Below are 56736 nucleotides of genomic sequence, written 5' to 3'. Positions count from 1 at the left end.
AAGGATACCTTTGCGACTGTAAAACTTCGCAAGGGAATTAATTATATTACTCCTGAAGAGACGGCAGAAGCCCGCACTAATTATCAAGCTCGACTAATTTCTCGAACCACTGCTATGAGTAATTTAGGGATAGAAGATCCCGATGCTGAGGCAGCCTTAATTGATGAAGAATTAGCCAAAGATGCGATGACCGCCGCGTTTGCTATTCCTGGAGCCTTGGGCCAGCCCAACCCCAAATCGGATAATCCATCGGATAAATAGGTTTTAGTTCTGAATTTAAGATTGTTTTTGCTCGTGCCAGGATTCGGAATTCTTCATTTGAGCGGCGATTAAGATAACTTTGCAAAAGCTCTTTATCTTCAAATATCAAGCAATCTTCTACTTGGTTTGCATCAAATAAAACTCGAATCCCATAGTAGCAAATATGCGGAATTTGGGGAGCGTCTGGAAGTATCGTCCTATTTTCTTCAATCCTAACTTCTGTAAAATGCTTTTTTAACAACTCCTTTAAATTCTCTCGAAAAACTATTCCAACAATTGTTTCCTTAGTATTAAAAAACTTATCGAAATAACTAGTGCTAAAGTCCATAAATTATGAATGATGCTTTTAATGTGGTTCGCCGCTTTGATAGTATTCTACGAACTTCGGAAGACTCGACCGTTAAGCAAATCTTCCAAGCTTTAGCCACAAGCTATTCCCAATTAGAGGATAGTCTGAGGCGATCGCATGATAAGTTTACTGCCGCCGGACAACCCAACTTAACTGGATTGCAGAGATCGGCATTGCTCTTACAAGAAGTTGAGCAATTGTTGAACTTGCTCCCCTCATCCACAGCGGCAACCTTGGAGACAGAAGTTACGCAATTGATAAATCAAGCTGCCCAGAATGGAAGTTCAATGGCGCGAGAGTTGGTACAGACGATCGCGCCCGATACAATTATCTTGCCCAGTACCGTCCCTGTCGAGGCTTTGAAAAGTGCGGTGTCAGACGCCATGAGTTGGTTGACGGGAACCAGGGTAGAATTTAAGACCGCCGCGAAGCAAGTCATTGCTCAAGGGCTAATTCAAAATAAGGGTATCGCTTGGACGACGGGGGTGCTACGGCGTAATTTGGGTATCTCGAAACGCAACGCCGAAAGTATCGCGCGCACTGCTACACTTCAAGCGACAGACCAAGCCACAAGAGAAGCTTATGAAGCTAATACTATCAATTACGTTCAAAGGGTTTCAGCAGAAGATGAGCGAGTTTGCGGCTTTTGTGCGTTGCGCTGTGGCAACATTTATCGGCTAGAGGAGGCGTTCGCGATCCTCCATGTGCGCTGCCGCTGCTATCTGATGCCGATTAAGCCAGAGTGGATTGCGTCGGGGTTGGTCGATTTGGAATGGATGCGATCGCACCATGCCACCACAATTGCAATTGCTAATTCCACACTTAACCCCGGCTTGGTTCAATTTGAGCGATCGCGGGGATTAAGCAGCCCTGCTACTCCCTTATGGACTCCGACTGGTGGATTTCAAAATGAGGATTTTGAGCGGATGGCGAGTGGGTAGAAGTAGGCTCTGAACACCTTTCTATTGCTGCATCAGTTGCATCTCTAGCACGATCGCATCTCGGACATTTGAGATTCAGGAAAATTTTCCTGCTTCTAGCTTCTTTCATACTCTTCCCAAGCAGCACGACAAAAAGGAATTACGACATGGACAAGAAGTCTGTATTTCTTTTAATCATGAACGACGGCCGTGAATTTTGTGAATTTGCAAATACTCTAGAAGAGGCTTTAAAGATATGCCAGATAAATGATATTTCGCACTGTGCAACGATATTGCAAACAATTGAGTATAAAATACTACCTTATTAAAAGTGACAAAAATGAAATTGGTTAAACCTTGGGCGATTTGGAGCAACTGGCTAACAGCGATCGCTTTTCTAAGCATTGTTTGCCTAGTAATAGGTTCCTCAACCTGGTCTCTCAGAAGTATCTGTGCAGCACGTTCTTTTCTGGCGAGGCATTCATACTCGTCTATCTCAATTGTTTGATACACTTAAGCAAGTAGCTGACTGATAATAGAATCTTTAATTATTGTTGTGTATCTTTTCTGTTGCTTTAATTAATTTTGAGTAGCTACAACTAAATAATATTTTATTTGGTTGTTATATGGTGCAAGCTGTCCCTACAACTGTTTTTAATCCATTAGGTAAAGAAAATAATAATTCTAATATTTCAATAGTTTCAGTAGCTCCTCAACTACCTTTCTATGTAGAAGTTAGGACTGGTTCTTTAATTAGCTTTCTTACAAATATTTATAATTTTAGTAATAGACCTGCAATTCAAAATTGGCTAACTGCTAGACAGAAAACAGGATTTTATTTTGAGATTAACGAACATTTACATCTTGCTTTTGCAGACCAGCGTGATGGTAAAAGCACGCCCTACTGGTGGTTTATTTATTATGATAGCTTTGAAAAGAAAAGAATATTTAACAATATTAAAATAGAAGAAAATTCTGTTGCTACAAAACTTCAAAAGGAGCAAGCAAAAGAACACCTTTTGTGGAATGGGTTAACTTTTCGTTCAAAAACCGAGATAAGGATAGCTAAAGCTTTATCTAGTCAAAATATTATTTTTTTTGCTAATGTAAATGGCTTTATGGGTTTAAAAGGATTACCTATTGCTAATCATGATAATAGACACAGAGAAAAAGCAGAAGTTGATTTTTTAGTATTTCACAATCAAAAATGCATGATTCTTGAAGTTGATGGAGTACACCATAACGAAGCTTTTCAAAAAAAATGGGACTGCACAAGAGATAGGATATTTTTACGACAAGGTATTTCTACAGTTAGATTTTCAGCAGAGCAATGCTATGAAAATGCCTCAGCAGTTGTTGAAGAGTTTTTAGAATTATTCAATTAGTGGATTGACCTGCCTAGCTACTCTGCTCTGGACTCCGAATGGTAGGTTCCAAGATGATGAGTTTGAGCGGATGGCAGGTGGATATCAAAGCTGAAAATATACTTTTTTAGTCAAAAGTACAATTTCAAGTTACAGAATTATACTTTTGAGTCTAATGAGAAGCAGGAAAATTTTCCTGGATCTAATTTCTTCCATATTCTTCCCAGGCAGACCCGTCCCCGTATCCAGCAGCTTGCCGTCGCATCGCATTTTTACAATCTTTGTCGTCCAAACGTTTTATCTAGTCGATCAAATCCTGTTTTAGAACGGCATCTTCATCACTTAACTCTTGAATATAAGCTCGAATAGCTACTCGTGCGGCTCTATCAGTATCTGGGCGAAGAACAAAATATTGAGCGTTGGGATCTATAGGTATCCCATCCGCTTTTTGAATAATGTATTTACCAAATAAACCTGTCATCTACTACTCCAGTGAGGGCAGGGAATACAATCTAAACCCATCGGATAAATAGCACAAAAAAAGCCTTGTCCCGTCATAACACCAGAAGCGCATTTTAAACAGTTTGCTGTTTGCTCTTTAGCTAAATTGCGAGAGCGAAATATCTTTTCTTTGTTAGCTTCAAAAATTGCTATGTGGCGATCGCGTTGATCCAGCCATTGAGCATAAGCCTCAGCCCTATCAGCTAAAAAGCTCTCAACCCTTTGCCGGGAATAAAGCTGGATAGGGGCGGCACTGCGACCATGCGGATTATCGAGAGTGCGATCGCACTTACCCAACTCTTTAATCCAGGTTGGCGACAACAGATATTTTTGTCTGAGCGCAGTTTTCGTTATCCAACCGTCTTTCGCTTGCCACTGACAACTAGCCGCGCAATAAAGTGGAATCCATTTGCCGCGTTCCTCATCATTGTCCCAAACCCAAGCAACCCCGTCCGGTTTCATATCGGGAGTTGGGGCTAGATTTTGCTTCCGTAATTCACCTACAGTTTGCAAGTCGCCTCGCTCGTCCCATTGGTAAATTGGAGGGAGATCGCGATCGGCTATTTCGCAATCTTTCTCGTCATAAAGCCAGAGGTAAATGCCTTTCTTTTGAAGATAAATTACTCCGGCGGCGTCTGCTTTTGCTTTCGGTTTTAAATTCTTTTTGTGAAGGTTGACACGGCTTTTTAAATGCTCTGGATTTGAGCCATATTCATAACGAATGACTCCCGGGCAAGGTGTTACCGTGGTTGAGGTTTTCCACTGCCAACGGCAAATCTCGCATTGAAAACCAAGGTTAGTTTTTACTAGCTGATGTCCCATACTAAATTTTTGCTATTAGTACAGATATCAGCATTATACTAAACAAGGTAAATACGATGCATAATAAACCCTGCACGAAGCAGGGTTTTACTTTTAAACAGCTTTTATTTAATGTCTGTCTCAGTTGAAATTAGTCAGGAATGAGATGCATCGCTCGCAATTCATCTATCGATTGTTCGTCCCATTCAGTTGGGCAATTCGCTTTAACGTTTTCAGCAAATTGGGTAGCGTCTTGCAAACCTCCGTTGTATTTAATTACAACTTCGTAAAAAAGGCACTTCTCCCCAGTAAATACCTTTACCTGGAAGCCAACTTTCCCTTTCAAGGAAGTGGGAATGGGAAATAAGCGGAGCAATTGCTTTTTGTAAATCTTGGTTTCGTTCTGCGCCCGGACATGATAATTAGCAGTTCCTGCCTGCTGATATCCTTCTTCTGTTGGCACAGACCCAAGCCTCAATTCGTCTTCCATAAAAACCTCGACTAAATTGACAGTCTGGGTAAAAATAAATTCCACCCAAATCACCGAACCCCATGCAGATATGAGGCTCGGTGATTCGGGAATATGGGAATTAAAGAAAGCCTAAAATTGAGGATTTGAAATATCTCAAATCCCCAAAACCTAAAAACAGGGAGGGGGAGAACCCCCCCCAATATCAATTAATTAAACAATGGATGCGCAGGATCGTATTCTGGGTGATTGGGAAGAAATACAAATTCTCCATCCAAAAGCGCGTAACAACATAACAAACAAGCGTGACAATTAGTTCCAGGAACGATGTGGAATTCACCCTGACAATCTGAACCTAAATTACAGGCACACCCCACCCCATTCTTAACCGTTTTGACTTCCAATTTTGTCTTTTCAACTTTTAATTCTTCCATCTCTCAAACCAACCTTTTTTGTTATTTGCAAAACCCATATATTCGGGGCCGGATCTCCGACCCCACATCTACTAAATCGATCTGCTCAATTTATATCCCTCGATCGCTTCCGCCTGCGATCCATAGAATCCCTTCAACTTCCAACCATCCGCAGCCCCTCCCACATAGGCCCACTTCCCCAAATGCTCCTCTGTCAAATAATCCGATGCATCAATATCATCCTTTCCAACTTTCACGATATTCAATTGGGATTCGATCGCTTCCTTCGATGTATTAAAGAAGCCCAGAGCTTCTCCTTCTACCGAGTAACACCACTTCCCCAAATCCTTCTCACTCAATCCCTCAGTTTCATCTATCTGTTTCTGTTCAATCTGAAATACTCTCATTTCTATCTCCCTCGCGGTTGATTGTTTGCTACATCTCGATCCTAACACAATTTTTGATTTCTTGCAACATTTTATTCTCCTGAAACTATTTACCTATAAGGGTTTCAGCTTCCAGATGTCTCCCTACGAATAACGACGCAGAACATCCATTTAAATATGGAAAAATAAAACTACGATTATTTGTAAATTCATAAAATAATACGATTCCTGGGAATTAGAAAAAATAACTATTCCCACAAAAAAAGTTCTGCGAGGTGCATCGCCGAACTTTTAAGAAAAATGCTTTGTGAATAAAAAAACTAATGTCTAAATCTTTGGAGATTTTACAAATTGGGCTAAATCAAGCATTAGCCCAGCTTCGTAAAATCGATTCAAACAAGACAATTGTATCTTGCTAGTCTGCGAAGTCTTCGGTATTTTCCGGTTAAAAAAATTAAAAATCAGTACACGCACCGATTTTAAGGATTTTGACCGCTCGTAAGATAAAGGGGCGAAAAGTATATAATCTTATTTATTATTTATGGACTATACGCAAGCTCTGGGATGGCTGGATGAGCAGGAAGGCGGCAAAGAAGCGGCTGAGGCAATCCGCAGTCATGTTAGCGGTGTGAACAAAGAAGCCCAAAGCTGGCGGCAGAAATTCAAAGGTGCGACCAGCGAACAAACCACCACCGCCGCTGAGATTGAGCAACTGCGAACTGAAATCGCAAATCTTCAAACCCGGATCAAAACTTTAGAAACCAATGAAGCAGAACTCAAAAGTCAAGCCAGCAACCTACACGGACAATTGCAGCAAGCAAAAAGCGACCTCGAAACCGAGAAAGGTAAATCCACCACCAACGAAGCGTCCCTAACTGAAGCGACTTCTAAAGTTGCGACTTTAGAAGCTACTATTGCCGAGAATGCTACAAAATTAACTGATTTAGAAACCCAAAAGCAGACCTTGGCGCGATCGCTTGGAGTAACGGAGGCGGCAACTTTAGCTGGGGCTGTGCCAAAGGTTTTGCAAACTCTGCTTAAAGACCAACAAATAGTAGTAGAAAACGAGAAAGTATTTGTGGTTGAAGGCGAGGCTCGCTCTGAATTGCGGGAATATGCTGATGCGAATTGGAAAGCTTTTGTGCCAGCTTTGTTCCAAGGTGCTTCCACTCCCAGGCTACCAGAAGGTGGACCCAAGGGAACTGAATCTGGCAAGGGCAACGTGGTACATAAAACCCTTGGCGGACTTTACAGCACACCGACTGTAAAAGCTTAAAAGCTTTAATCGTCCTTGGTGGACAAAAGCGACCTTGTTGTTGTTATTTATAATTTACGTCTAACGGGACTTAAACAAGGTTAACTTTCTGATTGAGGATAAACCTTTGCACGATCGCTCAATCTGAGCAGCGTTTGTTTAATCTCCGTCCTTCATTTCGACTAAAGTTTTGTCGAGCCTATCGTTGGCTTCCTTAGCAAACTGGATGCATCGCACATTAGCGGTCATTCCTCCAACAGTGGTAAAAGTTCCTTCTGTAACTTTGCCTGACAGCAGCAATCCGGCTCCGATAAGGCTAATGCAAGCAGATAAAGCAGTGGCAACCAGAGCAAGGTTGAAGCTGTAGCGTGCTTGGCGTAGGCGTTCTTGGGCAATGTAAATTCGACTGGCTTATGACTCATAAATTTTGTTTTTTATGTGTTCAAGTTCACACTTTTAATATCGAGCCAAACGCCTGTAACCTTGACTATACAAAGATTGTGTTGTAAATGACTTGTGATTTCTCTATGATTGTCTGATGCTTTAGTTTTGATTGCCTAAGCGATTTAAATACTCATTATCAGACTATGGAAGACCCAAGCCCTGGCAGAAAAAATAGAAAAATAACTTACGCTGCATCTCCAGAAGGCAAAAGCAAAGCAGAAAGAGCTTTGAGACGGCTAGGGTTTGAGTCAAAATTGAACTTTGCAAAGTCTCAACTGTTGGCTCGTAGTACAGTGACAAATTTTTTTCAGCGCAAACCAATTCAGCTTGATTCCTTTAAAAGGATATGTGATGCACTGGAATTGAATTGGAGAGAAATTGCACTAATGCCAGAAGAACAACTAGAGCAGCAACTACACAAAAGTGATTGCAGTAGCTCTATGGTCAATCAGGAGGTAGAGTCAAGGCAAATACCTTACACTCAAGTGACTGTAATCGATAAACAAACTAAAACAGTTAAAATTGAAATTAGATTAAAAGGTCATATAAATTCAATTGACAATTTAAAAATTCTTGAGTTGGTTTTGCGAGAATATTCAGGAAATTCTATAGAAATTACTGATATCAAAGAAGGCAGTATCAGATTATTTGTAGAAGGTTCTCCAGAGGATATTGATCGGCTTGTATCTTGCATCAAATCTGGAGAACTAAAAACAGTAAGAGGTTTTCCTGTTGAAGATGTTCAAATTTCGAGTGAAAACTCAAATGATGAAAGCATTAAGTCTGATGATAAATGGCGTTTAATACAAGAGATTGTTAGTCAGCCAGTTAAGATGCGACGTTTGAGTGGTGTTGATCTAAGCGATGCCGACCTGAGCGGTGCCGACCTAAGCAATGCCGACCTGAGAGGTGCTGACCTGAAAGGTACCGACCTGAGAGATGCCGACCTGAGCCATGCCAACCTGAGTGGTGCTGACCTGAGCCATGCCAACCTGAGTGGTGCCAACCTGAGTGGTGTCGACCTGAGTGATGCCGACCTGAGCCATGCCAATCTGAGTGGTGCCAACCAGACCCTTGCCAATCTGAGCGATGTCATCCTGATTGTTGCCAACTTGATTGTTGCCATCTTGAATGGAGCCATCTACGCTGTTCTCATCCTGAGTGATGCCAACCTGATTGTTACCATAGGCGTTGTTCTTATCGTGAGTGAAACCACCGACGTTATTACCAACGCGATTCTTGCCAACCTGATTGTTGCCAGCATGATTGGTACCAACCTGACTGATGCCAACCTGAGAGGTGCCAACCTTACGAATGCTATTGTTGTAAACACCTTTTTTGAAGGCAATATAGGACTTACAAAGAATATGAGGCGCGATCTAGAACGACGAGGAGCAATTTTTGGCGCTCGCCTTTTTTTTGTTTCTCAATTTAAAATAAGAACGCGTACATGAAAAATTCTTCATAACCCCCTACACAAGAGCGATCGCTACCCAAGCAAAAACCACCCTTTATCGGGTAGGTATTGGTTGATTTGGTTTCATTCAAGCAAAGCGATCGCAACCTGAGCAGTCCTTATTAATCTCCGTCTTTGATCTCAGTCAAAGTTTTGTCAAGCCTATCGTTGGCTTCCTTAGCAAACTGGATGCATCGCACACTAGCGGTCATTCCTCCAACAGCAGTAAAAGTTCCTTCTGTAACTTTGCCTGACAACAGTAATCCGGCTCCGATAAGACTAATGCAAGCAGATAAAGCAGTGGCAACTAGGGCAAGGTTGAAGCTGTAGCGTGCTTGGCGTAGGCGTTCTTGGGTAATGTAAAATTCGACTGGCTTATGACTCATAGATTTTGTTGTTTTTTGTGTTTCGGTTCACACTTCTAATGTCGAGCCAAAAACCTGCAACCTTGATTACACAAAGATTCTGTTGTAAATGACTTGTGAGTTCTCTATGATTGTTTGATGCTTTAGTTTTGATTGCCTAAGCGTTTTAAATACCCTGGTTAGCCCATGACAGACCCAAGCCCTGGCAAAAAAAAGAAAATAACTATTACAGCATCTCGAGAAGGTTTTGAGGTGGCGGAAAAAGCATTGATGAGAATGGGGTTTGAGTCAAGATTGAACTTTGCAAAGTCTCAACTGTTGGCTCGTAGTACAGTGACAAAATTTTTTCAGGGTAAGCCAATTCAGCTTGATTCGTTTAAAAGGATATGTGAGGCACTAAAGTTGAATTGGAGAGAAATTACGGGGTTAACAGAAGAAAGACAACCAAAGCAGTTATCAACAAGTAGTTACAGTAGCGCTGATAGTGATGGGGTGGTAAAGCAAGTGCAACCAGAACACCTTAAAGTAACTGTAATAGATAAACAAAGTAAAAAAATTAAAGTAGTTATCACCTTAGAAGGTGATATACATTCAGTTCAAAGCTGGAAAATTATTCAATCTGCTGTACGAGAATATTCAGGTGACACTATAGAAATTACTGATATCAAGGAAGGCAGCATCCGATTATTTGTCGAAGGTTCTCCAGAGGATATTGAACAGCTTGTATCTCGCATCAAATCAGGAGAACTAAAAACAGTAACAGGTTTTCCTGTTAAAGATGTTCAAATTTTGAGCGAAAGCTCAAATGATGATGAAAGTAGCGAGTCTGATGAGAAATGGCGTTTAGTACAGGAGATCGTTGATCGGCCAGTTATGATGCGACAGTTGAGCGGTGCCGACTTGAGTGATGCTGACTTGAGCAATGCCGACTTGAGTGATGCTGACTTGAGCAATGCCGACTTGAGTGATGCCAAACTGAGCGGTGCCAACCTGAGCAGTGCCAACCTGTTCAGTGCCAACCTGATCTATGCTGATTTGTTCAGTGCCAACCTGAGCGGTGCTAACCTGAGCGGTGCCAACCTGTTCAGTGCCAACCTGTTCAGTGCCAACCTGAGCGGTGCCAACCTGAGCGGTGCCGACTTGAAGCGTGCTATTGTTATACGTGCCTCTTTTTTAGGCAGCATAGGACTTACAGAGGACATGAAGCATCACCTAGAACAACGAGGGGCAATTTTTAGCCATCGCCCTCCGGTTCTAAATCCAAAATAAGAAAGCATACCAGCCAAAATTTTTCGTAACCAACAACGATCGCTTTTGACTGTGCCTAGTGGATTGGATACCTAGATATCCAAGCGCATAGGGATGCTTTTGTCCAAAGCGATCGCTACATCTTCAACGCAACTTGAAAGGCAAGTAGAATCAAGTTCCTCTAATTCGTTGATTGATAAACTAACAGAACGCTATTAAATTTGCGCTCTCTTTTTTCTATCTGTTTAATAACTTGATAAGCGCTACTCAACCACAAAACCCCCAGCCTCCTCAAGCTCCTCAGTCACTTTCACCGCCTGGACAGACTTCTGCTCAACAACCCGTGCAGATGCAGACAAAAGCAGGTAAGCGCACAGAGCGAATCCTGAAAAGCATTTGGGAGCCTATGAATTCAATAGGACAAAGCATTTCTGAAGAATTTTTCATCACCTCGAACGGGGCGATCGCTTTCAATAGCGTGAAGTTACTCAAAAAGTGATTTGGGGTTTGGGCAATCGCAAGAATGATTTTATAAAAATCGCTTCAATTCTTCTGTTAGCATCTGGTCGTCTTTCCACATAGATACTTTTCCATCCCGATAGATTTTGGCAATGAAGGGGGCGGGATGTTCGCGGACAAATTCTTGCATCGAAACAATTGCTTTTAGAAAGATTGCAGCCATATCTCTTCCTGATAAGCTTTGAGAAGCGAGTGCAAACATTTTTATTTGAGCGCGGGCAACGGCAATTCTTTCTAAAGTATGTTTACCAATGTTGGCATCTTTAGTCAGAACAACCCAGCCCCTTTTGCCGACTTCTGGTAGCCAGTCTACATCAGCCGCACCTTTATCAAAGTGTTCGTCATGAATTTCGATGTTGATGCCAGCTCCTTGAAGCGTTTCTACAATGCATCTGCTACCTAGACATCGATCTACGAAAAAGGTAATGGACTGGGGTTGAATCATGCAACAGCAGGTAGTTCACACCGGATGGCCTCTTCAATTTTGAGACGAGGGCACTCATAATCATAAGCGAGATCGTCAATTGAGTCACCTGCTTGATAACGTTCTGCTAACACGCGGGTAGCAATTCCTGTCCCAGCGATGATAAGACGACCAAAGGCAATTCGGGGATCAATGACGACAATGCGAGGATTGTTTTCTTCTGACGAGCGAGTAAAGGGATAAAGTTTAATCGCAAGCCCAGTGTCATCAGGCTCAATTCGCTCAAGATGGGCATTCAAGGCGTCTTTCATTTCTGTTTGCACGCTTTTCGAGGCTTTAATCAGAGAGCCGTATTTTTCAATAAACAGGTCAACACCATCGGTAAGAAAACGCTCACGTGCTAGGGGATGAGACGTTTGAAACTGTTCATCAATAAAATCAAGAGCATCTCGCACCGATCTCAAGTCAATTTTGTGGTGTTTGCGAATCGCTCTTAAAACATGAACTTCAACTAGGTTGGTGAATGAGAGAAGTTTTGGTTTGAGATCGCGAATTGGAATCAGGGGTCTAAAGAAATTGGAACCGTTTGCAGTCGGATAATATCGCCCAACTGTCCAAGAGCGAATTGTGCCTGCTGGAATGCGTAAATAACGAGCGGCATCGCTAATGGAGTAGGTCGGAATATCTCTAGGATCGGTTCCTCCGTAAAGCTCAGTCATTTGCGTGCCTGCCAAAGATGCTTAACTTTATTATCTCAAATATCATCTCAATCTCAATATATATTGACATGAGAGGTAGAGCCTTAGCTTTACGAAAAATTCTTATTCTTAGTGGAGCGATCGCTATCTATTGGATACTTAAGTGTCCAAGCGCATAGGTATGCTCTTGTCATAAGCGATCGCCGCAGTCGCAATATTCTTGCTTTGCATGACCTATAACAAGGCGCAGTGGTTGAAAAATTCTTCAGTTAGTGGAGCGATCGCCTTGCTTGAAAGGCTCGACTTGATTGGATAACTAGTTATCCAATTGTAAAGCAAGCTGATTGCGCTTTGATTGCTTCTGTAACAGAAATAATCAAACATCCGCTTCCAGTTGACTGCGGAAGACAGCAACAATCTGTTGTCGTAGAATAAGATGAGAACGCGTATCGCGTATATACGCGGTAAAAAAGCTGTAAATAATAGTTTGTCAAGGTCAAACAGTTATTAGCTGGTGTCTTCCAAAACACAGAAAGCAGGAGAGTTTAGCAGTGTCCACTGCGATCGTGATTTTTACTCATGAATTTGAGCAGATCCGGCAAAGAAAGATCAGCCCATCATCGGATTTTGAGCAATTAACTGCCAAGATTTGCCGGTTAACAAGTAGAGTTAACCGGGAGTGGGACAATCTTTCTGTTGAAGACCGCGAAGGGTTAAAAGAGTTTGCATATGATTGGCTTGAACCACCAGCAAAAGGTGTGTTCGGCTTAAAGAGCAAAATTTGGGCAAAAATTTATTTATTGTTTTTAGTCGTAACCAATCAAACAGAAGCTTTCATGTCTTGCGTTAAAGCTTTGGATACACTGATTGAGACTATTTTGGATGCTGTTGAGCGACAAGATCCCAATTATCAAGCGGTTTTATCTGATACCCTAGAACAATTGTACTCAGGTGCAATACAGGGTAAAGAGCTAAAGCCGGAGGAAACCCGTGACTGGTTGCGAAGTATATCGGATAGAGCCATTAGAGAGGTTTGAGATTAGCCTCGAAAAGTTAATTAAAAGTCACTATCGTAAAAACGAAAGAGCTAGAAATTCTTTTTTGGAGTTAGTTAATGACTATATAGGTCAACTCCGAGAGAATCCTAGCTCTAATTCATTTTCAGAGGATGAAGGTTTTCCCAAAGGAACCTATAAATCAGATTTTAAATTTAGAAAAATTCGGTTCAGAGCGCCTGAGCTAGATGGAGCAGCGAAGAAATGTCGCTTCATGTATGTGGTCAACGAGACGAAGCGCGTTGTTTATCTATTGTGGATATACACCCACGAGGAATTTCGTACAAGACCGTCTGACGACGATTTAAGAAGAGAATTTGTAGGCATTCAACAAGAAGCAGAACCAGAACAAGTCTAGCTTCGGTTCTGAAAAATTTTTCACATCCCCCCAGCCATTACCTGTCCTCGTGACATATCATTTATCAACTTCGCCGCATCATCAATTGGGTTAGGGGAGGAGACACAGAGCGATCGCGGCGTGTTGGCAGGGTAAGAGACGGCTATGTATCTAAAGCTTTTTTGATTTTGTCTTTAACCTGAGCATCATAGTTGTCATGGATTGTGAATAGTTCCGATAGCATCTGGTCGCGCTCATTAAGCTTTCTTTGTAGATTTTTTAATTCAGTCTGTAGAGATTCCGCTTTTCGATGGGCTGCTTCTAATTCTTGATGACTATCACCACTTCTAGGTGCTAAAGCACTTGCCACTTGTGCTAAGAGCGCCGGATCTTCCGGGTCAGCGTAATCCATGACTAACTCACGGTAACGACTAACTAAAACTTCCATCATCGGCTTAATGGGCATAGGTGTTCGCTGATGTATGCTTTCGTAGGGAGCTTTCTTGCCACGCCCACCAACTCCTGGATTGCTCATAAACTAGGTAACAAGTAACTAAATTACACAATAAAAAATGTTACCATGTTTGTCAACTAAGAGCGATCGCTTTTTAAAAATATCCATTATCAGACATTAAATATTAGTTACTATTTCTAGACATTGCTTTTGTAATTTTATTAACTCTAACAATTGTGATTTTAAAGTTTTAAATGCATCACTTGGCTGATTAATTTTAGCTATTGTTATAATTACGGATTCTTCTGAATTTATTTTCTTATATATATCGCCAACTAAATTATTTTTGAATTTATTATATTTTCTAATTTCTTGTTTTTGTGCTAAAAACAATGGAAGCTCAGGTATAGCTGTTATGATATTTAACCAACTCACAGGATGATATATATTTGTATAGAAACTAAGGCTATATTTATTAAAACCAAGCGAAGACTCTGTTTTTTTTAGATAAATATCTTCATATATACTAATTTTTGCTACCCCTATTAAAGCTATTTTTGCATTGTTAATATCATTAAGTAAATAATGACAAATTGCTAATCCTACGTGAGCATAAAAAAGTCGCTCATTTTTTTCAAGGCAAGTAGCTTTAGTAAAACCAGTCCTGGCATCATTAATAAGAGCAGACTTTTGTTCATCAAAAGAACTAGAATTACACGCTTGAAAAAGTGTTTTCCAAGCAGCATTAAATTCTACCTGTGTCAAAAGGTCAAGTTGACTTTCAATAGATTCTATTAGCTTTAAAGCTCTAGCTAGTTTTATGGAAATATCAATAAATCCTTTAGAACCCCCGAAAAGTGCCGTTAATGAAATAGGTTCACTCATATAAATAATTATCTAGTTTGCTGCAATGTTTATTTAATTGGCTGGGGTGTTATCGCCCCCCACTTTACTCCAGAACTGTAGTGCGTCAGCGAACAGCCCGCCGCAGGCATCGCCCATACAATGGCAGGATGAACCAGTTACAGATCGAGTACATTTGTGCAATCAACAGTTATATTCTTTTGGTGTTTTACACTCCTGGTAAATGCTGGCAGTTTCGCGTGATTGGACCAGATGCTTCGGTATATGGCTCCCAGCAGATTTTTTACACTTGTGAAGCTGCAAGAGAAGCAGGTATTAGTTGGGTTAATGGTGATAAATAGCGGGATAATGGAGTGCGATCGCCCATCGCCCATCACTAAACCTGATAAACCTTCAATACTTCATCGCCGTAGTGGTTAATTACTTTAATGGCAATCTTCCCAGGCTTGTCACTTTTACCTTTAGGTGGATCAAAGGGACAGCTAGTGGTGGAATAGAGTGCTGACCAAGCATCTTCATCAACCTCAGCTTTGAGCGCACGTTTCAATTTTTCATAGGGTTGGTCAGCCCCTGTAAAGTAGGCATGGCGTACAAAAAAGCTTTCGCCGTTGTAGTTAGTGTCAATGAACCAGCAGGCGATGTCATTGGTAGAACTGCTACGAATTTCACCAGTAGTGGGGTCGTAAATATCTAAACCGTTGAGTGTCACTAGCAATTGGTCATTTTGATGTTTGACTTCAATATCTGGTTCACCAAACACCATAAACAAATTGCCAGCACCCGTTTTTTTGAGAAGTTCATCACCCAGCAGTAAGTCAGCATTCATGCGAGTAGTTAAAACCGTCAGGTTGCCATACCGCTTGGATTCTTCCGCAACGCCAGGGTCAAATCCAAAGCCGCAAACAATCAGCAGATGATACCCTACTCCTTTGACAGCTTCCTTGGCAGCTTCTTTAATTTGCTCACTGCCAACAGTGCCGTATTCTGGGCCAATGGAAACAGCTACCCGTTTGACTATTTCATCTTTATCTGTATACTCTCCTGTTGCCTGTAGCCAAGTACCAGCATGAGGTTCTAGGAAGTCAAATTTCAAACGTTCATTTTTAATTGTGTTTTGCACACCTGCTTTTTTCAGGTTTTCAATAATCCTGATTTCAAACTGGTCAGATGCTTGCTGTTGCCCTTCTGCTTCTGATGCGGGGCGTTCATCGTCTGTGGATAGGACACGGTGAGGTGATAGGCTTTCAACAGTGAAGGGGCCAGTTACCCGTAGTCGCTTATTATCTTCATAGGGTTGGTCATAAAGGATTTCAGTGTCAGCGTAACGAGCAATCGCATCATCAATTTCTTTTTGGCGCTTTTGTCGCAACTCCCACCAATTAGCCAGTTGCTCCTTTGCTTCCTGTGACCATTTCGCTTCCGGTTCGCGTGGGATTTCCCATTCTTCCCAGGATTTTTTAAGCAGTTGGTTTAGTTGGGTGCGGATAGGGTCTAGCTGCTGCTGCCATTTTGCATGGATGGTGTCAATTTCTGGATTATTAGCGATCGCTTTTAGGGTAACGTGGGGAACTCGCTTGTAAACAAAGCCTTTTCTGATATCGTTTTCTGTCTTTGGCTGTGTTGGTGGAAGCTGCCCAGTGATTACAGATTCTTTGTTTATGCCTTCGGGGGAGTCAGCCAGTAGGTAGTAGGGATATTTAGCAGACATTAAGCGGGTTCTGGCAAGGGCTAAAGCAACTCGGCTGGTGTCGATGGTAATCCAACGTCTACCCCACTGTTCGGCAACGTAGGCAGTTGTAGCACTGCCCATTGTTGGGTCTAGAACTAAATCACCGGGGTCAGTAGTCATTAACAAACAACGCTGAATAACCTTAATGTTTGTTTGGACTACATAAATCTTTGGATCTGTAAAGCTACCTGTTCCAGTATCTCGCCAAGTATTGTCTATTGGATAAACAGCAAAGTCATCAAGAAACCGGATATAACCTAATGTTTTTCCTGTTATTGAAATGCGATCTGCCAGAGCTAATTTTGTAAGCCCATTAAGTGTAGTTTTCCAATGTAAACCTGTCCCTGGAAACCATTCTCTACCTTCAAAAAAGAATTTTTGAGTATCAGCAGAATTAGAAGGAGCGCCTTGTGAGGTTAGATCAGCTAACCTCACAAGGCGCTCCGCGCCAAAAATTTTATTTTTTAAATTTGAGATGCTTGATACATTTCTATATATAGAAAATGTGTTTTCCGCAGAGGAATCTTTTTCTTTATATATCTGTCGATATTTTAACTTTTCTATTGATTTTGAATACCAAAGTATTTGGTCACAAACTGATGAAAGATAGTTACCAGAAAACCCAGTAGTTTTACTAAATGTAATTTGACTAACAAAATTCTCACTTCCAAATACCTCATCTAGCAAACACCTTACTAAATGTACATTCTCATCTCCAATCTGCACAAAAATACTGCCTGTTTCTGTTAGTAGCTCTCTTGCCACCACCAAGCGTTCACGCAAATAAGCTAAATAAGAATTAATCCCTAACTCCCAAGTGTCACGGAATGCCTTAATCTGTTCTGGTTGTCTCGTTGCATCCCCAACACTGCCGTCCTTTACATCCCGCTTCCTAGTAGAAACCTGCCAGTTAGAGCCAAACTTAATCCCATAAGGAGGGTCAAGATAAATCATTTGCACTTTTCCCTTTAAACCCTCCTTCTCTGCCAATGAATTCATTACCAGTAGTGAATCACCCAGAATCATCCGGTTTGCCCATTTGACCCCTTCTTTGTGCTGATAAAAATCAATCAGTTGGTCAAACTTTAACCCATTGAAGTCACTAAATAAACTTAACTGAACTTCAGACTGTTGCTTTTGGCTATAGGTGCGAAATTCTTGAATAATTGACTGGGGGTGAACCTTCTCTTGGATATACATCGGTAAAGCCGGGACTTCCAAGGGGTGCTGGTCTTGCTCATCCTTGCCTTTCCAGACTAACTGAGGATCTAGTGAGGTATCACGGGGGTAAAGAATAACTTTGGGTTTCTTTTGTTCATCTGCCATGAAGTCTTTTAATTCTTCAGTGGGAATGTTAGCCCGTTTGTCTTGGTGTTTAACAGTTTCAATTGGGGTCGATGATAGACTCTTTTTCTTAGCCATAAATAATACTTTTAATTAATTAGTTAGTTAATTAGTTAATTAGCCATGATTGAGAGCATGACGAATAGTATTCTGGGTATCCCACGGGTCAGAAATTTCTAAAAATTCCCAACGTCCTAAACTGCCATGATTATTTACTGCTGGTATCCAAAGACTTCTAGCAGTAGAAACTTTAGCGGCTTTATCTTTCCGCGCTTCCCCTGAAACCTCAACAATCAAGTTCAACGGGTCTTTATGCCCGTTTCGGTCTTGGATTCGCACGATAAAATCAGGAATGTAATTCTTTTGATCCCCGTTAATGGTGTAGGGAATTGTAAATCCCAGGTTATGATTTTTGACATAGCAGACTACTTCATCCATTTCTTCAAACACCTGTGCTGTCTTCTGTTCCCAGCTATCGGTATCAGCTACTACGTGGGAAATATGGCACTTGTTGGGGTCAGTGGCATAAACCGGACGAGCTGTGTCAAAGTCTAGATAACGAGTAGAACCAAAGGTGTCATAGGGCCGCAGAGTTGGTTTTAAGGATTTTTGCGCTTCTCCAGATGCGATCGCTCGGTAAATGCAATCTGCCGCATCATGGGCAAACTCAGTTAATAGTAGTAACTGAGGGTAAGTATTGCCTTTGTAGGTAACACACTGTTGCATCCACTCTTTACTGATTCGCAGCACTTGGGGAAACAACCAAGCTTGCACGTCAGCATCAAAAATATGTTCTTTGGGTTTGTCAGTTTTTTGTATCCCATCCCCTCGGAAATATTTCTCTAAAGTTAACTTTGCCAGCAGAAACGCCACTTCTTGTTCCCGCCGCGATCGCAATTCATCCAATGTGTGAACACTGGACTGTCCAACAATGGGAGCATTGACTGTTAATGTGGGTATATCAGAGGGGGAAATAGCATAGCAAACATCGTTAAAATTAGCATTAAGTTGTTTTTGGGTAATATCGTAGCGATAACCTGTTAATCGCGGGAAAGTAATCTCTAAATCAATGCGTTCTTCTAAGGCACGGACACGAGTAGGTAAAAGTCCAGGTTTAGGTTTCTTGTTAGCACCAGCACAAGGAATAAAAGCAAAGGGAACGCCGTAAACCTCTGCATATTCTGGTTCATACATCCCTTGATCGTTAACTGCATAACTTATCCGTCGCAGTCCCCGCCCAACTACCTGCTCACATAATAACTGTGTACCAAATGCCCTCACTCCCAAGATGTGAGTAACAGTGTTAGCGTCCCATCCCTCAGTTAGCATTGAAACAGAAATCACACACCGGATTTGTTCACCCAACTTGCCTGGTTTACCAACTGTATTAAGCACCTCTCGCAGCAGGTCTTCTGAGCTAATTTTGTCTGGGTCTTGTCCTGGATAGCGTTTTCGGTACTCAGCTTTAAATTCCTCAATTTCCCGTGCTGCTATTTTCTTAAAATCAGCATTCATGGCTTCACCTGACTCTAACTGCTCACTGTCTACTAGAATGGTGTTAGGTCTAGCTGACCAGTTACCGTTTTCAACGTTGCTAAATAGTTTTAGTCTCCCCGGTGCTAAAACTGGTTTTTCGTCTGGAGTTTTTTTACCAGTATCCCAACCGCAGACGTAATCATAAACCAACTTAGAAACATTGGTATTATTACAGACCACAATAAATACAGGTGGTGTTATACCTCTGGCTTGAGCCTCTGTATTTTGCTCCCACTGCTGGTAAGCTTTTTCATAGTTACTGTAGAGACTTTGTAATGCTCCCTCTAATTCTTTGGGGAGTTTGGGGTCAGGTGTTGATTTACTTTCATCCTGAGTGCCACGTCCTTTTTTTGGAAGATGGTCACGAATCAAAGGCCAGATACTTCTGTAAGTTGGCAGTTCCCCCTTCATGTTGTCATCTGACACAGGCACACGGGGGATTTTGACAATACCCGATTCAATGGCATCAATTAAAGAAAAGTCTGACACCACCCAAGGAAATAAATTACCTTCTGGATATCCAGAACCTTTCAAGAAGAAAGGAGTAGCAGAAAGGTCATAAACAACCTTGACACCAATTTTTGCAGTAATCGCTTCAATGCCAGAAATCCATCGCCTTGCTTCAGTATTCCGTTTCTCAGATTCTTTGCGGTCATCTCCTTTGAGCTTTACATCATCGTCAGCACCCACACGCCGACGATAGCAGTGGTGAGCCTCATCATTAATAACGATGATGTTTTTCTTATTGCCTAAAGCCTTACAAACACGCCGCACCATCTGATCTGGTGTTTCAGTAAACGCGCAATATTTACCTTGAGAGAGAATATCTTTGGTCAGCTTGCCAGCACTGTTGAGTTCTCGCAATTGAAAAGCGTGATAGTTAGTAATTACAATCTTGGCTTTATCCAGTTCCGGCATTAAATCCGGTGGTACCAAGTCCATTTTTTTATAGTAGTTTTCTGAATCATTGGGCTGGAGAACCCGCAAGCGATCGCGCACTGTAATCCCTGGTGTAACAACCAAAAAGGCATCGCTAAACAGTCGGTTTTGAGGATTGGCAATCTTATTAAGGGTGTGCCAAGCAATCATCATCGACATCACAAGTGTTTTACCGCTACCCGTCGCCATTTTGCAAGCAATGCGAGACAGTAGCGGGTTAGCATCTGCGTTCACTTGGCGCAAATCATTCTCAATCCAGTTATCACCGTACTTCTTCGCCACCTCAGTAATGTAAATGACCGTCTCTAGAGCTTCAATTTGGCAGAAATACAGCTTTCTTTCTCGCTCTGGATTTTGCCAATATTCCAGTAGTCGCCGTGTAGTAGGAGTAATACCTACATAACCACCACGTCTCCACAGCCCCACCTTGACACGCACATCATTGATAAATTTATTTGGCTTGACACGGGCTTGTGTCCATTCGCCATCCAGGTCTAGTTCAAGTTGTTGACTCTGTTTACCTTTCTTTTTCGGTGGAGCAATGGGAATGAAGTAATGGCTTATGCGGCGGGATTCAACAATATTATCGGTGATGCCATCGTCATCAAATTGGAAATGTTGCTTAGGTTCACAAAAGGCTGAGTTAATAATGGGGTTTTCAATAATAACTTGCTTCAATTAGATTGCCTCTTGCTTAGCCTGTTGCCTGTTTTCTAGTTCGACAAATGCTTCGCTAACAAATTTTCCCCCTAAGCAGTGACCATTAGCCCAAAGGCAAGCCCCAAATCACGAAGTGATCTGCCTCACCTCTGACTGTTTGATGACCAAGGGTTTTTTAATAGTCATTCAACGAAAGAAACTTTAGCTTCTAGCTTAAGTAGCCGATGCTAGATTATTTGCTACATATTAACCATTCACAATCTGGCTGTTAGCAGTGAAAATACTTAATTTATATTTTTTGCAGGAAAATTAATTGCTTTAATCAAGGAAATTTTTTAAGTAATGTCAAACTTGAATTCTCAGAGGTAAAAGTTGCTATTTGAGGGTGATCGCTCCTCACTTTGTCCCAGAAGCGAGAGCGATCGCATAATTTGCATATTATACATTCGACTTGTAATCTTCATTCAGACTCAGAAAGCTTTTCAATTAGCATTAAAACATTGTCAAAAATGAGAAAAGCATTAATGTGAGTTTGAGTAATTTGAAAAACTTCCATGTTGGTTGCAAGCTATTTATTTTGAGTTAGAAAAGATACCAAACTAGCGTTGTAATTTAGCAGGGAAGAACAGTCTTGCAACATTGAGAGTTGCCAAAATAGTCGTCCTTGTTCAAACTGTGGAGGGTCTTTTTTCGGCTTAGGGGCAGGTGGGCTATCCCAGCCTGCGTCAACGTATTCGGCATTTCCCGCACCGTTGGGAAATATCCACTCCTTGGCGTGAAATCTTGGTTTTTCCTCGCACCAGGCAACGCAGATAATCGAACTGCCCGGATACATAATCAGGCGATCGTAGGTGCAGTTTTGACGAATCCAATTAAACACTGTCCTCGGTTCAACGTAAGCATGAACAAAAATATCAGCAGCGCCGCCGATGCCTCCTTGGGGAGGGCGAAATAAATGTAGCGCCAAAGGGCTGACAACGCTTGGATACCAATACTTCCAAAGTTCGAGTGAGCAAAATCCGAAAGTGATACTAGTCGGGCCAAACTTCTCAACAACAGGATCGAGGATGTGCTTGCACAATCCCTTGAGTCCCATGACTTCGACCCCAGTCCAGCTGCTAGGGCAATTAGGGATGCCTTGAGTTGTCGCAGTTTGAGAGTAAAGAAAATCGGAAAGCACAAAATACTTTCCCACCCGCACATCCTGGGGACGAGTGCGAGGATGCCATTTGCGTTCAACCATTTTATTCCTTGTTGTAAGATACTGGTATTGCCCTGCCCTTCTTGGTGGCTCGAACTGGCACTACTTCTGCTTCTTCCGCTCCAATGCAGTGAGCATAAATTCGCCGTAAATCTTTCATTAACGGCTCTTTAATCTCATTTGGAAAAACATGGTGACGTTCGGCGGTAATCATTTCGTACAACCACCAAGTTTGAGCTGCACAATTATCTAGAAAAGTGCGCTCTTTCAAAGCCTTGGCGGTGCGTGAGCCAAAAGACGCAAGGTCAAATAAACTTTCTTGAGTGTTGGATTGCTCGTTCTTTTGACGGCGAATATCCCGCAACAGTTGGCGAATTTGATTAGCTGTTAAATCGTACTGGGCAGTAATTTGAAAAAGTGACTGGATTTCCGTTTGATTAAGTGGATAGTTTTGAATAAAGCTTGCCACTTCAAAGGCACGCGAAAGTAAATCTAATTTGTCTGTTTGTACCTCCCAATCCGTTTTTAGAAGGTGTACAAGAGAATGGTATTTTCGAGCCATTCCCTCACTAATAGCTAAACTTTCGCTAGCTTGCAGGTAGTTTTTACCGCATTTATTAACTAAGAAATCTACACACCTTGCATACTCAAACGAGGTGTATTGCAACCGATTGGCATTTGACATCAACGCCATCATTTGCGCTGATTGCAAACTGATTTGGTGAACGCGACACGGTGTAGAAGTGTCACCCCGGCGGGTCATTGCCTCTAATCGGTGATGTCCAGCAATCAACACCTTTCTATTATCAGGTGAAAGCCAAATATCTATTGGGTCTAAGGCTTCAGGTTTCCAATTAGCAACTAGCCATTGCACTCTTTCTTCGTCAAAAGCTACGGAACGAAACTGAAATAAACCAATGTCTTTTTCTATTTCGCTTATGCGGATTCTGGTGATTTTCATAATTACTCAAGGCAGGGAAATATTCTAGGCGTTTCAAGTTAACGCCCAGAATGTAAATCAACTAAATAGCTCACAGAAATTCACGGATATTTATTGCATCCGGGATGATTACTGTGTCAGACTATTGGCAATGCGAGTAAAAGTGCAAGAAAACGCACAATCATTAACCCAAATTAGTGAGCGCAGAACTTAGCCTTAAAGAACGCAAATCTTTTAAGGCTATTTCATCCCAATCCGAGGGAAACTCCGCCAGTTCAATGTTGCAAGCGAAGTTAAAAGCATCTAAGTTGCGGTCATCGTACAAAATTGACACCTTGTATTTAGTGCCAAAATCAAATCTGTAGCCTCTAATGCGATAACAAAGTTGACCTTCTAATTCTTGCGGTATGGGAAATAACCGCTGTATGTATTGTTTGAAAACTCTGCATTCCATCAGAGCATAATCGGTATCATAGTCAGGAGTATCAATTAGCAGGCATTTTCTCTTATAAGGCATGCTACCAGGCTCATTTCCTAAATCTGATTCATCCCGAAACAGACTGGTCAATCGTTTCTTGTAAACCCTGGATTTATTCGGCCATAACTGGATTTTATCAAGCATAGAGGACTTTGATTAATGGGGCAATTTAGGTGCAAATTTATTCCACCTAAATCACCAAGCCCATTGCAGATATAGGCTTGGTGATTTAGTCAACCTGGAATTCATTTCTAGTTAATTACTGTGAGGCGAGATATTACTTATAATCAAATGTAAGAATTCAGGAGTCAGAAGTCAGAAGTCAGAATTCAGAATAGAATTAGCATAACTTGTCAGTAGTTTACCGAACAGAATAAAGGCGTCAGTCACACAGAATTCATACTGAATTCTGGCTCATGACTCCAGAATTCTATTTGATAAAACAAAACCATGTGCTTTTTGCCAAACTATCAAGTCTTGAAATGTCCTTGCTGGCTGTCTCATTTATTCTGACTCCTGACTCCTGACGGATGTATTCTGAAAATCAAATTACATTTTCTCTCTTAAAAAAATGAGGGTGGATTACTCCACCCTCGTTATAATTGTGCTTGTGATTGGGATGCCGTCGCCAATATCCTTTGTCTTTGTAAATCACTTCTATCCAAGGATAATATTCTCCACTATTCAACTCAATCAATAAGTCATAGTGAACAATTGCTAATACTACTCCGACAAATCCTTTACGGGAAGCTGCTGAATAATATGCTTGCCACAATTCATCTATCGGATTCGCAAGTGCTAACTTGACCGTTTGTTCAAACACTTCTTCCGAAGGAACTAATGATGCCCATATCAATGATGCTGCTATTAATTGGGTATCGACTTTGGACTCTGCAATTATCATTTCTAATTGAGAGACAGAGTATCCCATACGATTCATTCTGTTCCATGCTTTTCCCCAATTCCATTTATCTATCTGCCCAATATGAACTTCTTCAATCTGTGATGTAATCATATTTTTCTCCACTTTTTTTGAATTTTTGCTATCCTTTTATTTTAACATTTTTTCGATTTTTTGCTACATTGATTTTTTTGAAACCTTTGACAGAAAAGAGTGTTAATTATATTCGTTAATAAAAGTATTAGTACTTATATTTAATAAATACTAATATTTATAAGTAATCGCAAATAAAGTTTTTAATAGAGAAATATTTACTCTTATAGTTAATAAATTTTTCTAAACATTCAAGTGATAGTAACTAAGATAAGAAGGATTGCAAACGAGAAAACCGTACTTTTTGTTCAACAACCAAAAGTTTTACAAATTCTACTTAAAAATGAGCATCAAATAGTAGTAGAAAACAACAAAGTATTTGTGGTTGAAGGCGAAGCTCGCTCGGAATTGCGAGAATATGCGGATACTAACTGGAAAGATTTTGTGCCAGCTTTATTCCAAGGTGTGCCCGCCCCCAGGCTACCGGAAGGCGGCCCCAAAGGAACAGAAACTAAGGGCAACGTGGTACATAAAACCCTTGGCGGACTTTACGGCACACCTACGGTAAAAAGCACTTAGCTTTTAAGTCCTTGGTGGACATTACGACCTTGGTGTTGACATCCTCCTCAGCCTCAAGGCATGAGGATTCCAATCTACTCAAACAGACTCAACTGAATGAATTCTTGGTGGGTTGACGCTTCATAGGATGCTGCTGCCTTTACGGCAGTCTGACGCTTTCCTCCACGTCCGTTTTGAGTCTCCAAATGCCCTCCGGCGACTTTGATATTAACTGCGGCGTTGACATCTCTATCGTGAATAGTTTCACAACTCAAACAAATCCACTCACGAACCCGTAGGTCGAGTTTACCACCCCTAAACCCGCAGCACGAACAAATTTGACTAGTTGGTTCCCACCTACTGATGACAATGAAGATACGCCCGTATTTTTGGGCTTTTGCTTCTAGAAATGTTCTAAACTGTCTCCATCCTAAATCACTAATCGCCCTGGATAGCTTTCTGTTTTTGAGCATTCCTAAGACATTTAAATCTTCTAGGATAATTGTTTGGTTCTCACGAATTAACCTAGTAGATAATTTATGTAAGAAATCTGTCCTAGTATCTTTTAACTTTGCCTGTAGTTTAGCCTTGAGCTTGCGTGCTTTTTCGTAGCGTTTTGAACCTCTATTTTTACGGGATAAGTTTTTACTCAGTCGCCTAACCTTGGGGATACGTTTCTTCAATGGCTTCGGTGCGTCTACCTTTTCCCCGGTGCTGAGTGTAGCAAAGGTTGATATTCCCAAATCTACACCGACAGCGTTTTCTAGCGGTGGCAATACAGAAGGTTCAATTTCTACAACAAAACTAGCAAAATAACGTCCGGCAGCATCTTTGATTACTGTTACAGATGAAGGTTCGCTCTTGAGTTCCCTTGACCAAACAATTTGTAGTTGCCCAATTTTGGCAAGATAAACAGATTTTGGGCATACTTTAAAACCACCTTTACGGAAACGAGCAGACTGGGCAGCTCGTCGTTTTTTAAACTTGGGAGGTTTAACGGGCTTACCTTGACGATTACCCTTACATGACTTAAAAAAGTTTTGATATGCCTGTTCTAAATCATTCAAAGATTGCTGCAAAGGAATGTTAGAAACTTCCGCCAGCCATGCCCTATGCTCAGTTTTCTTCGCTTGAGTGATGAATAACTTTTGCAAGTCCACACATGAGGGCTTTTTGTTACCAGATATATATTCAGCTTGGCAATGAGCAAGCGCATCGTTCCAAACTACACGAACGCACCCAAACAGTTTGCTTAATAGCAACTGTTGAGCGCTTGTCGGATAGATACGGTAACGATAACGTGCTTTCATAGTTGTCCCTGTTTACAAGTAAAATCAAGTAATTCGCCTGACCATTGCACAATGCTCAAGTCTTTTTTGATTGGGAACCTTGAAGACGCATTTTTTGTTCGGCATCTTCAAGGTGTTTAACCACATCTTCAAGTTCCGGCGTCTTCGCAGCCCAATTAGTAATAGCGTCAAGCAAATCTTCAAACGTATAGCCTTCGGCAATTAAAACCTTCATGAATTCGTTGAGAAATTGTGTTAACCCGTCACGGCGACAATCTTGTAATCCGTGGCGAATTCCGGCAAGTGATTCTAAATTCATCATTCCCCCCTCAGTTGTTCAACAAGTGCAGCCAAGCTTTTTTCTTGAGTGGCGATATTCGCTTTAAGATATTCGATTTCAGAGAGCAAATCTTCTTGTGACATCGGCTTGAGACTTTGCTCTGTGAAGCTTTCTGTGTCAATGTCGTCATTGTTAATAAGTACCCAATAAGTCCAGTTTTCACCAAATCTTTTTGCTGCTTGTGTCCCTGCCGGATAGTATTCAATCCCAACGATTAGCCCCTGCTTCATTTGTTGACCCAAATGGTGCTTCGGTTTTTTCCAATGGCTGGGAAAACGGATACATGATTGTTCAGCAATGATTTGTGGTGTATCTTCTGGCATAGCGTCACCTCGGAGAGTTATTACAGCCTTGCAGGCGCGAGAAGTAGGTTTTTAATCTTGTTGCTGCCACATGTTGGAATGTAGTGGTCAACAGTATTGCTAAGAGTGTCAGGTTCGCCTCAAAGACAAACAGTTAACACAGACACCCCACCTTTCTGTACGGTGGGGAAGGATGTGCATTAAAGTTCTTCCATGTCCTCCAACTGCTTGGAAAGAAACATCAGACTACTTTGATGAAATGCAATCAGAGCCTTTAGCTCGTCGATTTTGCTATTGATTTTTTCGCTCGTGGGTGGTTTAATCTTTGACTCTTTGAAGCTTTCTACGTCATATCCTTGTTCGTTAAGAAGTACGGTGTAGTGCCAGCCTTCACCAAGCTCGCAAGCCCTTCTTGTTGCTGGCGGTTGGTACTCAATCCCAATAATTTGTCCGCGTTCAACCAACTGTCCGAAACTGTATTTGGGTTTTCCCCAGTGAGCAGGAAAACGAACGCGTGACCTTCTTGCAATTGTCTGATGTGTATCTTCTGGCATGGTGTTACCTCGTTTTTGGTTGCAACTCTCACAAGCTAGGCGCAGGTTTTCAATCCTGTTGCTTCCTCCCCTTGAAAGCGGGATGTAATGGTCAACAGTCAATGTTTCAGGCGTTAAGCTGTGCCCACACCAGAAACAATTCATGCCGTATTTAGCAATCAGGAGTGGGCGTTTTTTGCGCCTATCTTTTGTACTCAAAGGCTTGTAGAGGCACTCTTTAGTTGGGCTATCCGTCTGGGCGATGTGCGTTCCGCCCCGCAACGCTTTCGCATTTAAAGAAGTGCTGCAAGTTATGCATTTGTTATAGGCGTTCTTTGCGCTCTCTAAGAGCTTCTGTACGTTGCAGGTAGTGAAGAGAGTTTTCAGTTTCATAAAGGTTTTTTGAAGCGATTACAAAGCATATTGAGCGCCCTCTTGAGCGCTCTGGTAATGGGTCGTGCTTTACGCCGCAAGTATGGCGTTTATCGCTTCAGTATCGGTTGCCCAATTACTGCGCTCTTTTGTGGAGCAAGGCTGAGAAATCCAACACTCTTCTAGGTTTTGGTAAAAGGTTCCAAGCAGTAGAATTCCTTTTTCTCCACCCCAAACGCGGTAGAGCTTGCCAAATACATCATCAGTTGAATCGATTTCGTAAACGCCTGCTTCTTCTGATTGCTCGGCAATGTAAAGAGATAGTTGAGTTTGTGCGATCGCTTGATTGTCTAGAATCGCTTGTGGCATGATGGAATTCTCCATTAATAACGTGGATTAGAGAAGCGCTTAAAGTTGTCCAGACCCAGAGCGCTTTCTCTATAAAATACTATAACAAGTTTGTTTGTTACAAGTCAATATTGTTATTACAAAGCAGATTGTTATATACTGTGGTGTACCATTCTGGTTATGCCTATGAAAAACAAGATTGATGGCCTTATAAAACAATTAGGCGTTAGTGCTTACCGTTTCGCCGAAGACACTGGTATTACCAAAAATACTGTCTACTCACTCAAAAACAATCCCTTGCAGTTTCCGTCAGGGGAGGTACTTGATCGCATCATTTCTACTTATAAAGTCGCTCTAGATGACATTGTTGAGTGGGTTCCAGAGGAGTCTAGAAATAATGATTAATCCTTCTGCCATCAATCCCCTCACCCTACCTTCAGTGCTGTTAAGTGAGCGATCGCGTTTGCCTGCAATTCCTTGCATTTATTTTGTTATTGACTCTTTTGATGTGGTGCAGTACATAGGGAAGTCAATAAATCCGAAGCAAAGATGGACGGGACATCAGCGCTACCCTTTGTTGACAAAAATGGATGGCGTAAAAATTTCTTATATGCCAGTAGATATTAACTTGCTTTCATCAGTGGAAAAGGCTTTAATAGCGTGGTTCAGTCCTCCACTTAATCTACTTAGACCGTCCGTACACAAATCTAATTCAACAAGGCTAAAAATCGTTTTTGAAGTGGAAGTTGAAGGTTTGGGGCAAGTCCTCAGACAAGCCAGAGAGAAAGCAAAATTAAGCGTTGCATCTGCTGGCGAACGTGCTGGTATGAGCGGGGCTAATTTCAGCCGCATCGAAAATGAAGAAACCAAAGGTGTCCCTATAGAGACGCTTATTAAAGCGGCTAAAGCGGTTGGATTAGATTTATCTTCCTACCTCGGTGAATGGGTTAAATCAATGCCAGGAATCACCATAAAAGAAAGTGACAACAATGTTTAATCCTCAATCCATCAACCCTCTGAACCTCCCTTTATTACCCTTAGAACAGCGATCGCTTTTACCTCAAACACCCTGTATTTACTTTGTAATTGATTGTCAAGATTCGGAAACGTTCGTTGTCGAATTTGATAGAAGTTCTTTGTGAAGAAGAGTTGGAGCGCGCCAGAAAGGAGGACAAACTGAAAGATGCTTAACCCTTCTACCATCAATCCCCTCGCTTTACCTTCATTACCTTTAGAGGAGCGATCGCAGCTTCCCATAATACAACACAGGGTATTTATATAAGCAAACAAATGGATGTTATGGACGCATTAAAACTAATAACAGCAGGAAAATCAGCTTTAGATGGAATTAAATTACTAAATCAATATGCCGAAGAAATAAAAGACACGCAAAAGCGCGGTGAATTCATGAGAATTATTGGTCAACTTAGTATAGAGTTGGCAGAAACTCAAATGAAGCTAGCAGAGCAAATTCAAGACAGTATTGAAAATAAACAAAAAATAAAAGTTTTAGAAGATGAAATAGAACAATTAAAAAACCCGAATGTCAAAGTAATTTGGAAAAATGGACTTTATTACAAAGAAAATGGAGATGGAGGATATTGTACAGGTTGTTATGACAACAATAAAAAGTTAATAAGAGTAACAGAACCACTTCCGGGATTCAAATTGTACCAATGTCCTGTGTGCCAAAGTACATATAAATAAACAATATCTACTCCATGAAGATTGAAAACGATGATTAACCCTTCTACCATCAATCCCCTCGCTTTGCTTTCAGTGCCATTGGAGATGCGATCGCAGTTACCCATAACACCCTATATTTACTTTGCAATTGATTCTGAAGGTGTGGTTCAGTATATTGGGCGATCAAAGGTTGGCAAGTGCAACTTACTCTTGATTGCCTACCCTTCAAAGAGAAATTGCGTTAAAGTCCGTAAAAGCTGATAATCAAGATGTATATGACATAGGAATCCATGCTTTTGAAGAGATCCTGCCAAAATTCATGAATAGTAATTCAGTTCAGAAAATTCTACTGTTAGCTGCCAATCCCATAGGCAGTAAATATCTGCGTCTAGGTGAAGAGATGCGGGAAATCCAGGAGGGTCTAAAAAGGTCAAAGAATCGAAATCAATATTTAATAGCCACAGCGGAAGCAGTAAGATACCGGGATATCCACAGAGCAATTTTAGAATACGAACCGCAGATTATTCATTTTTCAGGACATGGGGCTGGAGAAGAAGGCTTGATATTTGAAGATGAATCAGGGCAAGTAAAGTTCGTTGATGCAGAAGCATTAGCAGGATTGTTCCAACTATTCTCTGATCAAGTGGAGTGCGTGGTTCTAAATGCTTGCTACTCAAAATACCAAGCTGTGGAAATAGCCCAACATATTAACTATGTAGTGGGAATGAATCAGGAGATTGGTGATAAAGCAGCGATTGAATTTGCAGTAGGTTTCTATGATGCGTTAGGTGCAAATAAAGGTTATGAGTTTGCTTATAAATTAGGTTGTAGTTTAATTCGTGTAGCAGGGATAGCGGAAAATTTAACACCTCAACTTGTCATTTCCGGAAATAGCAAATTCTTAAATGAACCAAACAAAATATTTGAAAGTGTAGCACTAAAATTAGATACAACCATATATGTTGAAAGACCACCAATTGAAGATAAATGTTATAAAGCAATTGTGCAACCAGGGGCATTGATTCGCCTCAAAGCCCCACAGAGAATGGGTAAAACATTATTACTAGAAAAAACATTAGATTATGCCAGACAGAAGGGTTATCAAACTGCAAAATTAGATTTACAACTGGCTGATATTGATGTTCTGGCTAATTTAAAAACATTTCTACAGTGGTTATGTGTTGATGTTGCTGACAGTCTGGAACTAGAACCCAAACTAGATAAGTACTGGCAAGAAGTCTTTGGACTGAATAAAAACTGTACTCGTTATTTTCAAAGATATTTATTATCCGTTACTGATACTCCCTTAGTTTTAGCTATAGATAACTTTGAAAGACTATTTGATTATCCAGAAATTTTTCCTCAATTCTGCTTATTACTACGTGGGTGGTATGAAGCAGCTAAACAGGGAGACAAGATTGGTAATATTTGGAAGAAACTGCGGTTAGTAGTAGTTCACTCAACTGAATCTTATCCTTCCTTGGACAGTAATCACTCCCCGTTTAATGTTGGATTGGCAATTGAGTTACCAGAATTTAATCTGCAACAAGTAAAAAACCTCGCAAAACAGCAAGATTTAGAACTACTGAAAGAACAAGATTTGGCTCAGTTGATGGGGTTAGTTGGAGGGCATCCTTACTTGGTACAGTCAGTGATAACGCATCTCAAAAGCCAGCAAGTGACCTTACAAGAATTGTTAAGACTTGCGCCAACAGAGCAAGGAATCTTCAGTGACCATCTGCGACAACAACTGTGGCATTTACAACATAATCCTCAGTTGGAGTTAGGGTATAGAAAGATAGTGATGACAAATACACCCATGAGGTTAGATACTGAAGTTGCGTTTAAGTTGCATAGCTTAGGGTTAGTAAAACTTTCGTTTAATGATTGCGTTCCTGGTTGTGATTTGTATCGTCAGTATTTCTCAACTCGTTTGGAGTAGGTAAATCGTGGTTGACCAATACATATTTTCTGGAAGTCTACCTGAAAATGCTAGTACCTACGTTACACGGGAAGCTGATGCACAATTGTACGAAGGACTAAAGGAAGGAAAGTTTTGTTATGTACTAAATTCGCGCCAAAGTGGTAAATCCAGCTTGCGTGTGCGAACCATGCAGCGATTGAGAGATGATGGCTTACAGTGTGTAGCCGTTGACCTTTCTGCTGGAGGTATTCAGAATGTCCCTGCCGAACAATGGTATGCAGATTTAATCGATACACTCATTGATAGTTTTGGATTAAATTTAGATTTTGCTGATTGGTGGTCAGAGAATCAGTTAAATTCATTGGTTACAAGATTTCGCAAGTTTTTGGAAGAAGTATTACTTGTAGAAGTTCAAGAAAATATCGTTATATTTATTGATGAAATCGATAGCGTACTCAGTCTGAATTTTTCCACTGATGACTTTTTTGCATTGATTCGTGCTTGTTATAACAAACGAGTTGATAATCCTGAATACAATCGCCTAACTTTTTGTTTGTTAGGGGTTGCCTCGCCTAGCAATTTAATTGAAGATAAACAGCGTACTCCATTTAATATTGGTCAAGCTATATCCCTTAAAGGTTTCCAACTACATGAGGTTGAGCCTTTAGAAAAAGGACTACGAGACAAATTTGCTAACCCTAAAGCAGTGATAGAGGAAATACTAATTTGGACGGGAGGTCAACCTTTTTTAACACAAAAACTATGCCACTTGCTCCTTGAAGAGTATGAAAAAAATGATTTTGTTTCTGTTAGTAAAGTAGTAAAGTCTTATATTATTGATAATTGGGAATCTCAGGACGAACCTGAGCATTTGAAGACTATTAGAGATAGAATCTTTAAAGATAATCAGCGTGTTTTTAAACTGCTTGAACTGTACAAAAAGGTTTTAACTGGAGGAGAAGTTTTAGCTGATGAAGCTTATGAAAATATAGAATTACGGTTATCTGGACTAGTAATTAGAGAACATGAAAAACTAACTCTGTATAACAGAATTTATAAATATGTTTTTAGCCAAAATTGGATAAATAGAGCTTTAGCAGATTTACGACCTTATGCAGAAGCATTATCCGCATGGTCGGCTTCCAATTATAAAGATGAAGCCTGGCTTTTACGTGGGCAGATATTACAAGATGCGATTATATGGGCATCTGATAAATATTTAAGTGATCTGGATTATCGTTTTTTAAATGCTAGCCAAAAACTAGAGACAAGAGAATTACAATCTATCTTAGAAATACAAGTAAAGACTAGAGATATACAAGATCAAATAAATTTAATTTTGGCTGACATTAAACATAAAGCCCAAAAAAAAGTTTTACTGAAAAAGATTTGGCAAAATAGCAATCTAATTATTGCTACCAACGTTGCAGTCTGCGTCATGCTTTTGCACTCCATTGGATTATTACAATCTTTGGAGTTGGCAGCTTTGGATCAATTTTTTCGCCTACATCCAAATGAACCGCCAGAAGACCGGATTACGATCGTAGTGATTGATGAAGCTTATTTAAACGAAGTACGCTCATGGCCAATTCCAGATGCTAAAATTGCCCAGCTGTTGCAAAAATTAAATGTCCATAAACCCCGTGCGATTGGCTTAAATATTTACAGAAATTTACCAGTAGAGCCTGGTAATCAAGAACTACGTAATGTTTATCAGTCAACACCCAACTTGATTGGTATTGAACTACTAGGCAATGACAAAAACTTTAGTGTTTCGCCTCCACTAGGACTAAATCCGGATCGAGTGGGCTTCAATAACGTGCTGTATGATCTTGATGGTAAAGTACGTCGCAGTTTGTTGTATTGGCACGTTAAAAATGAAGTGCACGAAAGTTTTGCCCTAAAGTTGGCTTTATTGTATTTAAAGTCAAAGGGAATTACTCCCACTAAAGCAAAAAGCAACCCTGAGTATTTGCAATTGGGTAAGGCAGTATTTACTCGTTTTGAGGCTAATGATGGTGCTTATGTAGGAGCTGATGATAGAGGCTACCAAATTTTGAGCAATTTTCCCAAACGTAAATGTCAAAGTTCGTCTGGAGAATTTTGTAGTTTTCGCCAGGTATCGATAAGAGATGTACTGGCAGATAAAGTCAAAGCAAACTTAATCAAAGATCGGATTATACTTATTGGTTCCACTGCACCCAGTCTGCAAGATTTTGTATTTATTCCCTACTCTAGCAGTGTTATGGGTACGGCAGAGGCTGTACCTCATATTCAATTGCAGGCTTATCTTATTAATGAGTTAATTTCTGCTGCGGTTGATGGACGGCCATTACTCAAAGTCTGGCCTGACTTGGTGGAATACTTGTGGATTTTTGCTTTTTCTTTAATGGGTTGTATTGGCAGTTTGTTATTGCGTTCTCTATTAAAGTTTTTTCTGATTATCCTTTTTTTCGCAGCTAGCCTTACAAGTGTTTGTTACTTAAGTTTTTTGTATGGCTGGTGGCTACCATTTTTTCCACCATTATTTTCTTTAATAGTATCTATATTTGCTAACCTAATAGAACATATTTATCAATTATTGAAAGTAGAAAAACTTGAGCTAAGTGAAACCCTAAAGTTAATTCTTGAAGCATATCAGGATGATCCAACAGCGTACAATATAGCCATTGAATATCTTAAAACTTCATTAAAATCTTCTTCTGTAGAGTAATAAATTATTAAGTTCACTATTACAATACCTTTGCCAATTTATGAGGGTTCAACAACTGTAGAAACCAGGGCAAACGCATCTAAATGTTGACGAAGTGGTGAGAAGAGGTAGTGGCAGAGTAGTACAGGCAAACTAGATAAAGGCATTAGGGGCGAAGTTGAAAGTAGCGCTGCCACTAACTCTTAGTCCTTTTACTTTTGCTCCTGACCTCCAGAAAAATTTTCCTGGAGGTCAGGAGCAGATTCTCCCAGCATTTATAATCTTTGATCATTGACTTAATACTTTGCACTGGGAAAGTATTTCTGAAATCACCACAACTTATCGACTCTGGCATGGCAATCATAATTGTTAATACTTGAGCCAATAAACAAGCAGCTATACCTCTATCTCGACCAGCAAAATAAATAATTTCAAAGCCTTCAGAGCCAACTTTTCCAGCGACTATTCTGATTTGACCATTTAATGTTAATTGTCCTCTAAAAATCAGTTTCCAAGAGCGATCGCAACAGGTAACTTTCAGCAATCGTCACCATACAAAACCTTCTGCCTGCCTTCGCGATCAAAGCGGACACATCACCCTTGTGTTTTAGCTTGCCACTCGCAATAAGACGTAAAACAGCGTAATGCTGGAGTAGTTTATGTTTTTGGTAAACCTGTCCGAGTTTGGAAAATCGTAGCCAGCATTTAATCGGGTAATACCCATCGGTCGGATAGACCAGGCGTGAAACTGGTACGGGGAGTTCAAAAGACGGTGAACCGTATCTGCCGCTGTCAAGCTCAATGTACGCGGAACTTCTGAAACCAAGGCTTTAAGAAGCCTGCGCTGTCGCGTAAGGGCAACGTCGGGAGTATGTCAATTGCGAGAATATGCGGATGCTAACTGGAAAGATTTTGTGCCACCTTTATTTCAAAGTGTTCCCGCCCCCAGGCTACCGGATGGCGAACCAAAAGGAAATGAAGCCAAGCGGAATGTCGTTGAGAAAACCCTTGGCGCTCTTTACGGTACACCCACTCCAAAAAGCTAGAGCTTTTGAACATTTCAATTGAGTCCTTGGTGGACGAATTCGACCTTGGTGGTCAGCGATCCGAGTGTTTCGCAAGGTCAATATTGTGGCTAGATTAGAATTTTCCGGGACGCGCAATACCGCGCCCCGATGGATGGGCGATTTTGGAGATCGCCAAAGCTTGCTGCCTGGAGGCGTGCGAGTCAACAAGTTTAAGTTTGCTGAGTCCAACGGTATTCGCCAGATTTCCAGTGGCGTACTTCTGGGAAGACGAGCCAATGCTACTCACTGGGAACCAGTTAACAACAATTTAAATACAACCCTCTCCACTACCCTAACTGCGGCAGTAGCAAGTGGTGGTACGATTTTGCCCGTCGCCAGCACATCAGGCTATCGGGCGGGGGACGTTCTCACTATTGCTACGGTGGACTATACCATCGCCGCAGGGGGCGTTAATGACCTCAATCGCACTCTAACCCTTACGGCTGGGTTAAGTGCATCGGCAGCGAGTGGTGTCGCCGTGGCTTTGAAAACCGCAGTTGCTCATGATGACTTTTACCTACTGGCTTACGACATCGACGACGCGAATCGCAACGCCGATGCCACGCTTTACAGACACCAAGCTTTAGTTTATTTCAACTACCTCCCTGACTACCCATTTACAAGCCTTGCCAACGTTTTGGCAAAAATCAAAGAACTTTATCAAACGGTGATGGGAGGTTAGAATGCCAGAAAGTGTAGGCGCTCTGTTGGAGCGATTAAAAGCTGAGAATGTCTTAATAGATACGGTCAACTACCCCAGATTGCAGTTCGGTCCCAGAACTCGCAGATATTACTTTAGTGAACTTCTTCCTGAGCGCAATGTAACTCGCAACGAGTACCGCGAAGAAGAAATCAGCTACAAGACCATCATGCCTAACTCCGGCACCAGATATTCGCCGGTAGTAATCAAAGGTGGCGCACGGGTCGGTTCTTTCCTAGTAGAACTGGGAGAGTCCGATATCGGTTCAGAATTCACTGGACAAGCTTTCGACAACCTAATTGAGAAGTTAGGACAGAATACTGTCGAGAGTATGCAGCAAGCAGAAGAACAAATTGTCAACTTCACCGATCGCACCATCGGCAGAGCGCTGGCTGAGTACCGAGAAAAGCAACGGGCTGATGCGATCGTCAAAGCTCAAATAGTTCGTAAAGGTGCCAACAATTATCAAGAGATTGTTGACATCCCCAACCCAGCGGGACATCGAGTGACGATTCCTAGCGGCTCAGTCGGTAGCCCAACGGGTTGGTACAACGACTCTTACGACCCAATCGAAGACATCATTGGGAAAATCAATTGGCTCAAAACCGAGAAAGGGCTAATTGCTACTCGGTGCGTTACCTCCACAAAATTGAAGATGCGGATGGCAATGCTTCCCAAAGTGCAAGCCTACGGCGGCGGAATCACAATCATCCAAGGAAGTTTAACCGGTACTGGCCCCAACGGGACATCTAGCGTTGTCGATTTGGCATTCGCCAAGAACGAAATTCCTCGCTGTGATACCTACGACCTCCGCTTTTTCAATGGCGATGGGTCAAGCGAACGGTTCATGGATGAAAACGCTTTTGTGATTTTGTGTGAAACCGGACGCGACCAGACAATCGATTTGGGTGATGAAGAACCAATTCCCCTCTACAACACCTTGGGCTATACCGCGATCGGCAGACCTGTCGGCGAAGCCAAACCTGGAGTGACAAACCGCGCTACCTATAAAGACGACAAGCCCCCACGCATCGAAATGCAGGGGTGGCAGACAATTCTGCCAGTCATCCAAGATCCAGAGGCGATCGCAGTTTTAAACGTCCCCGATCCAAGCTAATGGCACTGATTGATTTCTATGTTCCCTATGCAGTTGGCTGGGTTGGTAAAACTTATCAGCCAGGGTTGCAAGCAATTCCCGAAGAATTAGCTGTAGCTCTGGGGTGGTCGCCCCCACCGACTGAGGATGATGCGGAAGCTCAAAAAGCTTCAGAAGCCCAACGCTCGGCGAAGCAAAAACGCACCCCAGCCAAGTAAGTCGCTCCTCGCTATTACCCAGCTTAAAGTCGGGGGCTGCCCATCTTTTCGCAATGGGTAGTACCTTTTTATACTTGGAGAAAAATTATGGAGAAACTGTATCATCCCGTTTATATTAATTTTTCTCTCTGGGCAAGCGACCCCGACAACGAAGGGCAACTCCAGGTATTTCACTGCGTCTGTTCAGTAATTAACCCATCGATTGGATTAATTTGCGACGCATTTGGATACGAAGGTTACTTGCATATAGTCGCCAGTCTTGTCTTATTTTTTGCTGATTTGTTCGACGAGGATCGTGACGAGGCACTTGATTTAATCAGGATATTTCCCCTTTTGCATGATGCCGGAGCCGCAGCAATTACACCAGTCAATTCAAGCTCAGAGCAATTCCTAGAGTGTTTGTACGAAGTTAATAACTTTCGGGAAATCACTGAGGAGTTTGTTGCCAACTGCTTTCCCCAAAACCCATGACTGATTTTTCTGACTACCAAACCAACTTCGATTTAGTCAAAACTTTGACGGGTTTTGATGATGCGACAGCTGCCAACGTAGACATTTATCTTCAGGAATCGGCGGCGGTGGATGCGAACCAAGTTACTCAGTTTCGTCCTTACTGGGTGGTTGCCAAAATTCTAGAGCAAGCTCCGCAGCACCAACAGTTATCTAATGCTGATGGGGTAGGGTTTACGGGGATGGTACGCCCGATTGAATCGTATCTTGATATTCAGCGCGGACTGGATCGCAAGTATGGATGGACTGTTCCGCCTGGATTTGTCGCCTTGATGGTTGGCGTTGATTTGCCACTGCTAAATGCTTCTACTACTTCAATTCCAAATATCCCGATTTACTGACATGCCGCAATCGCCCTTTGCTAGTTTCGCCAATGCCGCTCTGACTTGGATACTTCCAGGAACAGCCGCAGGCGTTGACCCAATAACCGGCAATCGGATGTTTGCGGCAGGCGAGTCCCTAGTCGTCGCAGCAATGCTTAAAGCTGTAAGCGCCTATAAAAAAGAGCGCTTACCTGGAGTCAGCTTACAAGCGGTTTACTTGGAGGGACGTGTGGTTTCTGTTTCCTTAAATGGTCAACCAGGAACTCTGCTCATACCAAATACCATCCAGCACGAAGCTAGAGCATCTGCAACCTGGGACGGATTAAACGGGGAGTTTGTGATTTTGAGAAGAGGGCGTTCCCCTTTCAAAACCGAGGAAATTATTGGCGATCGCCTGATGGGATGGTTTGAAATCAAATGACGAACGCAAACCTTAACTTTTCAGAAGCAGAGCGGGTATTGGACGAGGCTTTCAAAGAAACTATGTTTCTCTTGGGTCGCGAATTTACTAAATCCATTACAGCCAATGTTTGGCAATGGCCCACTGCACCCTCTCCTCGAAACATCATTGATACTGGAAGGTTGCGCTCCTCGCAACAAATGAGTTTCCAAGGGCTAGGTCAAGTCACTTTTGCGTGGCCTGTTGACTACTCATTTTATGTTCACCAGGGGTACACCATGCCCGATGGGACAGTCATCCCCGGAAGACCGTGGACAACCCGCACCTTGGCAACATTTAACGTTGCTGGCACTGTCAGCACTCTCGCTCGGAGGAAACTCGGCAATGGCTAACGCGGCGAATATACTACCAGAACTTCAATCAGCACTTGCAACAACGCGCTCCAAAATTGTGGACGCATTAGCTGGGGAAATCGGGATTTACACTTTTCCCGATGGCACTACCGACCCCGCGATCGCTCTTTTAGGACTGGGGTCAAACGTTGAGGTTTACCCGCCTCAAGGGACAACTGTCACCGGGGGGTTGGAGGTGGTTTTAGTAACGCTTAACTCCGTCCGTATCGAACAGCGATTGGATGGCATTGTTCAAAACGTTGTTACTCAGATCGTCTTAAGACAATACGATGTGTCCAAAAGCACCATCAATCCATTATTCAAACTTTTAAGCGCTCTTGATGTCGCCGGCGATCCGATTCGCACTATCAGCGATCCGTTCATTGGCAATATCGAAACTTGCGAAATCCAAATCCTTCACTCTTTTTATACAGGTGATTTATGACCCAGGCTATTCAAAAGTCTAAAGGTACAAAATTATACTTGGCGCTTTTGCCAACAGGTGTACGCGCCAAACCCGTCGATCAAACTTTAGTTGCAGCTGGGGTGTCGTCTGCTGCGATCGCGAAAGCCGCAACTAGCATCCCAATAGAAGAAGCGCTTACCGGACTTATCCCCAAAGGCCAATGGCTGCTGTTCAAGGATGAAAGTGGCGTGGAACGGTTGGCACAGCTTTCGGCAGACGCTGTTGTTGGGGCAACGACTCTTAGCGTTTTCGCTTTGCCAGAAGCGATCGCTGATGGCTCGACTGCGGAATTCCCTGTAAGAATTCAAGCTCGGTCTGGTGCTTCGGTCGCCAGAAGCGCAAACTTACAATCAAGCATCACTTTTGATTCTGGTTCAGAGCGGGACGGGACTACCACCAGTAGAGAGCGCGGTTTATCCGCCGCTGGGAACTACCTTTACTACGATGCAGGACTAAGAACGGCTGAATACGCCTACGAAAACGACCAAGAAGTTTGGGTAAAACGCATCCTTCCCCCGCCATCAGATGCCTACAGCGCAGGCAAGCTAACGGAAGGGCCCGCAGCTATCACTTCCATCCCCGATGAAGTTCCCGCCGATGGCTTCGTCAGCCAAAACCTAGAAGTTGCATTCCTCGGCTATTGCAACGAAATCCAACCCAAGCCTAAAACCTAGAATCATGTCCTTCCACCGTAGCTTACAAACTAGAGGCATATTTGCTTGTCACTGTCAGGTTACAAAGCAGCAAATTACGGTGGGGGTTCTGCTAGCCGATCCTGATGAGGAATTGAGCGATTTTCCGATTCTAATAGACCAGGAAAATAGTCAAGTCAAGTATCAAGTTTCCCTAGCCGACGTTGTTTTTGAAACTGTTAATTACAATTTTGTACTGAGGATTATATGAGCAAGCAACTACCTTGGATAACCGAACCCCAGAAAGCCCAAGAGTATGTAGAGATTGGACATCCTGATTATGGGGTATTGAAAATTCCTCGCTTGGGGTCTTTGACACCGAATGAAGAATTGGCGATCGCCGATTATTATGTGACTTTAAAGCAGCAATCACTATCAGAAGCCAAAATCGATGTCGTCACAATTTTATTTAAGTACAGAGTCGATCCTGGTTGGACTCGCAAGGATACTTTAGAGAAGATTGCAAGCTTCTCATTAATTGAAGATTTGTATGATTTTGTCATCAGCGAACGGACTCGCTGGGTTGGTGAGAGCTACTTAGCCAGACTTCAGGGAAATGATGCGTATATTGCTGCTGCTGATTATGCAACAACTTGTGGCGGCGTAGTCGCAAGTCGCCCAGATATTGCAGGTAGTTACTTTGTGTTTGCAGATAAATCAAGTGTGCCTCTAGGTTTTGTCGTTGCCGATGATTTTTCTGGATCTGCGGTACAGAGCATCGACGAAGAACCAAAAAAGTAGAAGAGGTTGATTGGAGCGCTATCTACTGGCAACTGCGTCTAAGTTACCCGAGTGAAGAAAGGTTCAACGCTACAAACTTTGGCAACCAACCGATTTGGCTGATTGAACAGGCTGTAGCACAAATGCGCCAGAAAGAAATGGTTGACGCTTACCAATCAGCTGCTCCAATTGCCAGTGTGGGCATGGCGCTTTGTTTCCTCAAAGGAGTTAAAGCCCCTGATTCCAACTGGTTCAACCCCTATCAGCAAAGGCTGTTACAGCAAAATGCCCGTCTTACGGTGTCTCGATCGACAGCTAAAACCTTTTTGGATTTGGCGCATGAGGGACTATTGCCTACCTGGATAGGGCCTTTGGTCGATCTGGAATTAATTAGGGCGGCGGCTGAGTAGGGGAGCAAGGGGGGCAAGGGGCAGGGGGCAGGGGAAGTAAATTCTCCATTCCCTGTTCCCTATTCCCTAATGACCAATAACCAATAACTAATAACTAATAACTAATGACTAGCGCAGGTTCTGTAGATATCCAAATTCGCTTGGCAAGGGAGCAACTTACCAGGGATATTGCTGAACTACGGCGCTTGCTCAGTGGGCTACCAGATGTAGACCTCAACACCGATCCAGCTAACAGGGCAGCCTCTGCATTACAAGCTACCCTTGGGGGGTTGAGCGCCACCGCCGGACTTGCTTTATCAATCGTCGCGGACAAAGCCAAAGAAGCCGCGATCGCTTTTGATTCTGCAAAAGCCAAAGCAGCCACTCTGACCGAAGACAGTAGTGGACTGGCTAAGTCGATGCGCGATCTTTCGGCTGAGTTGGGTTATCAGTCTACGTCCACCGATCTCCTCAATAGCTCCTACGACGTTTTATCTTCGGGATATTCAAAAACTGCCGACGTTACCAACATCCTCAAAAACTCCACCTATGCTGCGATCGGTGGATTTAGTAACGTAAATACGGTTGCCGATGCAACGACTACAATTCTCAATTCCTACGGTAAATCGGTCGATCAGGCGGCTCATGTTACTGACGTTTTAATCGCTACACAAAACGCCGGGAAAATCACAGTTGCCCAGTACGCAGGGATAATTGGTCAGGCTGCAACTACTGCCGCACAAGCTGGGGTAAGTCTTGAGGAATTCTCCGCCTATGTGGCTGGTGCAACCGCTAAAGGGGTACAGGCTTCCAGTGCGGTGGCAGGCATCCGAGCGGCTATCACTGCGATGCTATCCCCAACTTTGGTCGCGTCCCGATTAGCTAAAGATTTGGGCGTAGATTTCAGTGCTGCGGCCTTGAAGTCCAAAGGATTGTCCGGCGTACTTGCAGACTTGAATGCTAAGGGAGCAGCTACTCCCCAAGTATTGACTGAGTTATTTGGATCGGTGGAAGCTGTGGCAGCAATCATGCCCAGCGCCGGACAAAACATAGAATTTTTCAACAAGAACTTAGCTTACATTCAAAACAGTGCTGGGTTGGCGAAAGACGCGGCTGACAAAGTTTCCAATTCTTTTGAGGGTCAGCTCAAGCGCTCTGCAAACCAAGCCAACGAAGCATTTGTTAGTTTAGGGCAGGGGATACTTCAGGTTGCCAACCCAGTTGTCGGAGCTTCAGCTAGTATTCTGCAAGCTTTCAATTCCCTGCCAGAACCAGTTAAGCAAACCTTGGGCGTGACCATCGGTTTAACTGGGGGAATGCTCACGCTGGGAGGAGCGATCGCAACTGTTGGGGCGCTGACTCCAATAGTTACGGCTGGGTTTGCAGCAAGCGCTGCGGCACTCGGATTAAATTCCGCCGCGACGACTGCCAATACCTCTGTTACTGCGGCTTCTGCTGCTGTCACCGGAGTTCTCACCACTGAACTTTCCTTGAGTAACTTGGCGCTGGCTGCCAGTACTATTCAGTCGGGGGTAGCTACTACAGCTCGCAATGTGTACGCCGCCGCGACGGGCACTGCTGCTACGGCTACTTTGGGGTTTGCTAGCAAATTGGCAATCCTGGCAGTGCAAGCGGCTTTGGTGGGTGGTGCTGTCTACGCGGTTTCTGAAGCTTTCAAGCGATCGGAAGGGGCCAAATTCAGTTTTACCGTTGAAGACAACACCCGGAAAATGCTGGAATTTGAAGCCAGTCTAAAAAAGGGAAGTTCTGCCCTCGGCGAAACTGCTACCAAAACTGCTACGGCAGCTAGTGGCTTCGATCTGCTGGGGCAAACGCTGGCGAAGTCTGGTCCAATTGAAGCAGCGCGAACCGGATTGGCTCAACTAGACCAAGCGCTTGGGGGAACTAGCGATGTCACTTCAACCTACGGAAATTCCTTAGCGATTCTCACTGCCGAGCAACGGGGCAATCAGTTGGCAATGTTTGCTTTGGATAAGCAACTCGATCAAACTGGGAAGACGATGGATGCCACCAATGGCATCTTAGCGAAATACGGTTTACTAACTGTTGACGCTGCTGATAAGCAACGGTTAGGTGCTGAAGGTATCAAGAAATTCAAAGATGAAGTTTCCGGGCAAATCAATGTACTTGATAAATACATTGATACCCTCAAATCACAAAAAGCTCCAACCATTGAACAGCAACAATTAATTGACGCAAGCATTAAGAATTTAGAGAGTCAAAAACAAGCTTTAAGGAAGCGCGTATTACAGGTTGAATCTGACACCGCAGCAAATAAGAATAATGCCCAATCTTTAAAAGATTTAATCCTTGATGTTGAAGCTTTGGGCAAAGCTTACGATAAATCTACCAAAGATATTGCTCTTGCTACTGATAAAAATAAAGCCAGTATCAATGAACAGATAGCAGCCGGAACTATTAACCAAGAACAGGCTAATACAAAGTTACTTCAAGCTGAGAAAAAAGGCTTAGATGATAGAAAGCAACTCATTGCGACTGAGATTCCTAAATTAGAAGCGGCTAAAGTAGGAGCCAAGCCGGAAGAAATTGAAAAAGTCAATACTAAGATTAAAGAACTTGAGGGCGAAAGTGCTAACCTGCGATCGCAGATTGCCCAAAACTTAGTATCTCAAAAAAAAGCAGCCAATGAAGAAGCTCTAAAAAATGAAGATACTATTGCTAAGGCTTCGGCTCAAAAAATCTTAAATACTGAAACTCAGAAGGCTACCAGTATTCGAGAATTACAACTCAAAGGTGTTATTTCGAGTCAGCAAGCGAGCGATCAAATTGATGCAATTAAAATTGCCAGCACCAAGAGCGAAATTGATTCAGAAGGAAATAAACTATCGCGTATTAAAGTCCTGAGAGCGCAAAATGCAATTACTGCTAAACAATTTGCTGAACAGGAAACAGAAATTAACAGTAATATTACAAAATTAAAGCTGAAAAGTATTGAGCAAGAAGTCCAAGCTCAAGAGAATGCACGGGAGCGCGAACTTAAGGGGATCGAAAGAGTTAATGCCCAAAAGTTGGCGTCAGTGGACAACAAGGTAGGTAGAGCAACTATAGGTATTAAACAGCAAGAAGCTAATGGTACTATTGATGCTGAATCTGCTGCGAAAAAAGTCCTGGCAGTTGAACAAGAAGCTGTCAAGGAAAGGCTTGCCTTAGCTAATAAAGAATATGTTCAAGTTGATTATTTAGAAGCAAAAAAACTCAAAACTAAGGAACAAGCTGCTGACCTGAGAACTGACATTGAAAAGCGTGTAGTCGCTTTATCTCTTGAGCAGGTGAATATTGAAGTTCAAGCACGAAAGGATGCGAACGATAAAATCTTAGCGGATTTGGATCGCAGTAATAAAGCCGCTGAGGCTAGTATTACTTTGAGTGCCAACCAACGTATTTTAGTAGCCAAGCAAACGCTCTTAGCTGCTGGAGATACGGATAAAGCGGCTCGTGAAGCTGCCGGACAATTAGCAGCTATTACAAGAGATTCAACCGCGCAACAACTTCAGTTATTAGAAAAGCAAGCTGCTGATGTTGACCGAAACGAAAAAAACAAAGTTATATCAGCTCAAAAAGCCGCTGAACTTCGCACTGGTCTGGAAGTCCAGATTTCTCAAAAAAACATAGAACTGATAGACCAGCAAATTGCCGAGGTTAATCGTCTCAAAGACGAGGCAATTAAAGCAATTCAAGAGCGGGCTGATGCTGATAAATCAGCTTTTGACCAGACGCTTAATCTGTTGGAACAAGAGAAGAATGCACGGAATAGTCTGATACAAGCCCAACAACAAGAGAAGGATTTATTAGAGAGTCAGCTAAATCTTCAAAAAGCGATCGCCGGACTAAATGAAGTAAAAGGACAGGGTAAACTTGCCTCGGTGGATCGGGCGGTAGAAGCACGTCGCAAACTTGATAGCGACCCTAATTTAGACCCAGGTGTAGCGTCAGTACTTAATGCTCAATTAAAAGCTTCGGGATTTGCTAACACTTCAGAAGCCGATATTTTAACTGAGCGGCGTAAATTACAAAACGAATTAGCTGAGGAACAAAATTCCGCTGCCCTGCGTGAAGAAAAAGCGGCTCGGACTTTGTTAGATATCGAACTAACCAGATCCAAACTAACAGCTGAAATAGCCTTACTCGAAGCTCAAATTTCTGACTCCAAGGCTAGTCAAGCCCAAATTCAAGCCAAGGCGAACCTGGAAAAAGCTCAACAATTGGGTGATAAAAATGCGATCGCCTCAGCTCAAAATGATATAAAAGTTGCAGATTTATCCAAAGAAGTAGCTGCCAAGTCCATCGATGCAGCCAAGCGCGGTGTAGAAATGCAAGGTGAATTGGCCGAGAATGCAAGGGAAGCGCTCGCAGCGCAACAAGAAGGGGCGCAAGTACAACGCGAGGCTGCCCATGCTGCTCAAGATCAAGCAGCGGCTTTGGAAATCGCAGAAGCCAGGGCTAAGGAAATTGCTCGGATTGAAGCCAAGGCTAAAGCTGAACGCGATGCAGCAGACAAGGCGGACGAGGAAAGAGAGTCCCGGATTAGGGCAAATCAAGAAAAAGCTACAGCCTCAGACAAAGGCGGGATATCCCCCGCATACGTTGCTCCAAGGGAGTCCAAAGCGAATGTTGTTACCCCTCCTAAAAACAGTAATTATTCCAGTCCCCTCAGTCGAAGCGCTGCCCCCGATCCTTTTACCAAGCCTCTATCTGCACTAGACAATAATCCATCGCCACAATTTCCTAATACCCCAATCAACGTCAGTAACGGTTTAGAAGATTTGGCAAAATGGAGCAACCAAGTGTCGGGTGCGATGGGGGAAGCTGGTAAGAGCAGCACATTGATGGAGTCCAAACTGTCAAACAAAGATGTAGTGACTGAACTGCAAAAGATGAACGGTAATTTGGTGGCGATCGCTTCTCGCCCATCTGCACTTAATGTAACTACTGCAAACCCCGTCAGCGATGCCGCAGATATTTACAGCAATATTTCTAAAAATGCGGTGAGGAGTGCAAACTTATGAGCGGTATTACCTTAATTTTGGACGGTCTTTCTGTCAGCTTCAACAATTTCCTAGACCCGAAATTCCCCAGAGCAAGGGCTATCGACGGGGGGAAATTGGAATATTCAGCCAACGGAAACGGCATCGGCGACGGGCCCGTTTTCGAGCAACCACATTTGTGGACTTTTAGCGTTTATTGCACCGAACAAGATATGCGTATTTTGGGAGCAATGTATCACGAATCCGACACCAGGCGCAGGCAGTTGCCCCAAATCAATACCGAGATTACCCTAATTGATAAGGTGCGAGAGTATCAGGAGCGATCGCCCAGAACTCGGGTAATTGCTCCCGGTGCTAACGAGGTAATGGTGGGTGCAAGCCACGTTTCCTATTTTGCTCAATTTCATGTTTGGTTCGTCTCCGAGCCAGAATTTGACAAGGCAGGAGACAAGCGAATCGCTCACCTTTCTTTTCAGGAAACAGAGAAGTTTGCAGTCTAGTTCCAGGAAAATTTTCCTGGTCTGAAGCTTTATATGGAAATATATTTTGAAAAAGCTGACTTAAAAACTATCAAAGCGTCTTTCGAGGAATCCGAGCATTCAGATGATGAAAAATTAATCATCCATTTCAATACGAATATTTTGATTGTAAAACATAGAGAGAGCATGAGCTTAGAAATGTACTGTTGTCTGGAAAATGGTGACAAGCAGTTGGTTTATTATTTAACGGGATGCTCTTATTATCTAGGCGGTTCGAGAAGAAAATCTCCAGCAGAAATGGCCGAAGAAATCAATGCAGCACTTGCGTATCACTTACAGCATTGGGGTAACTAATTTGTTAATTGATATAATAATAATGGATGCCTGCTGTGCCACTGGCTAGCTGCCAACAGTTGTACCCATGCGGATAATGCCGCAGATAAGGAGAGGTCATAAAGGAGTTGTGCGCTCCCGAAAGCAGGAGGGAGAAGCGATGGTATGCACATACCCAGTGGGCATCTTTTTAAATTTTTAATAATAGTAATCTTCCTCTTCCTCGTCGCCTCGCTTTTCTAGTTGGCAAGTCTCTAGTACTTCAGCGTCACACAAATTGCAGCAAGCCCCGGCATGATTCCATGAGGATGTAAGTTTGAACTCAAATTCAGGTTCTAATTCACCATCTTCAATCGCTTGATCGCACCAGGGGCATTCAATAGTCATGATTCTCCATTTTGCCATTTGGCAATTTATATTTACGGGCGATCGCCACCAACAATACCCTTCAAATGCTCATAAATTCGTAAAACTTTTTTTGCCATTTGGCAAGACTTAATAGTTAATGCTTTGCTAAAGCTTCTTCTTCGCACCGATCGAACTTCAGAGACGATCGCTTGCACTTTAGAAAAATTTCTTCTGCATATCTGTGGGCTAGCGTTACCAAATACCTCTGCGAGTAGCTTTTTCCAATTCCTCTGTAGTACTCAGTTCCATCCCAGATAAATCTAAAATAAGTATAATTCCTATTATCTTGTTTCTCAGAATAAACAAGCACAAATCCATACTTGGTCGCAACCTGACCCTTGGCATATTCGCGTCCGTCTTTCCATTCAACATCCCAGGCTGCGTAAGGCTTAACAGTTGATTCTTTAATGACATCCATGCCTTGAATTTTGGTTTTGGCTATCATCGAAATATTAGTTTTCATACTTTTAAAACGACCTTTTCTACCTCCCCAAATCTTACAACAACTTTCTCCACCAAAGTTCTATAAATTATTTGTTTTTCTCCATCCATGAGAGTCCGCCAATAATCCTTTTCGAGAAAAGTTGATAAGAGCTTTTCATTACTTGTATTTTGCTGCTGATTTTGAAGCGACAAACTATACTGCTTGTCTTTAATTCTGAAACGAAGTTTTTCTTTTGCGGCTTCAATATCCGCGTCATATCCAGCAATTTCATTGAGGGCTTGTAAGCGCGATCGCAATTCTCTAATTTCCGTTGGTTCAAGTTCTGCGCCGCCCCCAAATGCGTACTGTGTGGCAATTTTCTCCGCTGCGGTAATCAAAGCATTCACCACCGATTCCTCTGCTACTTCCATTCTTACCATTTGCTTTTGGGGACAGGCCCGCAAGCGCCAATTTTTGCATTGAAAGTAATAGTTAAGCCCAGGCAAATTACGACCGCGACTACCTGTAACGGAGTAGCAAGCACTGCGGCATTCACCACAAAATATCAACCCAGAAAGCGGATACTTGAGGGCAGTAGCTCCATAACCTCGGACTTGTTTATTGTGCTTGAGGATAGCTTGAATTTGCCCAAATTCCTCATCAGTTATCAGCCGTTCTTCTGGATGGGTATTGTATCGAATGTCCCAATCTTCGGGTTGCAGCCTCTGCCCATCGCGCTTACGAAGGTAACAGATATGCCCCCTAATTACAGGATTCAAAAGCCAGTCGCGCAAGCCTCCAGGACTGAATCGAAATAAGCCTTGAGCGTATCTTCCCTTGCCGTGGGAATAAGTAGTGATTCCGTAGCGCTCGTTGATGAATCTTAAGGCAAGTCGTAAAGTTTTCTCCTTCAAAAAAGCTTCGACTATTTCTCTGCCAATAGCCGCCTTTGATACCTCTTGCTTGGTTTCTCGCAAGCAGAGAAACGGGGAAGTGTCTAGCTGATGTTTCTCACTGGCTATTTTGTATCCGAATGGTGGATTTACAGCTGCAACTCGCTCTCTGACAAACTCCCAACCATTTAACACTCGCTCTTGAAGTCTCTCAACTTCCCCACGCGCGATCGTTACCAGAATCCGCGCGTGCATCCTCCCGCCGACTGTGGAAAAATCAATGTTGTCATCGAGTCCGCGACAAGGTATTTGGGCATCGAGGAATATATTGATCGCTTTTTCCATTAGGGCGTGGGAATCGGTCATGCGGTCGATCCGAATCATGATTACTTCGGATGTCTCACCATTTGACACCATTTTCAATATCTTGTTCAAACCCACTCGGTCATCTCTGGAGCGAGAGGCGATATCCCAGAAAACCTCGGTTGCCCCTGCCGATCGCAATCGCGCGATGTGTTGCTCTAAGGTGTGTGTCCCCAAAGTTTGTTCGCGCCTGGATAGTCGGGCGTATCCAGTGCGCCTAATGGCTGTTTTTTCAAAACAAATGTATCCAGATTTCAGCATTTTGTCAGCTTACCATTGTGATATCGTCCAGAAATTTCCGACATTAATAAGTACTCGTCATTGTCAGCTCATCCAAAAAAAGTACACCTCTGTGAGATAATGAGATTTCTCCAGGACGAGGGAAGCTACCGCCACCCACAAGAGAAGGCCCGGATGCCGAGTGGTGGGGACTGCGAAAAGGGCGATCGCGTACCAATGAACCACGATTTTTCAATAAACCAGCTACCGAATGAATGCGAGTCACTTCCAAAGATTCGGCAAAGCTCAACGGCGGTAAAATTCCTGGTAAGCGCCTTGCTAGCATGGTTTTCCCACTACCAGGCGGCCCGACAAAAATGAGATTATGCCCGCCAGCCGCAGCAATTTCTAAAGCACGACGCGCATGAGACTGTCCTTTGACATCATGTAAATCTGCGCCAGGGTAGGATACTGTTGTTGTCTGTGTTGTACTATCTATCTGTACAGGTTTGTAACGCCCCGGATTATTTAAAAAATCCACCACCTCAGACAAATGCTTGCAGCCGTAAACAGCCAAATCTTCAACCACTGCTGCTTCTTGGGCATTATCAGCAGGGAGAACTAAACCTGCAATTCCCATCTTTTGGGCTGCTGCTGCGATCGGTAATACACCAGCCACAGGACGTAAACTGCCATCCAAAGAGACTTCGCCCAAAAATAGATAATCCCCCAACAAATCAGCGCTAACTTGCTCAGAAGCCGCCAAATGTGACGAGATAAAAAAGTTGGATAATATTAAGGCTTGAAACCCTTACTATTCCGTATGTAGAAAAATTAAAAGTTGGATAATTTAATGAGCTTAAAGAAGCTGATACTGGTACATGAGGTAAAATCCGAATAAAAAAGTTGGATAATTTCTTGAAAGCATTGTAAATAAAGGCTTTAGGGGTATGAAAAATTAACAGTCGATGGCAGGGGAAAATATTAAGTTATGTTAAGATGCTATTGATATGAGAATCTTACTTAAATTTTGCTCAGTATACTGAGCAAGAAACCTTTGTATAGCAAGCTTCCAGTCACTATTGTTTTTCAAAAACCAAATACGAGTCCTGTATAGCGTGAACTATCAAATTATTCGCTCACATCACGCTTAGGACGTTGGAACGTGAAGGTAAAAGTGCTGTCACTTTGTATAACCTGACGAATCTCTTGGTACATAGGATAGTTACCAATCCCACTTAAATAAAGCCAACCACGAGTTCTGGTCATCGCAGTAAAAAGTTGGTTGCGTGCAGTAATATTGCTTTCATTCCGAGCAATATAATCTAAGCCAACAACATAAACTACGCTTGCTTCATTACCCTTAGCACGATGAATTCCTGCTATTGTCACGCTATCTGGATTCCAAAAACGGTTTGGAAAAACATTGTGCTTATTATCCGGAAAACAATTAATTGTTGGTGCAGTCGGAATATAATAATTCATTCCCGCAGCTAAAATATGATTAGCAGTTTGTTCTTGGAGCCTTTTGGTTTCAAAACTATTCCCCAAAACAATTACTAAAATATCCTGACTGGGATTTAGCTTTTCATCTTCAATATTATGCTTAATGGAATTAGCCAAAGCTTTAAGTTCGGCTTGCCGAGAACTGTAAGATTGAAACGATATCAGTTCTTTATCCCAAAGCGTCTGTATAGGATTGGGCGAATTTTCCTGGGGTCTTGTTAAAGTAACAGTTGCTCCAGGAATGCGAAAATCTCCTTGGGTTACTTGATAGCCAATTCGTTCCCAATCCTTTTTGTTGGTAATTCCTGCCAGCATTCCTTCGGGTCGCAGTAATCCCATACCCAAGGCTTGGGCAGCAGCGAGAATACACCTGGGAGTGCGATACGAACGTTTTAGAACGTGAGCTTTTCTAATCTTGCCAAGATAGAATCCCCCACTACTACCACCGATGATTTGACTGAGTTCGCTTCCCAAAACTTGCTTTGAAGTAGGAATTACTAAGCTGTTTAGGCTTTGTGCTTCATCATAAGCCCAAATTAATCGTCGCAGTTCTGGTGTGTTTGACTCTGGCGATCGTAAGGCTTGATACGCCATCCAATAAAATGGTTGTTTGCCTTGAAATTTCAGTGCATCGTCATCAATGATTAAATCTTGTCCTTCATCAATTAAGATGGCATCAAATTGTGGTGGTATTGTTGTAACTTCAAGCAAATCTCGACACGCAGCAGCTAAAGCCGTTTCTGGAGTGAAATTGGGGAAATGGCTCACATTTTTAGGTTGCACACGAGAAGCTTTACAAATCGTGCTGTACAGTCCTGGTTGCTTTGTTCCACCCCAAGCGTGCAGTACTTTAAGTTTTGAACTTTTAGCGTTGTAGCAAACCTCTCCGCCACTAAAGTAGCGTAACCACTGATCTATGAGTTCGATAATTAAGTTATAAAGACTTCGGGTAAAAAATACTAAAGCAATATCCCAATCTGGATGACGTAAATGCATCCGTGCTGCTTTCTGACAAAGCAAAAGTGTTTTACCCGAACCTGCCGTACCTCGAATGCGCTGTGGCCCTGGAGGTATTTGCATTCCAATTTCAGTTTGCTGCCAGTCAACCTCACTAATCCACTCACGCAGGTGAACGATAGCTTGACTACGCGGTGACGGTGTAGTGTTTTGGATGACTGGAGGCGTTTTCGTTGGTATCGGAGAGACAACTTCTTTAAGTAACTGCTGCCACTGCTGGTCGTTCAAAGTTGAAGCAGCATGACGAATAACCGTAGCATTATTAACAATGTAATCGAGTAAATCTGGTTGCCGTTCTAAATCATCTTTGAAGATAATCGGTGGGCAGGCTAGATGGTTATCGTCAAATCCTTTACCTCTCCAAGCACGGCGTGTAATTTTTGGTAGAGCTACAATAACTCTTGCTGCAACCTTCTCGTAAAGGAACGGATTTCTGTCGCAGCGATTTATGATACTAAACGCTTGTTTTTCAGCTTGCTCGATCGGAGCGAGGTATTTCTTGTGAAAACTAGTTATCATTTTCCATCGGTTAGCCTCAACATTTTCGATATCATTGATAGCGATAGATTTCACTTCGATGATGACTAGCCCCAAATCCATGCTAACAAGTAAAATATCCATCTCGCGGCGAGTTCGTTCCTCCTGGGAGAAAGCGCGGTAGCCCCATATCGCAACTCCTTCTCCTTGCATCAAGTTCTGACGAAGTGTGTCCCAAACGATTCGTTCGCCTTGATAACCTGCTCCACCAGTTGACTCGGTTTCAATAAACTTCCAAGCAACAACTTGGTTATTGGTAGCTGCAACCATAAATATAATTATTTAATGATTTATATAAAATACTGCTGAGATTTTAATTTAATCATCAGCTATAAATTTTGCATCGAAACGTTCTTACAATAATTAATTATTTTTAACTGTTAAATTCTAAAACGTCCAGATTAAAACAGTTAATTAAATATTTATAGATATTCGATACACCATCTCAATTATTGGGAAGACTAAAATTACCCTTCTCCCACCATAAATATATTTAATGGGTGTCTCTGGATAATGAACAGTCTTTTGAAAATACCGTCTTTACTGCTAGGACTGATAAAGCCAAAATCTAATAAGCTTGAAATCGAATGCTACGGTCAAGGTGATAGTGGACTGGATATGCAAAAAATTCAGCAGATTATAGAGTGGCTGTTTGCTAGTCTAATGAATGCAGGATACCTCGGTAAGTCGCATCTGATTTGGGATCTAGGCGAACAGGACTGGAAACAAGTGGCACTGACAGGACTTCTGAGAGATGAGCCAGTATTTTTATATCGTTGTAATGACAGACCTTCTTTACCACCTGAACACTGCTGCTGGCGCTTAATGGCAGAATATCCATCTTTAAGAATTTATCAGTTGGAAGTATTGGAGCGGTAAATTCTCATTTGATTATTTAGTTGTTATTTTAGTGACGGCGCAAACTTGAGAGAAGCAGCGGAGAAATAAAAGGGGAAGCTTTCGCACCTGTTGTTTCTATTGAGTTGTCTCCACTAATTATGTGGAAACGATTTGTGGATTTCAGTTTATCGAGTAGGTTAATAAGTTTCCATTAATTCGCCTCCACACAGTTAGTGGAGACTTTCTCAAGTTGCCCATCCTGCCGACTTGGCAATTAGTTTCCATTAATTCGCCTCCACACAGTTAGTGGAGACTCAAAAATCAAGCAGTAAGTCGGCGCCAACATCAAGTTTCCATTAATTCGCCTCCACACAGTTAGTGGAGACCTTATGGGTGCTTACCCTATTGAGATAGAAATTGAGGTTTCCATTAATTCGCCTCCACACAGTTAGTGGAGACCTGAACTAATGGGGCTTGCTATCACCACAAAGCGTGTTTCCATTAATTCGCCTCCACACAGTTAGTGGAGACACGATACCTCTTTCAATACCTTCTTTGAATTCTTGAAAGTTTCCATTAATTCGCCTCCACATAGTTAGTGGAGACTTACCACAGCGATCGCCAGTGTAGGACAAGTACCAGTAGGGTTTCCATTAATTCGCCTCCACATAGTTAGTGGAGACGTTTTATAGATAATGGCAGATAAAGTTAAAGGCGTTTCCATTAATTCGCCTCCACATAGTTAGTGGAGACCTGGCAAACACTCGATTCTTCCTTCGTATTCAGAATGTTTCCATTAATTCGCCTCCACATAGTTAGTGGAGACAGATTCAACTACTGGTAAATTTCCAAGGACTTATGTTTCCATTAATTCGCCTCCACATAGTTAGTGGAGACTTCTTATTCGACATTAGTACTCATCCCATACATGGTTTCCATTAATTCGCCTCCACATAGTTAGTGGAGACGTTAATCATCTTCACGATATTCTTCCAGAGTGGGGTTTCCATTAATTCGCCTCCACATAGTTAGTGGAGACGCTATCAACATACGTTTTATTTAGACAAAGATTTACGTTTCCATTAATTCGCCTCCACATAGTTAGTGGAGACAGCTGGGGGCTAGAAGCCATAAAGTAAAGGACTTACAGCGTCTATTTTCGCAAACCTGATCCAAAAGTACTGTTTCAGGCATTGCCTGTCAAGTTTCCCTTTCAATAAAGATGCTTCAAACATCTTCAGTGTAAGCTTTTCAGGGTTTCCGCGAACCTCCCTTGGGTTTATAATCGCTCAAGAATAGTTGCAGTAGGGGTTTGAGCCTTGAAAATTGGCATCTTTGAAAAAACAGCTATGGGTTCGCGGACTTTCCTATGGTCAAATAGGGGATGGAACTACATTGTTTCTATTAATTCCACTTTTCATTGGAGAAGCGACCACCTGAGAAGACAAACATCATTCAAGAAGTTAAGTAGTTTCCATTAATTCCACTTCTTATTGGAGAAGCGACGGTGAAATCAAAATGGATTGGGATTGCTTTTGGACGTTTCCATTAATTCCACTTCTCATTGGAGAAGCGACCCAAAAGACTCAGAACAAATAGCCGACTTAGAGCAAGTTTCCATTAATTCCACTTCTCATTGGAGAAGCGACAAGAAACTGAAGTCAGCAGCACATCAAAAAGGTATGTTTCCATTAATTCCACTTCTCATTGGAGAAGCGACACCTGAAGCACCATACTATTGGTATAAAAATGAGAAGTTTCCATTAATTCCACTTCTCCGAAGAGAAGCGACTTGTAACAGTAATAGCTTCTTACCGTGGACACGAGGGGTTTCCATTAATTCCACTTCTCCGAAGAGAAGCGACTTCGTTATCATCTAACCCTCAACGGTTATACGCCACAATGATTTTCGTTTCCATTAATTCCACTTCTCCGAAGAGAAGCGACCGCTTCCGTACTCAGGGCACCTTGCTACGCATTCCGATTTCCATTAATTCCACTTCTCCGAAGAGAAGCGACGCTCTATATGGAGCATACACTGCTAAGACCGCTATGAATATTTCCATTAATTCCACTTCTCCGAAGAGAAGCGACCCTCTTATTTAACCCCTTACGCAGCCTGATGTCCAGATGCCATTTGCGATGGGGTATAGGTCTACAGCTAAATTCAATCATATTACATACACATAAAAACCCTGAAACCCTTAAACAGCAGGACATCGGCGGGGTCTACGAGATAATAAGCATTACCCGCTTTTGCTGACCCCGCCGCAAGAGCTTCCACTCTAGAAAGCAAAAAGTAGATCCTTGACCATAGCAAAGATTATTCAATCACCAAAATACCTACAGAAATTCCAAATAATAGCGATATCGCATTCCAAGTTTCCGGCTATTTCTACACTCTTAATTTTATTTATAGCTTTAGCTATTAAATAAGAGAGTCTGCTACTTCTTGAAGTTTCTTATTCAACTTCTCTCTTTTATAAGGAAGTTTAAAATAGTTGATCGCCTCTAAGAATGGGCGTTTAACATAATTTACATAAGCAGTCATTACATCAGGTGCTTGATGGTTTTCGTATCCTAGAAGATAGCTTATCACTTCCCGATCTTCTACACCACGCAAATTGTGCATTAGTTGATTACGAAGATCATCATTAGCATTCCTGTTTTTATAACAATACCATCTGAGTAAAGGCCAATCATGAAAATTATTATCTATATTTTTTAACCAATCAATGAGCAAATCATTTTTATTAGTTACTCCAAAGTTATTATTGATTTTCTCAACTGGAAATTTAAGAATTCGTAGAATATCGATTTTAAAAGTATTGGTCTCATTTTTGATAGATTTAGATAAATGTAACCCTAGTGGAACCCATTCAATTAATTCGGAGACATTTCGAGTATCTCCATTTGATAAATTAATACTTTGATTAATCATTGCTACTTGTGATATAATTGCTACTTTCAAAAAAGTTTCTTGAGCAGCAGCAAGTAGAGTAATACCTTGGAGATAATTTTTCTGATTAAAGAAAAAACTTATCAGATCAAGACTGTCAACAATTCGTTGAGTAGCTTGGGGAATCTCAAAATCTTGTCCACTAGTTATTAAAGTACTATGGAGATTAAAAAAATCAACAATCTTCTCTAAGTTAGCTATAGCAGTTTTGTCTATTCTATCTATATCTTCTAAAATTTTGAGCGCAGCGCCAGGGAAGCCTCCTATAATTAACTGCTTTGCTTTTTGAATCTGCATTCCCCGCCAATAA

At 42.2% G+C, this 56736-nt stretch carries 64 protein-coding genes, 1 pseudogene and 1 CRISPR repeat array (2 of these 66 running past the window's edge); of the genes and pseudogenes, 36 read left to right on the top strand and 29 right to left on the bottom strand.

The window, feature by feature from the left end; genetic code table 11:
• Positions 1–261: the 3' portion of a hypothetical protein gene (locus tag RMZ95_RS03180; protein ID WP_322685660.1), read on the top strand. The gene continues 1224 nt to the left of window position 1, outside the view; the window shows 261 of its 1485 coding nt (coding positions 1225–1485); the start codon falls outside the window, past its left edge; its stop codon occupies positions 259–261.
• A 333-nt stretch (positions 262–594) separates the two neighbouring features.
• A complete protein-coding gene (locus RMZ95_RS03175; protein WP_322685661.1) occupies positions 595–1551 on the top strand; it encodes a minor capsid protein in 957 nt (318 codons plus the stop codon).
• Between the two features lie 174 nt (positions 1552–1725).
• Here the strand turns inward: RMZ95_RS03175 and RMZ95_RS03170 are convergent, their stop codons facing one another.
• On the bottom strand, positions 1726–2043 hold the full coding sequence (locus RMZ95_RS03170; protein WP_322685662.1) for a hypothetical protein: 318 nt from the start codon (positions 2041–2043) through the stop codon (positions 1726–1728).
• A 113-nt stretch (positions 2044–2156) separates the two neighbouring features.
• Here RMZ95_RS03170 and RMZ95_RS03165 point away from each other — a divergent pair, with 113 nt between their 5' ends.
• Complete coding sequence (locus RMZ95_RS03165) at positions 2157–2915, top strand: endonuclease domain-containing protein (protein WP_322685663.1); 759 nt, start codon at positions 2157–2159, stop codon at positions 2913–2915.
• A 280-nt stretch (positions 2916–3195) separates the two neighbouring features.
• Here the strand turns inward: RMZ95_RS03165 and RMZ95_RS03160 are convergent, their stop codons facing one another.
• From RMZ95_RS03160 to RMZ95_RS03140, 5 genes are all read right to left on the bottom strand, one after another.
• Entirely contained in the window at positions 3196–3375 is a 180-nt protein-coding gene (locus tag RMZ95_RS03160) for a hypothetical protein (RefSeq protein ID WP_322685664.1), read from the bottom strand.
• Positions 3372–4217, bottom strand: coding sequence for a hypothetical protein (locus RMZ95_RS03155; protein ID WP_322685665.1), 846 nt, complete (start codon positions 4215–4217; stop codon positions 3372–3374). Before RMZ95_RS03155 ends, RMZ95_RS03160 begins: the two co-directional genes overlap by 4 nt.
• Positions 4218–4347: 130 nt before the next feature.
• A complete protein-coding gene (locus RMZ95_RS03150; protein ID WP_322685666.1) occupies positions 4348–4686 on the bottom strand; it encodes a hypothetical protein in 339 nt (112 codons plus the stop codon).
• 188 nt (positions 4687–4874) lie between these two features.
• A complete protein-coding gene (locus RMZ95_RS03145; RefSeq protein ID WP_322685667.1) occupies positions 4875–5099 on the bottom strand; it encodes a hypothetical protein in 225 nt (74 codons plus the stop codon).
• Between the two features lie 71 nt (positions 5100–5170).
• Positions 5171–5485 (bottom strand): hypothetical protein, encoded by a 315-nt coding sequence (locus RMZ95_RS03140; RefSeq protein WP_322685668.1) that lies wholly within the window; start codon positions 5483–5485, stop codon positions 5171–5173.
• 520 nt (positions 5486–6005) lie between these two features.
• Here RMZ95_RS03140 and RMZ95_RS03135 point away from each other — a divergent pair.
• Positions 6006–6740: a hypothetical protein gene (locus RMZ95_RS03135; RefSeq protein WP_322685669.1), complete on the top strand. Its 735-nt coding sequence runs from the start codon at positions 6006–6008 to the stop codon at positions 6738–6740.
• A 138-nt stretch (positions 6741–6878) separates the two neighbouring features.
• Here RMZ95_RS03135 and RMZ95_RS03130 read toward each other — a convergent pair whose 3' ends face one another.
• Positions 6879–7067 (bottom strand): TRADD-N-associated membrane domain-containing protein, encoded by a 189-nt coding sequence (locus tag RMZ95_RS03130; RefSeq protein WP_409882144.1) that lies wholly within the window; start codon positions 7065–7067, stop codon positions 6879–6881.
• 239 nt (positions 7068–7306) lie between these two features.
• Here RMZ95_RS03130 and RMZ95_RS03125 point away from each other — a divergent pair, with 239 nt between their 5' ends.
• The gene (locus RMZ95_RS03125; protein ID WP_322685671.1) at positions 7307–8617 is read left to right on the top strand and encodes a pentapeptide repeat-containing protein; all 1311 of its coding nucleotides are present in this window, start codon (positions 7307–7309) and stop codon (positions 8615–8617) included.
• A 124-nt stretch (positions 8618–8741) separates the two neighbouring features.
• Here RMZ95_RS03125 and RMZ95_RS03120 read toward each other — a convergent pair whose 3' ends face one another.
• Complete coding sequence (locus RMZ95_RS03120) at positions 8742–9005, bottom strand: TRADD-N-associated membrane domain-containing protein (RefSeq protein ID WP_322685672.1); 264 nt, start codon at positions 9003–9005, stop codon at positions 8742–8744.
• Between the two features lie 165 nt (positions 9006–9170).
• Here RMZ95_RS03120 and RMZ95_RS03115 point away from each other — a divergent pair, with 165 nt between their 5' ends.
• Together RMZ95_RS03115 and RMZ95_RS03110 are read left to right on the top strand one after the other, a co-directional pair.
• Entirely contained in the window at positions 9171–10253 is a 1083-nt protein-coding gene (locus RMZ95_RS03115; RefSeq protein ID WP_409882140.1) for a pentapeptide repeat-containing protein, read from the top strand.
• 232 nt (positions 10254–10485) lie between these two features.
• Positions 10486–10731 carry a hypothetical protein gene (locus RMZ95_RS03110; protein WP_322685674.1) on the top strand — a complete coding sequence of 82 codons (246 nt, stop codon included), beginning with the start codon at positions 10486–10488 and terminating at the stop codon, positions 10729–10731.
• Positions 10732–10761: 30 nt separating this feature from the next.
• Here RMZ95_RS03110 and RMZ95_RS03105 read toward each other — a convergent pair whose 3' ends face one another.
• Together RMZ95_RS03105 and RMZ95_RS03100 are read right to left on the bottom strand one after the other, a co-directional pair.
• A complete protein-coding gene (locus RMZ95_RS03105; RefSeq protein ID WP_322685675.1) occupies positions 10762–11196 on the bottom strand; it encodes a hypothetical protein in 435 nt (144 codons plus the stop codon).
• A complete protein-coding gene (locus RMZ95_RS03100; RefSeq protein ID WP_322685676.1) occupies positions 11193–11894 on the bottom strand; it encodes a DUF433 domain-containing protein in 702 nt (233 codons plus the stop codon). The genes RMZ95_RS03105 and RMZ95_RS03100 overlap by 4 nt, the downstream gene beginning before the upstream one ends.
• Before the next feature lie 530 nt (positions 11895–12424).
• Between RMZ95_RS03100 and RMZ95_RS03095 the strand changes: the two genes are divergently transcribed.
• Both RMZ95_RS03095 and RMZ95_RS03090 read left to right on the top strand, forming a co-directional pair.
• On the top strand, positions 12425–12910 hold the full coding sequence (locus RMZ95_RS03095) for a hypothetical protein (protein ID WP_322685677.1): 486 nt from the start codon (positions 12425–12427) through the stop codon (positions 12908–12910).
• Positions 12864–13286 carry a hypothetical protein gene (locus RMZ95_RS03090; protein ID WP_409882139.1) on the top strand — a complete coding sequence of 141 codons (423 nt, stop codon included), beginning with the start codon at positions 12864–12866 and terminating at the stop codon, positions 13284–13286. The genes RMZ95_RS03095 and RMZ95_RS03090 overlap by 47 nt, the downstream gene beginning before the upstream one ends.
• 142 nt (positions 13287–13428) lie before the next feature.
• On the opposite strand, the gene RMZ95_RS03085 is transcribed toward RMZ95_RS03090, so the two are convergent.
• Together RMZ95_RS03085 and RMZ95_RS03080 are read right to left on the bottom strand one after the other, a co-directional pair.
• Positions 13429–13800: a hypothetical protein gene (locus tag RMZ95_RS03085; RefSeq protein WP_322685679.1), complete on the bottom strand. Its 372-nt coding sequence runs from the start codon at positions 13798–13800 to the stop codon at positions 13429–13431.
• 96 nt (positions 13801–13896) lie between these two features.
• Positions 13897–14604, bottom strand: coding sequence for a hypothetical protein (locus RMZ95_RS03080; RefSeq protein WP_322685680.1), 708 nt, complete (start codon positions 14602–14604; stop codon positions 13897–13899).
• An 80-nt stretch (positions 14605–14684) separates the two neighbouring features.
• Between RMZ95_RS03080 and RMZ95_RS03075 the strand changes: the two genes are divergently transcribed.
• Positions 14685–14924, top strand: coding sequence for a hypothetical protein (locus tag RMZ95_RS03075; protein WP_322685681.1), 240 nt, complete (start codon positions 14685–14687; stop codon positions 14922–14924).
• A 35-nt stretch (positions 14925–14959) separates the two neighbouring features.
• Here RMZ95_RS03075 and RMZ95_RS03070 read toward each other — a convergent pair whose 3' ends face one another.
• From RMZ95_RS03070 to RMZ95_RS03045, 6 genes are all read right to left on the bottom strand, one after another.
• On the bottom strand, positions 14960–17734 hold the full coding sequence (locus RMZ95_RS03070; RefSeq protein ID WP_322685682.1) for a site-specific DNA-methyltransferase: 2775 nt from the start codon (positions 17732–17734) through the stop codon (positions 14960–14962).
• Positions 17735–17773: 39 nt separating this feature from the next.
• A complete protein-coding gene (locus RMZ95_RS03065) occupies positions 17774–20809 on the bottom strand; it encodes a BPTD_3080 family restriction endonuclease (RefSeq protein ID WP_322685683.1) in 3036 nt (1011 codons plus the stop codon).
• 550 nt (positions 20810–21359) lie between these two features.
• Positions 21360–22034 carry a hypothetical protein gene (locus RMZ95_RS03060; protein ID WP_322685684.1) on the bottom strand — a complete coding sequence of 225 codons (675 nt, stop codon included), beginning with the start codon at positions 22032–22034 and terminating at the stop codon, positions 21360–21362.
• Between the two features lies 1 nt (position 22035).
• Positions 22036–22953: a ParB N-terminal domain-containing protein gene (locus tag RMZ95_RS03055; protein ID WP_322685685.1), complete on the bottom strand. Its 918-nt coding sequence runs from the start codon at positions 22951–22953 to the stop codon at positions 22036–22038.
• Between the two features lie 163 nt (positions 22954–23116).
• Positions 23117–23554, bottom strand: coding sequence for a hypothetical protein (locus RMZ95_RS03050; RefSeq protein WP_322685686.1), 438 nt, complete (start codon positions 23552–23554; stop codon positions 23117–23119).
• 400 nt (positions 23555–23954) lie between these two features.
• The gene (locus tag RMZ95_RS03045) at positions 23955–24425 is read right to left on the bottom strand and encodes a hypothetical protein (protein WP_322685687.1); all 471 of its coding nucleotides are present in this window, start codon (positions 24423–24425) and stop codon (positions 23955–23957) included.
• Between the two features lie 234 nt (positions 24426–24659).
• On the opposite strand from RMZ95_RS03045, the gene RMZ95_RS03040 reads away from it, so the two are divergent.
• On the top strand, positions 24660–24983 hold the full coding sequence (locus tag RMZ95_RS03040) for a hypothetical protein (RefSeq protein WP_409882138.1): 324 nt from the start codon (positions 24660–24662) through the stop codon (positions 24981–24983).
• A gap of 74 nt (positions 24984–25057) precedes the next feature.
• Here RMZ95_RS03040 and RMZ95_RS03035 read toward each other — a convergent pair whose 3' ends face one another.
• The 5 genes from RMZ95_RS03035 to RMZ95_RS03015 all read right to left on the bottom strand — a co-directional run bounded on the left by RMZ95_RS03035 (position 25058) and on the right by RMZ95_RS03015 (position 28167).
• Positions 25058–26272: an RNA-guided endonuclease TnpB family protein gene (locus tag RMZ95_RS03035; protein WP_322685689.1), complete on the bottom strand. Its 1215-nt coding sequence runs from the start codon at positions 26270–26272 to the stop codon at positions 25058–25060.
• Positions 26273–26327: 55 nt separating this feature from the next.
• The gene (locus tag RMZ95_RS03030; RefSeq protein WP_322685690.1) at positions 26328–26573 is read right to left on the bottom strand and encodes a hypothetical protein; all 246 of its coding nucleotides are present in this window, start codon (positions 26571–26573) and stop codon (positions 26328–26330) included.
• Positions 26570–26914 (bottom strand): hypothetical protein, encoded by a 345-nt coding sequence (locus RMZ95_RS03025; protein ID WP_322685691.1) that lies wholly within the window; start codon positions 26912–26914, stop codon positions 26570–26572. Before RMZ95_RS03025 ends, RMZ95_RS03030 begins: the two co-directional genes overlap by 4 nt.
• Before the next feature lie 179 nt (positions 26915–27093).
• A complete protein-coding gene (locus RMZ95_RS03020; protein WP_322685692.1) occupies positions 27094–27819 on the bottom strand; it encodes an HNH endonuclease in 726 nt (241 codons plus the stop codon).
• Between the two features lie 69 nt (positions 27820–27888).
• Positions 27889–28167, bottom strand: coding sequence for a hypothetical protein (locus RMZ95_RS03015; RefSeq protein ID WP_322685693.1), 279 nt, complete (start codon positions 28165–28167; stop codon positions 27889–27891).
• Between the two features lie 159 nt (positions 28168–28326).
• On the opposite strand from RMZ95_RS03015, the gene RMZ95_RS03010 reads away from it, so the two are divergent.
• The 23 genes from RMZ95_RS03010 to RMZ95_RS02900 all read left to right on the top strand — a co-directional run bounded on the left by RMZ95_RS03010 (position 28327) and on the right by RMZ95_RS02900 (position 47281).
• Positions 28327–28551, top strand: a complete 225-nt coding sequence (locus RMZ95_RS03010; protein ID WP_322685694.1) for a helix-turn-helix transcriptional regulator — start codon at positions 28327–28329, stop codon at positions 28549–28551.
• Positions 28544–29143, top strand: a complete 600-nt coding sequence (locus RMZ95_RS03005; RefSeq protein WP_322685695.1) for a helix-turn-helix domain-containing protein — start codon at positions 28544–28546, stop codon at positions 29141–29143. The genes RMZ95_RS03010 and RMZ95_RS03005 overlap by 8 nt, the downstream gene beginning before the upstream one ends.
• Positions 29136–29288 (top strand): hypothetical protein, encoded by a 153-nt coding sequence (locus tag RMZ95_RS03000; RefSeq protein ID WP_322685696.1) that lies wholly within the window; start codon positions 29136–29138, stop codon positions 29286–29288. The genes RMZ95_RS03005 and RMZ95_RS03000 overlap by 8 nt, the downstream gene beginning before the upstream one ends.
• A 157-nt stretch (positions 29289–29445) precedes the next feature.
• The gene (locus RMZ95_RS02995) at positions 29446–29853 is read left to right on the top strand and encodes a hypothetical protein (RefSeq protein ID WP_322685697.1); all 408 of its coding nucleotides are present in this window, start codon (positions 29446–29448) and stop codon (positions 29851–29853) included.
• Positions 29854–29883: 30 nt separating this feature from the next.
• On the top strand, positions 29884–30093 hold the full coding sequence (locus RMZ95_RS02990) for a hypothetical protein (protein ID WP_322685698.1): 210 nt from the start codon (positions 29884–29886) through the stop codon (positions 30091–30093).
• 58 nt (positions 30094–30151) lie between these two features.
• Positions 30152–31774 carry an AAA-like domain-containing protein gene (locus RMZ95_RS02985; protein WP_322685699.1) on the top strand — a complete coding sequence of 541 codons (1623 nt, stop codon included), beginning with the start codon at positions 30152–30154 and terminating at the stop codon, positions 31772–31774.
• A gap of 7 nt (positions 31775–31781) precedes the next feature.
• Entirely contained in the window at positions 31782–34469 is a 2688-nt protein-coding gene (locus RMZ95_RS02980) for a CHASE2 domain-containing protein (protein ID WP_322685700.1), read from the top strand.
• An 857-nt stretch (positions 34470–35326) separates the two neighbouring features.
• Positions 35327–35494 (top strand): hypothetical protein, encoded by a 168-nt coding sequence (locus tag RMZ95_RS02975; RefSeq protein WP_322685701.1) that lies wholly within the window; start codon positions 35327–35329, stop codon positions 35492–35494.
• Positions 35495–35579: 85 nt separating this feature from the next.
• Positions 35580–36197, top strand: coding sequence for a hypothetical protein (locus RMZ95_RS02970; protein WP_322685702.1), 618 nt, complete (start codon positions 35580–35582; stop codon positions 36195–36197).
• 1 nt (position 36198) lies between these two features.
• Positions 36199–37332, top strand: coding sequence for a hypothetical protein (locus tag RMZ95_RS02965; protein ID WP_322685703.1), 1134 nt, complete (start codon positions 36199–36201; stop codon positions 37330–37332).
• A complete protein-coding gene (locus RMZ95_RS02960) occupies positions 37332–37529 on the top strand; it encodes a hypothetical protein (RefSeq protein WP_322685704.1) in 198 nt (65 codons plus the stop codon). Before RMZ95_RS02965 ends, RMZ95_RS02960 begins: the two co-directional genes overlap by 1 nt.
• An 87-nt stretch (positions 37530–37616) precedes the next feature.
• Entirely contained in the window at positions 37617–38000 is a 384-nt protein-coding gene (locus RMZ95_RS02955) for a hypothetical protein (RefSeq protein ID WP_322685705.1), read from the top strand.
• Complete coding sequence (locus RMZ95_RS02950; protein WP_322685706.1) at positions 37997–38380, top strand: hypothetical protein; 384 nt, start codon at positions 37997–37999, stop codon at positions 38378–38380. The genes RMZ95_RS02955 and RMZ95_RS02950 overlap by 4 nt, the downstream gene beginning before the upstream one ends.
• Before the next feature lies 1 nt (position 38381).
• Positions 38382–38783, top strand: a complete 402-nt coding sequence (locus RMZ95_RS02945) for a hypothetical protein (RefSeq protein WP_322685707.1) — start codon at positions 38382–38384, stop codon at positions 38781–38783.
• Positions 38780–39154 carry a hypothetical protein gene (locus RMZ95_RS02940; RefSeq protein WP_322685708.1) on the top strand — a complete coding sequence of 125 codons (375 nt, stop codon included), beginning with the start codon at positions 38780–38782 and terminating at the stop codon, positions 39152–39154. The genes RMZ95_RS02945 and RMZ95_RS02940 overlap by 4 nt, the downstream gene beginning before the upstream one ends.
• Complete coding sequence (locus tag RMZ95_RS02935) at positions 39147–39599, top strand: hypothetical protein (RefSeq protein ID WP_322685709.1); 453 nt, start codon at positions 39147–39149, stop codon at positions 39597–39599. Before RMZ95_RS02940 ends, RMZ95_RS02935 begins: the two co-directional genes overlap by 8 nt.
• Positions 39596–40294 carry a phage tail tube protein gene (locus RMZ95_RS02930; RefSeq protein ID WP_322685710.1) on the top strand — a complete coding sequence of 233 codons (699 nt, stop codon included), beginning with the start codon at positions 39596–39598 and terminating at the stop codon, positions 40292–40294. The genes RMZ95_RS02935 and RMZ95_RS02930 overlap by 4 nt, the downstream gene beginning before the upstream one ends.
• A 4-nt stretch (positions 40295–40298) precedes the next feature.
• The gene (locus RMZ95_RS02925) at positions 40299–40523 is read left to right on the top strand and encodes a hypothetical protein (RefSeq protein WP_322685711.1); all 225 of its coding nucleotides are present in this window, start codon (positions 40299–40301) and stop codon (positions 40521–40523) included.
• Positions 40520–41053 carry a hypothetical protein gene (locus RMZ95_RS02920; protein WP_322685712.1) on the top strand — a complete coding sequence of 178 codons (534 nt, stop codon included), beginning with the start codon at positions 40520–40522 and terminating at the stop codon, positions 41051–41053. Before RMZ95_RS02925 ends, RMZ95_RS02920 begins: the two co-directional genes overlap by 4 nt.
• A 122-nt stretch (positions 41054–41175) precedes the next feature.
• Positions 41176–41442, top strand: a complete 267-nt coding sequence (locus RMZ95_RS02915; protein WP_322685713.1) for a hypothetical protein — start codon at positions 41176–41178, stop codon at positions 41440–41442.
• A gap of 104 nt (positions 41443–41546) precedes the next feature.
• Positions 41547–46469: a phage tail tape measure protein gene (locus tag RMZ95_RS02910; RefSeq protein ID WP_322685714.1), complete on the top strand. Its 4923-nt coding sequence runs from the start codon at positions 41547–41549 to the stop codon at positions 46467–46469.
• Positions 46466–46948, top strand: coding sequence for a hypothetical protein (locus RMZ95_RS02905; RefSeq protein WP_322685715.1), 483 nt, complete (start codon positions 46466–46468; stop codon positions 46946–46948). The genes RMZ95_RS02910 and RMZ95_RS02905 overlap by 4 nt, the downstream gene beginning before the upstream one ends.
• Positions 46949–46981: 33 nt before the next feature.
• Entirely contained in the window at positions 46982–47281 is a 300-nt protein-coding gene (locus tag RMZ95_RS02900) for a hypothetical protein (RefSeq protein WP_322685716.1), read from the top strand.
• A 177-nt stretch (positions 47282–47458) separates the two neighbouring features.
• On the opposite strand, the gene RMZ95_RS02895 is transcribed toward RMZ95_RS02900, so the two are convergent.
• From RMZ95_RS02895 to RMZ95_RS02875, 5 genes and pseudogenes are all read right to left on the bottom strand, one after another.
• Entirely contained in the window at positions 47459–47647 is a 189-nt protein-coding gene (locus tag RMZ95_RS02895) for a hypothetical protein (protein ID WP_322685717.1), read from the bottom strand.
• A 115-nt stretch (positions 47648–47762) separates the two neighbouring features.
• Positions 47763–48131 carry a hypothetical protein gene (locus tag RMZ95_RS02890; protein ID WP_322685718.1) on the bottom strand — a complete coding sequence of 123 codons (369 nt, stop codon included), beginning with the start codon at positions 48129–48131 and terminating at the stop codon, positions 47763–47765.
• On the bottom strand, positions 48128–49609 hold the full coding sequence (xisF, locus tag RMZ95_RS02885; protein WP_322685719.1) for a fdxN element excision recombinase XisF: 1482 nt from the start codon (positions 49607–49609) through the stop codon (positions 48128–48130). Before xisF ends, RMZ95_RS02890 begins: the two co-directional genes overlap by 4 nt.
• 61 nt (positions 49610–49670) lie before the next feature.
• Positions 49671–50333 (bottom strand): annotated as a pseudogene (locus RMZ95_RS02880) (ATP-binding protein); the annotation flags it as partial.
• A 365-nt stretch (positions 50334–50698) separates the two neighbouring features.
• The gene (locus tag RMZ95_RS02875; protein WP_322685720.1) at positions 50699–52897 is read right to left on the bottom strand and encodes an ATP-binding domain-containing protein; all 2199 of its coding nucleotides are present in this window, start codon (positions 52895–52897) and stop codon (positions 50699–50701) included.
• 243 nt (positions 52898–53140) lie between these two features.
• On the opposite strand from RMZ95_RS02875, the gene RMZ95_RS02870 reads away from it, so the two are divergent.
• Complete coding sequence (locus RMZ95_RS02870; RefSeq protein ID WP_322685721.1) at positions 53141–53506, top strand: hypothetical protein; 366 nt, start codon at positions 53141–53143, stop codon at positions 53504–53506.
• Positions 53507–53671: 165 nt separating this feature from the next.
• A CRISPR array of direct repeats spans positions 53672–54579; the repeat unit is 37 nt; unit sequence GTTTCCATTAATTCGCCTCCACATAGTTAGTGGAGAC.
• Positions 54580–55002: 423 nt separating this feature from the next.
• Positions 55003–55347, top strand: a complete 345-nt coding sequence (locus RMZ95_RS02865) for a hypothetical protein (protein ID WP_409882137.1) — start codon at positions 55003–55005, stop codon at positions 55345–55347.
• A gap of 548 nt (positions 55348–55895) precedes the next feature.
• Here RMZ95_RS02865 and RMZ95_RS02860 read toward each other — a convergent pair.
• Positions 55896–56736, bottom strand: partial view of a hypothetical protein gene (locus RMZ95_RS02860; RefSeq protein WP_322685722.1) — the 3' portion only. The gene runs 698 nt beyond the window's last position; 841 of the gene's 1539 nt are visible here — the last part of the coding sequence; the start codon falls outside the window, past its right edge; the stop codon is at positions 55896–55898.

Origin of the sequence: Nostoc sp. DedQUE07, assembly GCF_034530975.2 — a bacterium.
Classification (GTDB): domain Bacteria; phylum Cyanobacteriota; class Cyanobacteriia; order Cyanobacteriales; family Nostocaceae; genus Nostoc.
This window is presented reverse-complemented; position numbering and strand designations above follow the sequence as displayed.

Excerpts from the sequence above, each read along its gene's own strand:
- RMZ95_RS03175 (WP_322685661.1), top strand. The coding sequence starts at position 595 with ATGAATGATGCTTTTAATGTGGTTCGCCGCTTTGATAGTATTCTACGA.
- RMZ95_RS03165 (WP_322685663.1), top strand. The coding sequence starts at position 2,157 with ATGGTGCAAGCTGTCCCTACAACTGTTTTTAATCCATTAGGTAAAGAA.
- RMZ95_RS03160 (WP_322685664.1), bottom strand. The coding sequence starts at position 3,375 with ATGACAGGTTTATTTGGTAAATACATTATTCAAAAAGCGGATGGGATA.
- RMZ95_RS03155 (WP_322685665.1), bottom strand. The coding sequence starts at position 4,217 with ATGGGACATCAGCTAGTAAAAACTAACCTTGGTTTTCAATGCGAGATT.
- RMZ95_RS03150 (WP_322685666.1), bottom strand. The coding sequence starts at position 4,686 with ATGGAAGACGAATTGAGGCTTGGGTCTGTGCCAACAGAAGAAGGATAT.
- RMZ95_RS03145 (WP_322685667.1), bottom strand. The coding sequence starts at position 5,099 with ATGGAAGAATTAAAAGTTGAAAAGACAAAATTGGAAGTCAAAACGGTT.
- RMZ95_RS03140 (WP_322685668.1), bottom strand. The coding sequence starts at position 5,485 with ATGAGAGTATTTCAGATTGAACAGAAACAGATAGATGAAACTGAGGGA.
- RMZ95_RS03135 (WP_322685669.1), top strand. The coding sequence starts at position 6,006 with ATGGACTATACGCAAGCTCTGGGATGGCTGGATGAGCAGGAAGGCGGC.
- RMZ95_RS03125 (WP_322685671.1), top strand. The coding sequence starts at position 7,307 with ATGGAAGACCCAAGCCCTGGCAGAAAAAATAGAAAAATAACTTACGCT.
- RMZ95_RS03120 (WP_322685672.1), bottom strand. The coding sequence starts at position 9,005 with ATGAGTCATAAGCCAGTCGAATTTTACATTACCCAAGAACGCCTACGC.
- RMZ95_RS03115 (WP_409882140.1), top strand. The coding sequence starts at position 9,171 with ATGACAGACCCAAGCCCTGGCAAAAAAAAGAAAATAACTATTACAGCA.
- RMZ95_RS03105 (WP_322685675.1), bottom strand. The coding sequence starts at position 11,196 with ATGATTCAACCCCAGTCCATTACCTTTTTCGTAGATCGATGTCTAGGT.
- RMZ95_RS03100 (WP_322685676.1), bottom strand. The coding sequence starts at position 11,894 with ATGACTGAGCTTTACGGAGGAACCGATCCTAGAGATATTCCGACCTAC.
- RMZ95_RS03085 (WP_322685679.1), bottom strand. The coding sequence starts at position 13,800 with ATGAGCAATCCAGGAGTTGGTGGGCGTGGCAAGAAAGCTCCCTACGAA.
- RMZ95_RS03080 (WP_322685680.1), bottom strand. The coding sequence starts at position 14,604 with ATGAGTGAACCTATTTCATTAACGGCACTTTTCGGGGGTTCTAAAGGA.
- RMZ95_RS03070 (WP_322685682.1), bottom strand. The coding sequence starts at position 17,734 with ATGGCTAAGAAAAAGAGTCTATCATCGACCCCAATTGAAACTGTTAAA.
- RMZ95_RS03060 (WP_322685684.1), bottom strand. The coding sequence starts at position 22,034 with ATGGTTGAACGCAAATGGCATCCTCGCACTCGTCCCCAGGATGTGCGG.
- RMZ95_RS03055 (WP_322685685.1), bottom strand. The coding sequence starts at position 22,953 with ATGAAAATCACCAGAATCCGCATAAGCGAAATAGAAAAAGACATTGGT.
- RMZ95_RS03050 (WP_322685686.1), bottom strand. The coding sequence starts at position 23,554 with ATGCTTGATAAAATCCAGTTATGGCCGAATAAATCCAGGGTTTACAAG.
- RMZ95_RS03045 (WP_322685687.1), bottom strand. The coding sequence starts at position 24,425 with ATGATTACATCACAGATTGAAGAAGTTCATATTGGGCAGATAGATAAA.
- RMZ95_RS03035 (WP_322685689.1), bottom strand. The coding sequence starts at position 26,272 with ATGAAAGCACGTTATCGTTACCGTATCTATCCGACAAGCGCTCAACAG.
- RMZ95_RS03030 (WP_322685690.1), bottom strand. The coding sequence starts at position 26,573 with ATGATGAATTTAGAATCACTTGCCGGAATTCGCCACGGATTACAAGAT.
- RMZ95_RS03025 (WP_322685691.1), bottom strand. The coding sequence starts at position 26,914 with ATGCCAGAAGATACACCACAAATCATTGCTGAACAATCATGTATCCGT.
- RMZ95_RS03020 (WP_322685692.1), bottom strand. The coding sequence starts at position 27,819 with ATGAAACTGAAAACTCTCTTCACTACCTGCAACGTACAGAAGCTCTTA.
- RMZ95_RS03015 (WP_322685693.1), bottom strand. The coding sequence starts at position 28,167 with ATGCCACAAGCGATTCTAGACAATCAAGCGATCGCACAAACTCAACTA.
- RMZ95_RS03010 (WP_322685694.1), top strand. The coding sequence starts at position 28,327 with ATGCCTATGAAAAACAAGATTGATGGCCTTATAAAACAATTAGGCGTT.
- RMZ95_RS03005 (WP_322685695.1), top strand. The coding sequence starts at position 28,544 with ATGATTAATCCTTCTGCCATCAATCCCCTCACCCTACCTTCAGTGCTG.
- RMZ95_RS03000 (WP_322685696.1), top strand. The coding sequence starts at position 29,136 with ATGTTTAATCCTCAATCCATCAACCCTCTGAACCTCCCTTTATTACCC.
- RMZ95_RS02995 (WP_322685697.1), top strand. The coding sequence starts at position 29,446 with ATGGACGCATTAAAACTAATAACAGCAGGAAAATCAGCTTTAGATGGA.
- RMZ95_RS02990 (WP_322685698.1), top strand. The coding sequence starts at position 29,884 with ATGATTAACCCTTCTACCATCAATCCCCTCGCTTTGCTTTCAGTGCCA.
- RMZ95_RS02985 (WP_322685699.1), top strand. The coding sequence starts at position 30,152 with ATGAATAGTAATTCAGTTCAGAAAATTCTACTGTTAGCTGCCAATCCC.
- RMZ95_RS02965 (WP_322685703.1), top strand. The coding sequence starts at position 36,199 with ATGCCAGAAAGTGTAGGCGCTCTGTTGGAGCGATTAAAAGCTGAGAAT.
- RMZ95_RS02960 (WP_322685704.1), top strand. The coding sequence starts at position 37,332 with ATGGCACTGATTGATTTCTATGTTCCCTATGCAGTTGGCTGGGTTGGT.
- RMZ95_RS02955 (WP_322685705.1), top strand. The coding sequence starts at position 37,617 with ATGGAGAAACTGTATCATCCCGTTTATATTAATTTTTCTCTCTGGGCA.
- RMZ95_RS02950 (WP_322685706.1), top strand. The coding sequence starts at position 37,997 with ATGACTGATTTTTCTGACTACCAAACCAACTTCGATTTAGTCAAAACT.
- RMZ95_RS02945 (WP_322685707.1), top strand. The coding sequence starts at position 38,382 with ATGCCGCAATCGCCCTTTGCTAGTTTCGCCAATGCCGCTCTGACTTGG.
- RMZ95_RS02940 (WP_322685708.1), top strand. The coding sequence starts at position 38,780 with ATGACGAACGCAAACCTTAACTTTTCAGAAGCAGAGCGGGTATTGGAC.
- RMZ95_RS02935 (WP_322685709.1), top strand. The coding sequence starts at position 39,147 with ATGGCTAACGCGGCGAATATACTACCAGAACTTCAATCAGCACTTGCA.
- RMZ95_RS02930 (WP_322685710.1), top strand. The coding sequence starts at position 39,596 with ATGACCCAGGCTATTCAAAAGTCTAAAGGTACAAAATTATACTTGGCG.
- RMZ95_RS02925 (WP_322685711.1), top strand. The coding sequence starts at position 40,299 with ATGTCCTTCCACCGTAGCTTACAAACTAGAGGCATATTTGCTTGTCAC.
- RMZ95_RS02920 (WP_322685712.1), top strand. The coding sequence starts at position 40,520 with ATGAGCAAGCAACTACCTTGGATAACCGAACCCCAGAAAGCCCAAGAG.
- RMZ95_RS02915 (WP_322685713.1), top strand. The coding sequence starts at position 41,176 with ATGCGCCAGAAAGAAATGGTTGACGCTTACCAATCAGCTGCTCCAATT.
- RMZ95_RS02910 (WP_322685714.1), top strand. The coding sequence starts at position 41,547 with ATGACTAGCGCAGGTTCTGTAGATATCCAAATTCGCTTGGCAAGGGAG.
- RMZ95_RS02905 (WP_322685715.1), top strand. The coding sequence starts at position 46,466 with ATGAGCGGTATTACCTTAATTTTGGACGGTCTTTCTGTCAGCTTCAAC.
- RMZ95_RS02900 (WP_322685716.1), top strand. The coding sequence starts at position 46,982 with ATGGAAATATATTTTGAAAAAGCTGACTTAAAAACTATCAAAGCGTCT.
- RMZ95_RS02895 (WP_322685717.1), bottom strand. The coding sequence starts at position 47,647 with ATGACTATTGAATGCCCCTGGTGCGATCAAGCGATTGAAGATGGTGAA.
- RMZ95_RS02890 (WP_322685718.1), bottom strand. The coding sequence starts at position 48,131 with ATGAAAACTAATATTTCGATGATAGCCAAAACCAAAATTCAAGGCATG.
- xisF (WP_322685719.1), bottom strand. The coding sequence starts at position 49,609 with ATGCTGAAATCTGGATACATTTGTTTTGAAAAAACAGCCATTAGGCGC.
- RMZ95_RS02875 (WP_322685720.1), bottom strand. The coding sequence starts at position 52,897 with ATGGTTGCAGCTACCAATAACCAAGTTGTTGCTTGGAAGTTTATTGAA.
- RMZ95_RS02870 (WP_322685721.1), top strand. The coding sequence starts at position 53,141 with ATGAACAGTCTTTTGAAAATACCGTCTTTACTGCTAGGACTGATAAAG.